This is a genomic window from Infirmifilum sp. NZ (genome assembly GCF_022693705.1).
GTDB lineage: Archaea > Thermoproteota > Thermoprotei > Thermofilales > Thermofilaceae > Thermofilum.
In genome coordinates this window covers 1-55,021 of the sequence record NZ_CP094288.1, presented here as the reverse complement: position 1 = coordinate 55,021, position 55,021 = coordinate 1, and the positions used below count along the sequence as shown (strand labels likewise).

The window sequence follows — 55,021 nt, the reverse complement described above, 5'->3', positions numbered from 1 at the left end:
TGACTTAATAAACTTAGTGTAAAGAAGATTAATTAAGCTAATAGATTCGCCCCACTTACATGTGGTATAATGGTCTTAAGAGAAATACATTTAAACAACCTAATTAGAGGATAGCACTGTATGCAAGCCGAGAAGTTCAGCTACTTTAAAGTGTTCCTGCTTGGGTTCGGCTTCTTCGGCATAAGCGTCATCTGGTCGGTCTACAACTCATACGTCCCGGTATTCCTAAAGGAGCTCGGGCTGGCCTCGTGGCTCGTGGGCTTCATAATGACTATCGACAACATCTTCGCCGTTGTGCTACTGCCCTACCTCGGTGTCCTCAGCGACGTTACGCGCACGCGTATCGGCAGGAGGAAGCCCTACATCCTCCTCGGCGCCCCGCCCGCCGCCCTCACCTTCGCGCTGATACCGTTCTTCAGGGCCGAGCTCCTGCCGATGATGGCGGTGATCGTCGTCATGAACCTGTCTATGGCGCTCTTCAGGTCGCCGGTCATAGCGTTCATGCCCGACATAACGCCGAGCGAGAAGAGGAGCCAGGCTAACGGGATAATAAACTTCATGGGCGGCGTCGGGTCCCTCCTCGCCTACTTCGTCGGCTCACTGCTCTACAAGATGAACCCCACCTACCCATTCGTGGCCTCAGGGGTCATCCTACTCCTCGCCAGCCTGCTGGTGATACTGCTAGTCGACGAGCCGGAGGAGTTCAAGGTCAAGGAAGCCGGGGGTCCCAGCTTCACCGAGGTCCTAAGGAAAACATTCAGGCAGAGCTTCAGGGAACTCGCTGACAACCTCAAGCTAGCGTTCACGGACCCCGACAAGAGCCTCCTGTTTATGCTCTCCTCCATCTTCCTCTGGTTCATAGGCTACAACGCCATCGAAACCTTCTTCACGAGCTACGCCAAGTGGTACATGGGGCTAGACGAGGCCACCGGGTCCTTCATCCTCGGTTTCGTCGCGCTGGGCTTCCTCATCTTCTCCCTCCCGGCAGGCTTCATCGGCGCCAAGCTGGGCAGGAGGAGGACGATGACTCTGGGGCTCCTCCTGCTCGTCTCCCTCCTGGCAGGTGTCCACCTCGCGGCTCTCAGCATTACAGGATCAGTGCTCGTCTATACTGTCGAGGCGCTGTTCTTCCTCGGGGGCTTTGCTTGGGCTCTGGTCAACGTGAACAGCCTGCCAACAGTGGTGGACATGACGACGCGCGAGAAGCTGGGGGCCTACACGGGGCTCTACTACTTTGCGTCGCAGAGCGCGGCAATCCTCGCTCCGCCTATCGCGGGCCTGTTCATCGACCTTCTAGGCTACCCGACGCTGATGCCCTACTCGATCGCCTTCCTCCTGCTCTCGGCCGTAACCCTTCAGTTCGTGAGGAAGGGAGAGGCCAGGAAGGGCTTCTAGAGAGGCTGGGAAACTCTTTTTATTCCGTTTTCTTTTTATTTCGTTTTATCGTCTCAGCTAAACTTAGCGTAAAGTATATCTGTGCCGAAAGCGAGTCCTGAATGTGCAGGAGGAGATACTAGCGGAGGTGGTGCGTGAGGGAGAGGTTGCTTTCCGGCTTCTAGGGCTTACGAGCAGCGAGGTGGGCCGCCTCCAGTCCCTGGCTCCCAGCATCCTAGAGCGCGAGGAGGAGATTGTCTCGAGCACCCTCGAGGCGATCAAGAAGATGCCCGAGACCTCCTCGATACTCCAGGACGAGAGCACGGAGCTCGGGCTGCGGATGGTCCTCGAGAGCCTCCTGACGTTCCTCTTCATGGGTGACTACGGCCGCGAGCACGCGGAGACGGTGTTCAGGGCTGGCCTCGCGTACATACAGCTGGGCCTCAGCGAGAGCGTCCTCGTCGGATCCGTGGGCCACCTGGTCGGCGAGGCAGCGAGGTTCCTTGAATCCCCCACAGACGTTCCGGCACTCGTGAAGGCGGCCTACTGGAACCTAGCTGTGGTTCTCCACGCCTACCAGCACCTCAGGATGTTCATCATCCGCGAGGCCGCCGGCATAAGCGGGAAGGTGCTGGACAGGCTTGTTAAGCTCTACACCGCTCAGGTCCTCGAGAAAATGGGGGTGAAAATACACTACTTAAAAAGCTACTCGCTTTTAAGGAAGACGACGTAGAGGAAGTAGCCGGCCGCCGCGAGCAGCGCGAGCAGGCCCACCGCGGTCACGGCGTAGAGCGCGGGGTCCAGGGCTAGGGGGCTCACGTTCCTCAGGTCGAGCGACCTGCCCAGTATCGTCCTCCAGGGCTCGGGGACGCTTGAGGTGATGAGCGGTAGGTTGGCGACGAAGAACGGGTACTGGCTGAACGCGTTCAGGTACTCCCCGGTCAGGACGGTGAGAGCCGCCGCGGTCGCCGCGTAGATGGAGCCAAGGTAGCCGGCCCGCGTCGAGGCCTCAGCCGGCTTGAACACCGTCAACCGGAGAAGTATGTGGGCCTGAGCCAAGACGAGCAGCATCTTGACCGCGAAGAGCCACGAGTAGTCTGAGAGCCTCTCAACTCCCTGGACTGCCCAGCCGAGCCCCTTGAAGATGTTGTTGAACTTTATCGGCGTGTTGGTTAGGGAGACGGTGTACCACGCGCCGAGGAAAGCCATAGCCAGGAGGCCGGCTGTGCCCCACTTCAACCCGTCCCTGTACAGGTCCTCCTCGACCCCGCTGAGCCCGCCGCCCCTGAGGCCCTTGACCGCGAGCACCGCGGAGACGAAGAGGAATCCCAGCGTGAGCGCCCCCACTACGCTCTTGAGGTACAGGGGCAGGAAAGTTGGGTTGGCCAGGGCCTTGGCGACGTCGAGCCAGGGCTTCCCGTCGAAGCTCAAGCCAGCGGGCGTGTTGAGAAACGCGAACACCGCCCTGAAGCCGAGCGGGATCAGGTAGGCTGTGAGGGCTAGTAGGACGCCTGCGTAGAAGTGCGCTGTGGGGCTGAAGGCGTCCCAGCCGTACCAGTAGGCAACGATGGCGAAGAAGTGAAGGACTATGGCTACGATGGCGATCCCGAAGGGTATCATGGCGATATTCCCCGCTACGCCGACGAACTCCGGGTAGAAGCTGAGGAGGAAGACCGTGAAGGCCGTGCCCATCACGCCCGCGAGCCCGTAGGTGGCCGCGTATATCCTGAACAGCCCCCTAGCGGTCTCGGCGAGCCTGGCGTCCCCGCTGAGCTCAGCCCTCCTCTTGAGGATGGGCACGAGCGTCGCGAGCGCTATCCCGACGTTCACCGCGACTATGTGGATCCCGAACACCAGCGCCAGGAAGAACACCGGAGCCTCCACCGCGATCACCCCTTAACCGAGGGCTCGTAGAGTACCTTGAAAGCGGCGTATATGAGCCCGGCGAGCGTTCCGAGGAACAGCAGGGCCACGAGAACGTAGGCGAGCGGGTCGGCGGGGTTCATTGTGTGGGCGACGTCGACGGTCATCACGCCGTAGATCGACCAGGGCTTCCGACCCATCTCCCTGACGGCCCAGCCGAGGAAGCTGACCAGCTGCGCGGCAACCGGGGAGAGCGCCCCAGCCCACAGCACCCAGCCCGGCAGGCTGGCCCTGCGGTAGAGCAGGAAGGCGAGCAGCAGCGCGTAGAGGCCGAGGAGCACTGCCAGGCCGATCTTAGCGTAGTAGAGGTAGTGTATCATGAGGGGCGGCCTGCAGTCCGACACGCCCGGCACTCCGAGGAGGGTGCAGTAGTCGGCCGGTATCGCGTCGTAGCTCGGGAGCTTCGCCTCGAGGCTACCGTAGGCTATGAGGGGCATCAGCTTCTCGAGCCCAAGCATCCTGGACACGCTTAGGATGGACGAGCTCGTCCCCTCCATGGCCGCCAGCTTCTCCGGGTTGTACTTCGCGATCTCCTCGCCCATCACGTGCCCGAACACTGCTCCCTGGAGGACTATGGCGACCAGGGACGCCACCACGCCGAACTTCAAGCCGAGCATGTAGTAGTCCCTGCTCTTCTCGTCCCTGGACTTGATGAGGAGAAGCGCGTAAGCACCGAGTATCGTGAAGGCGGTCACCGTCACCCCCGCTCCTATCGAGTGGACGAGGGTGCCCGGGTACACGGGCGACTGGAACGTGACGGTGGTGTACCCGACGGTCTGAACGGTCAAGACCAGTATCTTGTCGACGACATCCTTGACCAGCAGGTCCCCGACTGCCCCGAGGGCCTCAGGCTTGACGACGAGCTTCAGGACGCTGTCCCTGACCCTCACCCCGCCCCAGGCCTCGGCCGCCAGCCTCGCGACGATCTTCGACGGCATCAGCACCGCGACCCCTTGGCCCGTGTCGCCGACGACCTCCATCCCGAGCGACTGGAGCTTGCCGACGTCCAGCGCGCCGACGATGTCCTTCGGCACCACGAGCAGCACCTTAGGGTAGCCCTGGTCGTACTTCCAGCCCGTGAGCGGGTCGTAGGCCGCGACTATGCCGGTCGGAGCCACCATGTAGCTGTTCACGCTCGTTATCATAGCGCCGCTGAACCAGGCGCCGAACATCGCGAGGAACGCGACCGCTATCTTCGCATTCACGGAAAGCTTGGACCAGCCGAAGACGAGGAGGTATATGAAGACGATCTCCGTGAGGAAGGCGAAGATCTCGAGGTACAGGGGGTAGTAGATGTACCGCCCAGCCGCCTCGAGAAGATTCGGCCACACGACCACTAGGCCGAACTCGCTAGCCGTCCCCGTGGCAGCTCCGACCGCGAATACGAGCCCCAGAGCCTTCGTCATCGTCCTCGCCATGCGCTCCCAGCGGGCGTCCCCGCTCCTCCTGTACGCTAGTAGGGCTACCAGCACCATTAGGGGTAGGCCTAGCACGTACTGCAGTATCAGCCAGTGGATCTCGATGCCGATAATGCTCAGAATCCTGTCCCAGGCTGCCGGGTAGCTCAGCCACTGCTCCAAGAGACCCATTTCTGCCTCACCGGCGATTAAAAAGCTTAACTCAAGATAATAAAAGCTTTCCGTTTGAAAAACTAAGAAACACCACATAAAGTTAGTTAATCATACCAGCTGTTTCGCAGACCTAAAGTCATCTAGCCTCTACACCGCGGATGCAGACTACACCCGTCCAGGAGCCTGCCCCGTTCCCCCAACATGAGAAGCTTCACCGAAAACGCGCCTAGCGACCTCGGGGTCGAGCCGCTCTAGCTTCTCCCTGAACCTTGAAAGCAGAGCCCTCTCAGCGTCGAAATCCCTAGCCTCGTCGGGCAGTAGCTGAGGCACGCCTTCAACCACGGCAAACCACCTGCCGCACTTCGGGCACACCAGCACGCCGCTCACCACCTCCCGGCTGAGGCACTCCTCGCACTCGCAGCTCTCGCACTTCGCAACCTCTACGCCCCTGAACGCACAGACGTAGTCGCAGAAGGGCTTGCTCGGCCAGGGGTACTTCATGGGGCTCCTCCTCTCCTCCAGCACCACCAGCTTCAGCGGGAACGCGTGGCAGTAGGGGCATGCTAGCACGTCGAGGGCGTAGTACCTCACGGTGAGCGTATTACCAGCTTACGTTTAAATATTTCAGTCGACACGCGTACAAGTGCTCGAGGTAAAGCCCATCGGCTACGTCTATCACGGCTACACAGACGAGCAGGTCAGAAGAGCTGGGGCCGTCGAGGCCTTCGTAGAGGTCGACGAGGAGTACGCTGAGGCGCTGGGCGGGATCGACGGCTTCTCGCACCTGATACTCGTAACCTTCATGCACAAGGCGCAGCGCCTACCCCTGAGGACGAAGCCCGTCAGGATCTTCAGGGACGTCGTCCAGAGGCTGGGGGTGAGCGACGAGTCAATGCCGGAAGTCGGGGTGTTCGCCGTCGCCAGCCCCTTCAGGCCGAACCCCATCGCGTTGACAACGGTCCACCTGCTGAAAAGGAGCGGCAGGGTTTTGTTCGTGGCCGGCTGCGACTGCTTCTCAGGCACCCCCGTGCTCGACATCAAGCCCCTCACGAGCTACAGGTTCATCGACCCAGACGACTACAGGGTCCCCGACTGGCAGGCGAGGCTCGACGAGGTGTTCGAGATTCTAAGAAAGCACCACCCACACCGGCACCGGTGGGACAAGCCCAGCTTCAGCATATCCGTCAAGCGCGACGAGAATGCCTAGACGATTGCTCAACCAGAACCAGGCACTCGCAGGATGACGAAAATGCCGCGCCGTTGAGGCAACCTCAAATCAGTGAGGAAAAATATTTTTTAGCAACCGCAACCTATGGCAGCCCAAGCGGAGTGGGACCCTGTGCAGCTTACCTGGCCGTTAACCCAGAAGACGAACTGGCTGAACTGCGTCCACTGGGTCGACATCGCACGGGCGTAGCAGATGAGGTACTTGCCCTCCGCCCGGACAGAGGCGGAAGTCAAGGCGACGGAGCTCCTCGAGCTGAACCAGCACTTGCTAACGACGGGGGCTTGTATCTGGTCGTAGGAGACGTCGTTGACGGCGAGTATGGTGCTATTAGGTATGCAGTCGATCCAGGCGGCCGCGCGCGCCGTCACCTCGCCGACGATGAGCGGGTCCTCGAGGAAAATGTCCACCTCTTCCCCGTCAATCACGGCCCGCTTCAGCTCAGCGCCCTCCGGGATCTCGCCGTGCCTCCGGAAGAGGTCCGTCAGAAGCGTCCTCACGAACTCCTCGAACGTCAACCCGGCGAACTTACTGAGCTGCGAGAAACCATGGAAGAGCGCACCCCACACCTTCTCTAGGCCCTCCTCAAGCCTCCTCTGCCCCTCCTTGAGGTCTCTGACCTCCTTCCAGAGCTTGTTCGCCTCCTCCCTGAGCGCTTTGATCTCCTCCCATATCTTGACCTGCTCGCGCTTGATGCCCTCTATCTCCTGCCAGATCTTCTTGGTCTCCTCCCTTATAGCCCTTATCTCCTGCCAGATCTTCGCCTGCTCGCGCTTGATCTCCTCGATTTCCTTCCATATCTTCTCGAGGTTTGAGAGGAGCTCGGAGTAGCCAAGCGCGCCCATCAGCGCGTGCCTGAACTCCTCGTCCTCGGCGACGGTCCTCAGGATCCTCAGCCTCTCCTCCTTGCTGAGCAACTCCAACCCCGCTCCCTGCGGCAAACCACTCCATCTCAGCTTAAAAGGGTTTCGTGCACATCCGACCGTTCGCGTGCGAGGAAGCCGGTTGGAGTTTGCACCCCAGTCCCCGGCTGGATTGCAAAGGCTCTTGGGAAAACGCCTCACCCGTATGCTAGGGATGATTCCACCGACGTAACTTTTATTTTCGAAAGCCGCGTGCATGGACCGTGCCTAGCGGCTACGACTGGCTCGAGGACCTCGAGGACCCCCGCGTGAAGGCCTTCATCGAGGAGCAGAACCGGAGGTTCAGGGAGTTCGTCTCGCCCCTCGCCGATGCCCTCTACCAGCGCGCGCTGGAGCTCCACAGCCTGCCCTACGTGGTCGACGCGGCGCTCTTCGAGGGGGGCCTCTACGCCCTGACCAGGGAGCGTGGCACCTTCACCGTCAAGAGGTACAGCACCGGCGACGCGGAGCCGCAGACGGTGCTGGACGCGCGGGAGCTCGGCGGCGACGCCGTCGTTGCATCGATCAGCGCGAGCAGGGACGGGAGGATGCTGGCCGCCCTGCACACGAGGGCCGGCTCGGACTACGCGCGCACGCTCATCGTCGACACCGAGACCGGCGAGCGTATCGAGGGGCCAGAGGGCTACGTCTCGCCCCCCGTCTGGCTCACGAGGGAGAGGTTCCTGTACGTCCGCACCTACAGGTCCGGCACCGCTCCGGACGGCGTCGAGGCGCCGGCGAGCAGGGTGTTCGAGGCGGAGCTCGGGGCCGGGGAGGAGCTGGTCTTCGGCGAGGGCCTGGGCACGAACTGGCTGGTCCACCTCGCGGGCGACGGGGAGTCGGTGTACGCCGTAGCTTTTCACGGCTGGTCGAGGTCCCTCGTGTACGAGCTCGCAGGCGGCGGCTTCAGGCTGCTCTACGACCCCGGAGGCTCCAAGGCCTACCCGGTGGGCAGGCTCGGGGGCCGCAGCTACGTGCTTAGCTACGAGCACAGCCTGGGCCAGGTCGTCGAGGTTGGCCGGGGGGCCAGGGTAATCTTGAGGGCCGAGGCCCACCCCATCGAGGACGCCGCCCCCGTCGGCGGGAGGCTCCTAGCGGTGAGGCTCGTCGACGGCGCGAACAGGCTCGAGCTCTACAGCCCGGAGGGAGAGCCGGCTGGGGAGGTGGGGCTCGGCGAGGGGCCGGGCAGCGTCACCATCCTCTCCAGGGGCTTCGGCGCGGCGCTGGCGAGGTACGAGTCCTTCGACACGCCGAGCAAGCTCTACCTCGTAGACCAGGGGGGCGCGTGGCTGGTCGAGGGCTCCTCGCTTCCCCTCGGGCTGGAGGTCAGGGAGCTGTGGGTCTCCTCGCGGGACGGGACGAGGGTGCACGGCTTCGAGGTGAGGAGCAGGGCCGCCCGGGACGGCGGGGTGGCTGTGGTGTACGGCTACGGGGGGTTCGCGCTGTCGGTCAAGCCCCGCTTCCAGCCGGAGGCCGTCATGCTCCTGGAGGCCGGCGCGACCTTCGTCTCGACGAACCTGAGGGGTGGCTTCGAGTACGGGGAGGAGTGGCACAGGGCCGGGATGCGCGGGAACAAGGTGAGGGTGTTCGAGGACTTCGGGGCTTTCCTCGAGCACTACAGGGCCAGGGGCTACATGACCGTCGCGACAGGCAGGAGCAACGGGGGGCTCCTAGTCGCCGCGGTGGTGGCTAGGAGGCCCGAGCTCATCGACGTGGCCCTCGCCGGCTACCCCCTCACCGACATGCTCCGCTACCACAGGCTCCACCTCGGCAGGCTCTGGACCACCGAGTACGGCGACCCCGACGACCCCGAGGACAGGAGGGTGCTCGAGTCCTACTCCCCCATCCACAACCTCAAGCCAGCCGACTACCCCTACGTCCTCGCCTACACGGGCCTCGCCGACGACCGCGTCCACCCATCCCACGCCCTCAAGCTCACCGCCAGGCTCCTAGACCTCGGCGCCCCCGCGTACCTGCGAGTCGAGACGAGAAGCGGCCACCTCGGAGCCACACCCGAGGTGAGGGCAAGGGAGACGGCAGAGCTCGTCGCCTTCACCCTGAAAGCCCTCGAGGAGCAAAGGCAGCGCCGCAGCAAGCCCCAGGCGGCTCAATCAGGCTGATCGATCTTCAGTCGCTGCGGTCAGGGCAGGACGACGAGCTTCGCGTACTCCGCACCCGAGGCCGTGCGTAGCCTTACCTCGATGCTCGAGCCGGCGGTGAACACCGTTGCACCGCACTTCCCGGACCTGGACACTGAGAGCAGTATCGTCGCCGAGCCGCCTGGGAGAACCGGGAGAGGGTTCACAGCAACGTTCGGGGTCGCCCGCACAGAGTCCCTGCACTCGCTGACATCCACCCCGTTCACCCTCACGGCTGTCACCAGCGCGGGGAGCGAGCCCCTGTTGGAGACCTGCACCGTCACAGTCCAGCCCCCCGGCGCCGCCTGCGCGTAGACCGTATCGACGGCTAGCTGCTCGAACCCCGGTGTGGCGCTAGCCAACGCCTCCCCCACCCTCCTGTAGTACTCGGCGAGCATCCTCTGGTACGACGCCACCTTCTCCTGCAATGCCTGCTCGACCTCCGGGGAAGCTTGATCTCCCCGACCCTGACGTCCCTCACCTCTACGGCCGCGAGGCTACCGTCGGCCCGAACTCTCCTCAGAAACGCCTACCTGATCTCCTCCGAAACCCGGCTACCGGCCGCGAAAAGCTCCTCAGCCGTGTACCCCGCTACCACCTCCCGAGCCGCCTGCTCCAGGTAGGGTGCGAGCGCCTTCTCCGCGAAGTCGAGCCCCGGGTAGCTCCTCACCAGCTCCCCGAAGCGCAGAGGGTCCAACGCTGTAGGCGAGAGCCAAGTCCACCCACACCTCGACGCCGTCCCTCGTGCGCGCCGCCACCGGCCCCCGAGAAGAGTCGGGCCTACCCGAAAGCTCCACGACCTCCACACCGCAGGAGCCCCTAACCACGCCCTGCCACGGAGCCTTGAGGAACGCCGAGGGCCCCACGTGTGGACCGCTGATAAAGCCCGTAAGCGGGTCGTAGACCACCGCGACCACTCCGGGCCCCAGCACAACCACCGAGGAAAACAGCGCAACCGCTGAAATGACTGCGAGAGCCAGCAAGCCGATCCCAACAGTCTTACGCATACACCTTCAAGAAAGTTATCGAGAAAAATAACTTTATAAGCACTGCGCCAACAGACAAAAAAATTTTTCCTTTAGGGCAGCACGACAAGCTTCGGGTAATCCTTGCCGCCCGAGCTGTGAAGCTTCACCTCGATGCTCTGACCAGCGACGAACTTCGTAGCGCCGCAACTGCTACCAGGCGGTATCGTCAGGAGTATCGTCGCCTTGCTTCCCGGGTCTATCGGCAGCGGAGTCCCCGCGATTATGCTTGCGTTATCTTTAACGGGACATCCTGTACCTCCGGCTTTCACCCCGTTTATGAAGATGTCGGTGATCGATGTGGGGGACGTCCCCTTGTTAGAGACAATGAGAGTCACAGTCCAGCCTCCTGCTTCGGGTTGCGCGTAAATCGTCTCGATCGTGAGCTGCTCGAAGCCAGTGAAGATGCCGATGATGCCCGTCATCCAGAAGGCTACCGCGATTGCGACGGCGATGGTGACGGCGACTATGATAACTGTTGCGATTACGGGGCTTATTGCCTGTCTTTTCGCCATACAAGGGTTATTTGGCGGGCTTGCTTATAAATCTTGCTGTTGCCCTTGTTTTTGGTCTGCCTTTAAAAGTTATTTTCGTCTCTGTTAAACATGCTAATAGCGCTTTTTATTATCTATGTGAAACTACATAGAGACTTACTATGCTTCCAGAGTCAAGATAAATCGGGAAGCGCAAAAGCGTCAGTGTGGCTTTACCCTGCGGCTCGCCAAGTTTTCGGCTTAGCTCTAGAGCGGCCAGCTACTGCGACGCCTTGGATACAAGGGTTTGTATCTAGCTGGTGAGGGCTTCGCAGAGTGAGTGATGACTATTTAAGGCTCCTCGGATTCGAAGCGCTTATTAGTTAGGATAGTGCAATTATGTGGGTGTTGGATGCCCAGGAGGCTGAGGTTCTCCGAGAAGGGTTCTCCAGCGGCGTTTCTGCCAGCGTTAGTGGGGCTTACGTTCTTCGTCGCAGGCTTCGAGGGATACCGCTCCTCAAATGACCCTTCCGGCCGCCTCGTGGCGCTTTTCTTCTGCGCGCTGGGGGCATTGCTTATGAGCGTCGCCGCGCTGGCTTGGGGCCTAGCGCTGGCGCTCGGGTCACTGGAGGTGGAAGTGGAAGAAGCCGACCAGCAGTTTCCATCAAGTTCTCGCAGCATTGCAGCTTTTTAAGTTTTCCCTCGCTGGCCTTCCTTGCCCCGCGGGCCCGGGTGCTTGAGAGGCACTACGAGGCGTCGAGGTACCCGGCTGCGCCTAGCACATTCACCCCTTCACTGATCCGAGGCCCCTCTTCGGGTACTCATGGGCTCCGCGCCGGATGAGCCTGAACGCCTGCTCCCCGCACGCCCGCTCCTCGAGGCTGTAGCCGAGCAGCGCAAGCAGGCCGCAAGCCCTCTCCGTCAGGTAGACGTACCTCACGTCGCCGACCACAGCCTCTTTGACAAGGCCCGCGAGGCGCAGCCTCTCGAGAACGCTAGCTATGTACCTCGTGTTCCTCGTGCCGAACGCCCTGCTGAGGGGCTTCGGCTGCCTGAGCCTCTAGAGCGCTTTAGCGAGGCCCGTCAGCCTGAGCCACCTCGCAACGCAGTCCCAGATCTCTCTGTCCACTCGACTGTCGCGCTTAAGCGGATGCCGGGGGATTTAAACCTTCACACATGCTGTGCTTTGAGCTGTACGCGCTGAGAGTAGTCAAGCAACCGTATGGGCTAGTAGAGCAGCAGGGGCGAAGGCTCAAGCTTCCCCGTCCTAGGGTCGACGCGGAGCCCGAGCATCTCCAGCGTTGCAACCCCGATGAGCACCCTTCCGATGATATCGCTTACCCACACCTCTGTGACCGTTTCCCTGCCCTCCACCGAGACCACGGCGGCGCCACGCTCAACCTCCACGAGCCCAGCCCCTGTCTCGACGACGTCCCTCCTGACGGCTTCGATGCCCAGCGTCTCAGCTAGGCTCCTCGGGATCGCGGTCAGCGTCGCCCCAGTGTCCACTAGCGCTTCAACGTCCGCGCACTTCGACTTGTCCAGCGAGCATATCCTCGCCCTCACAGAAACGTGGCCCATCTGCTCTCACACTCAGGTGGAGCTTTGCCTATAAATGCGTTCACTTCTGAGGTTTAAGCTGGCTCCGGTCCCGAGGAGCACCTCCTAAAACCGAGCAATCGCGCTCGTACTCGACTCGAGTTTTCACTGGACGTTCGCGCCTCTCTTTCTACTATCTTATCATTGTAGGGATCCAGTTCACGTTCTCTCCTCGAATTCCCGGTCCCACTCCTCCCTGATCTTATCCACCTCCTCTGACAGCCCCTCCATTCTGTCCACACCTCTCAGCTTGAACAGCCTAACCCTCAGCCTCTGACTATCACCTTTCTTCGCCTTGAGTCGCAACCCGTCCACCTTCTGGTAGCCAGGTTCTTCTCTTTCTCTCTACAAATCCGGAGAGCTATTAACTTTAACCCTTCAGCAGCTCCTGAAATCAGTCTCAATGCAACATATGTCCCATTAATTGTAGGCAGTAACTGCCTATAAATCTTTATAAAAAACTATGGCATTGTGAATCGCGTGGCTTTACGTGTGTCGAAGTTACGGTGGGCTGTGCTGTTAGAGCTTGCGAAAGCCTGGAGGCTGAACCTTGACGTGCCCGTAGCCCGCATCGTAAGGGTTTTCGGCCTTAACTCCGGCCTCGTCTACAAGTTCCTTAGAGAGCTCAGGGATGACGGCATCGCGAGGGAGGTGGGCCGCGGGAGGTGGGCGCTGCGCGACACGGGCAAAGCCAGGGCGCTCGCGGAGTACGTGCTCGAGACAGCTGAGGGTAGCGGTTCGCACGAGTACTGGGCCAGGTCGGTGCCCGAGGTCTACTACTACATCGCCGAACCCCCGAGCATCGAGTGGCTCGGCTTCCCCGAAAAAACGCTGGTTATCGTCGACAGCCTCCTCCAAGGCAGAGTAGACCCGCCTGAAGGCTACCTGCCGGTCTACATCAGCCTGAGGGGCAGGGCCTGGAGGTACGACTGGGACCTGAAGGTGTCCATGAGCCTACCCGAGCAGAGCCTAGCCGACCTCCTGGCATACGACCCAGCCTACCCCGCCGAGCAGTACATCTACCACAACCTGAGTTGGCTGAACCTGGACGAGGTCGCCCGCAGGACAAACCCGCGCGGCCTCCGAAGGCTCTCAACCTTCCTGGCATTCCTCAGGACGGCCACCGGCAAGCAAGTAGCAACCGGGTTCGACTACTTAAGGCTCGCGGACCCCGCCATCCTCGAGAAGAGGCTCGGAGAGTACACAAGCCTGGTGTTCGCCAACGGGGTAGCGGAGGAGAGGCGTGTTTAAGGTGGACGGCTCCGCGGGCCCGGGTATAAGCGGGGATCAGCTTGAAGAACTGAGGGCGCGGCTTCGCGTGCTCACGCCTAAATTCGCCCTCCTGCTCGACGTGGCACGCAGGCTCCCAGGAGCCGAGGGAGGGCTGAGCCGGCGCGAGGCGCACGCCGTGGCCAGGGGGCTTGAGAGGGTCTGGCACATCATGAGGTTGCTCAGGCTTCTCTCCGAGTACTTCGGCGACAGGCTGTTCTTCGGCGGCGGCTCCGTCCTGAACTACGTATACATGGTTAGGCACGGCGAGCCGCCCAGGCTGACCTTCGACTTGGATTCGGCATGGCACAGGAGGGTCGCGTCCAAGCGGGTCGTAATTGGGGGGATGCTGAAGTTCAACAGGTGGCTCGCAGAGAACGGTCTCACGCTGGACCTGCCGGTGGCCCCCAAGAGGTTCGCGAAGCTGTTCGTTGTCGAGTACGACGCGGAGAAGGACCACTTCCCAACCCTCCTCTCCCTCCGCGTGCCCGTCATAACTAGGTACGACGGCAGACCCTTCCACGAGTTCCTCGGCATACAGGACTTCAACCTCATAGAGGGTCTCCGGGGCGTCTTCGAGGAGGAGCTGGGCGTGAGGGACCCCAGGATCGACTACGTCAGGCTCGAGGTCTCCCTCGACCCAGGCGAGATGCCCCGGGAGGAGGCCACGCTCGAGGACGCGTTCGGCACAGCCGTAAGGGCTTGGGTCACGAAGCTCGAGTACCAGCTAGCGTCGAAGATCACCTTCAAGGTCGCATGGGACTTTGGCCCCGACCTCGAGTACAACCTTCACGACGTCCTCAAAGCAATGCTAGATCTGCGCCTCCTAGCTTACGCGGACAAGGAGAGCGTAAGGAGGCACGCGGGCCCCCTGGACGCTTCCCCGGTGAAGCGGAACCTGGACAGCCTCCTCTCGCCCAGAGCTAGGGGGATCTGGGAGAACAACTACCACTACACGCTCGTCAGGAAGAAGTACACCCTCGAGGAGCTCGTCGAGCGGGTGAGCACGCTCGTCGCGGAGGTCCTAGGCCGGTGACTCCTCGCTACGCCTCAGCCCTTCAGCTTTACATGGCTTCGATTTAAGGGAACTTCGAATCAGAAACCTGAATCCTCGCGCCCCGCCGTGCACCCCCGTGTCTTGCTTTACGAACCCTGGCTACGACCCACAGGCCTAAGGTCTACTCGACGCTCAGCGAGGTCGCTGCACCCTTGTATATGCAATCGTCGAAAAACAAAACTTAATTGAACGTAACGCATGATAAAGGCACTATGGAGTCTCTACCCTCCTATGAGGAGATTAAGGCGCGGGCCGAGCAGAGCAGGTTGCTGAAAGACCCTCACGTTAAACGCCTCTTGGAGCTCTCGCAGGACAGGTCCCTCTTCGAGAAGAGCCCCGACTACCTGGCTAAGCTCCGCAGGGACCTCCTCAGAAGCTCCCTCGACTTCTTCGCAAGGCACAGCGAGTTCTACGAGAAGCTCTTCCAGTCGCAGGGCATAGAACCCAGCGCAGCCGAAACCGAGGACCTAGCCAAGCTGGCGGTTCCCTCAGACCTCCTGAGGGGCGACGGCTTCAAGACTTTTCTCATACCCGACCACGACCCGGGCGGCTTCACCTTCCGCTCGAGCGGGACGAGCGGCAAGGAGCCGGTGAGGATCTACAGGAGCCCCCTGGAGCTGCTGATGATGACCGTCGCGAACGCCAACCTGTTCGAGTACGTGTACGGGAGGGAGCTCGAGCGCGGGAAGGGTCTAGCCCTCTTCCTGGCCGCTGAGGAGCTGAAAAACCACCTCAACTTCGTCGCCTTCGTGGACCTGGCGCTCCAGTACAAAGGCATACGGCTCCTCTACGGCATGGACCTCGTCGGCGACCAGGGCTCAGGCCCGATGTGGAAGAGGCTCGTCCCGAACACGAAGAGGATCCTGGAGTTCGTGAAGAGCAGGGACGAGCCCAAGCTGTTCTTCTCAGCGCCGGCCGGCGTGCACCTCCTAACTCAGCAGTTCGCCTCCATGAGCCTAGCTAAGCGCCTAGTCTCGAAGATCCTCGCCGGCGCCCCTCCAGTCGACCTGGGGAGGGGCGGGGTCGTCGTTACGGGGGGAGGCTCGAAGGGCTTCCAGGTGCCCGACTACGACGCCATCGTCAGGGAGGCCAGGAAGGTCTTCAAGGCCCGCCACCCGGACACCGGGGATGAGGTTGAGGTGCCGTTCATGGACGTCCTGGGAATGACCGAGACGCTAACGGCCCTGCTCGACAAGCACGGCGTCATGCACAAGATCCCTCACCCGTTGCAGGAGGTGCTGCTCCTTGACCCCAAGACCTACAAGCCCATGCAGGAGGACGGCAAGGAGGGCCTGCTACTCATCTTCGACCCTATGGCAACCTCCTGGCTAGAGGTCTTCATACCCGGCGACGTTGTGAAGCAGGTGCCCTCGGAGCGCTACTACGGCAGGGAGTTCGTGTACGTCCGGCGGCTTACCGAGGAGGAGGGCTGGAGCCTCCAGCGCGCCTGCGGCGGGACGCTGGAGGAGCTCATCTACAGGGGTGCTAGGGTCGGATGAGCGACCACCTAATACCCCTATACCCCTCCCTGACTCCCGCGAGCCTCGAAGCCGTGGAGCACGCGGGGACCAAGATCTACGAGCCCAAGCTGGAGTGGCTCCGATCCCTCCTGGAGGGCGCGGCCAGCCTGCAGTCCCAGCTCGCCGACACCCCCCTTGAGAAGAGGCTCAGGAGCATAGAGGAGGCGGGCAGGGTCTGGCGCGAGAAGCTGGACGCGGGCAACCTCGGCTGGGTGAAGGAGGAGCTGGTCAAGGCCACCGGCTACAGTCCGCCCCTAGTGGAGATGGAGCTGGAGTTCGTCCTTGAGGTGCTCAACGCCGAGAACATAAGGAGGATGCTCGACCACTCCATCATCGGCGGCGCAGCGAGCCTCGAGGCCCCCGTCGGGGTCGCCCCAGGCGAGTACGTCAGGACTCTGCCCGCAGGCCCCGCGCTTATAATAGGCTCGGGGAACTCCCTGATACCACCGCTCATCCCAGCGACAGCCTCGCTCGCCGTCGGGAACTTCACCATCCTGCGACCCTCGCTGGCGAACTTCAGGGCCGTGGCGGAGGCCCTCGCCGGTCTACTAGGCCTGCCTGAGGACAACCCCCTGAGGCGCGCCATCCTCGTGGCGTACTTCCCGCACGAGAGCAAAACCCTCAAGGCGCTCCTGGAGCAGGCCCCCCTCGGCGTCGTCAACTACTGGGGTGGAGAGCCCGGCAGGACCCTCATCTCGAGGACTGTCGCCGCCAACCCCAACAGGCCCAGGTTCGTCCAAAACGGCCCCATGACCGGCTTCGCCGTGGTAGACGGGGAGAGCGCGTCGAGGGAGGTGGCGGAGAAGCTCGCCCTCGAGGTGGTTCTCTACGAGCAGCAGCTCTGCAGCAGCCCGACGCAGGCGGCCTTCATCGGCACCCCCAAGGAAGCGCGGGAGTTCGCCGCGATGCTCGCCGACGCCCTCGACAGGGTCGGGGCTGAGTACCCGATGCACCTCGACAGCATACCCTACCCCCTCTTCGTCCTCCGCAGGACGCTCGAGCTCGCCGGGGCGAGGGTGCTGGCCAGCGACAACCCCAAGAACCCCTGGACCCTCGTCCTCGCGGAGGGCTCGTCCGCGCTCGGCAGGGTGCCGCGGAGCTCTCTAATCCCGCTGTACGTCAGGAGGCGCTTCCTCGAGATCGTAGCCGTGGACAACATGGAGCAGGCGCTCAGGCTCATCGCGAGCCTTCCCGGGAACCCCGCCTACGCAGGCGTGGACAGGGTTCAGACGCTCGCCGTCGCCGTGAGCAGGGAGAGGCTCGATTGGGTCCTCAGGAACCTCTACAGGCTGGGCGTCTACCGCGTCGTGCCCCTCGGGGAGAGCTACCTCCGCACCCCAGCTGAGCCGTACGACGGCTCCTACCTCCCCACGGCTTTCACGTACACGGCCTACGTGAGGGTGAGGGGCCCGTGAAAGTGCTCGTCACCGGGGCTAGCGGCTTCCTCGGCGGCCACCTCGTGGAGGAGCTCGTCAGGAGGGGCTACAGCGTCAGGGCCCTCGTGAGGAAGACCAGCAGGACCGACCTCCTCAGGGAGCTCGGCGTCGAGCTGGCTTTCGGCGACATAACCCAGCCGGAGACCCTCGGCCCCGCGGTCAAGGGCGTCGACGCCGTGGTGCACCTAGCGGCCTACTACACCTTCTTCGGCAAGAAGGAGCTCTACGAGCTCGTGAACGTCAGGGGCACCGAGTGGGTGGCAAGGGCTTCGCTGAAGGCGGGGGTTAGGCGGTTCATATACTGCAGCAGCACCGAGGCGATAGGCCCCGTCAAGAACCCGCCCGCCGACGAGAGCACACCCCCCAACCCCCAGTTCGAGTACGGCAGGTCGAAGCTCAGAGCCGAGAACGTCGTCAAGGGCCTCGAGCGGGAGGGCCTGCAGTACACGATCATCAGGCCGTCAGGCATATACGGCCCGAGGAACGTGGACGACGTCGCCTACTGGTTCATAACCAGCTACGCGAACGGGGGCCTAGCCAGCCTCGTGAAGGTCGGCTCAGGCAACAACCTCGTGCAGTTCGCCCACGTGAAGGACGTGGTCCAGGGCTTCCTCCTAGCCCTCGAGAAGGACGCCGCCGCGGGCAACACCTACATCATCAGCGAGGACAGGTGGTACACCTACAACGAGGTCTACAGCATACTCCACGAGCTAACCGGCAGAGGGCCCCCCAGGCTGAGCCTACCCCCCTGGGCCGCCAAGGCGCTGCTACTCCCCCTCGAGCTCTACGACACCCTAACCCGGGAGGGCAACATCATGCACCGCAGAGCCCTAGTCGACTCCGTCACCGTCGACAGGGCCTACAGCGTCAAAAAGGCGAAGAGGGAGCTCGGCTACTCACCGCGCTACACGCTGAAGACCGGCCTCCAGGAGACCATCCAGTGGTATAGAGAGAACGGCTACGTGAAGTGAGTCCCCGCCCCGGCTAAGGCTTCACGCGCTTTTTACTCTCACACGTTATTACGCCAGCCTTAACGCCCGAGCCCGAAAGTGTAAACTGGTGGACATGTACAAGGGCCTAGCCCTGATATTCGGCTTCTACTTCCTCGGCGAGCTCACCAGCGGCCTCCTCAAGCTGCCCATCCCAGGGAGCGTCCTCGGCATGCTCTACCTCACGCTTGCGTTGCTCTCCGGCCTGGTGAAGCTTGAGGACGTCGAGGACGTGGCGGAGTTCCTGGTCAGGAACATGAGCGTCATGTTCATACCGCCGGGCGTAGGCGTCATCGCCTACTGGAGCCTCGTCCAGTCCCAGCTCCTCCCACTCTCCCTCGCGCTCGCCCTCAGCTTCGCCGCAACCCTCGTAACAACAGGCAAGCTCATCGATCTGCTCGGTGGGGAGGAGTGACCGCGCTAGGAGCCTTCCTTACGCTCGCAACCTACAACGGCTGTACGTGAGGCTTTCGAGCGCAGTCAGGCAGGCCTGCAGGGACCTTGAAAAGAAGTACGGCGACGCGTTCAGGAGGGGGCCTGAGAAGTTCAGCGAGGAGTTGATCGAGGAGGCTTCGAGGCTGGCTGGGCTGCCTAAGGGCCTGCTCTACTACGCGGGAGAGTGGTGCAAGATGCTCGCTGAGGCGAGGAGGAAGTCTAAGAGGCGTAGCAGGTACACCCCACCGCCGGTGCCGTTGCTCGTAAGGGTGGTCAGCAACGGCGAGAGGCTTCACGGCAAAGGCGACGCCCTTGCGGTGCTCGACGTCTCGAGAAACGAGCTACGCGTCCCCAGTGCAGGCGTCGCGGTGAGGCTGAAGCCATCATTAACCAGAGCGGTGCTCGAGGACGTCGAGCGCTTTCCCGATTTCAAGCTGACGCTGCAGCTCACAAGCAGGGGCAGGCTGAGGCTAGTGGCGCGCCGCGTGGTCAAGCCGGCTTGGTGGGGCGGTGACGGCAAGCTGGCTGTCATAGCGGTGGACGTGAACAGCTCTCACGGTCTCTACCTCCTTGCCTTCGCGTTCGACGGCGAGGTGAGGCTGGTTGTTCAGCGCGTGTTTAAGTTGCCCAACACGATGCTACTGCGGCTCCTCGCGGCGCTGATGCACAGCTACTCCAAGGTTAAGTGCTGGAGTAAAGCCGTAGAGAGGTTCAGGGAGAGGAGGGACGTCAGGGGGCTGCAGAGAGAGGGGAGGGGCTACGCTGTGGAGGAGGCCTTGAGGCTCGCTGAGAAGCTCAGGGCGAAGATAAACATCACGCCGGAAAGGGCTGAGAGAATTGCGGGGCAGGCATTGAGGAAGGTGAGGAAGCTCAACGACGACTGGATTCGTAGCGTGCTCAGAGAGCTGAGAACGTTGATAAGAAAGCTGCGGGATCAGGGCTACACCGTCGTCATTGTAGTGGACGTGCCCCGGGCCGAGTCCCTCAGAGGCTCGCAGCTGCAGAGGACACTGCTCAGGGTGGCGGAGAGGCTGGAGAACCTCGCCTTCTACGAGGGAGCGAGGTGGTTCAAGCTTGACAATAACATCAGTGGGAAGCGGTGCCCCCTCTGCGGGAGAGAGGGGGTGGAGGTTCAGAGAAGATACTACAAGTGCAAGCGCTGCGGCCTAGTCTACGGCAGGGACTGGACAGCGGCCTTCAACGCGACCAAGCTCTTCCTGAAGGTTTGCAAAGCAACAAAACAGCTCGAAGCCCTAAGCCAGTGGCTCCAGAGCCACCCACGAGCACTGGTGCACGGCTCGCGGAGCTTCCCGAAGCAAACGGAGAGAAAGGCCCCAGCACCAGTTCCCGCCCCGGCGGAGAGCCGTCTGGCGGGTGCCGCGCGCGGCGCGAGGAGGGGATGTGCCCGCGGCAACGCGGGCTAAAAGGCCGCCTAGCACGGCGGCCCGCCCCGAAATGGGCGACCCATGACACCCCGCAAGGGGGCCCTCCAGACCAATGAGGGGGGCAGATGACGCCAGGCGCGGCCTGAGCCTGACGTCGGCGAAAGTGTGCCCCATGAGCCCCACAGGCTTCAGCGCTCAGGCTACTAATAATGTTTTGACGCGCTCCGGCCCCGCACGTTAGCGGAAAGGCCTCGGCTCAGCCCCACCCAGCCTCCGAGGCCAGCGACCACACATGTTCTTGGAATCCTGGATTCCAAGAGTTTATATAGGTGTTGGAATTGAGAATTCCAAGAGTATGGAGGAGTTTAACCCGTGGTGGAGGGGGGCCGGAAAGCTGGACGAGGACTACGATATCCGAAGGTGGGTGGAGAGCCCGGTCAGGTGGGTCCCGCCGCTGCTCCACGAGATTATGGGCGCGTTGAAGCCTTTCTCGCTGCACTTCCTCTTCGGCCCGAGGCAGGTCGGGAAGACGACGCTCCTGAAGCTTCTCGTAAGGGAGCTCCTCGGGAGGGGGTGGGATCCGAGGGCGATCTTCTACTACAGCTGCGACATGCTGGGGGATTACCGGGAGCTCGAGGAGGTGCTCAGGGGGTACTTGAGGCTCAGGTCCAGCTGGGGGGTGAGGAGCTCCGTCATCCTGCTGGACGAGGTGACGTACCCGAGGGAGTGGTTCAGGGCTGTCAAGAGCCTGATCGACCGCGGGTTGCTTTCAAGCGACGTGGTTGTGGCGACGGGCTCGCTCTCGATGGTCGCGAGGAGGGAGCTCGAGGCCTTCCCGGGGAGAAGGGGCCTCGGGAGGGACTTCCTCTTGACGCCTCTGAGCTTCCGCGACTTCGTCGGGGTCGCGAGGAGCGACGTCCCAGTGACCTCTAGCCCCAGCGACCTTCTAGGCTGGCTCGGCGTCCTGGAGGAGCTGCTTGAGAGGTACCTCGAGTGCGGGGGCTTCCCAAGGAGCGTCGTCTCGTGCCTGTCCAAGGGTGTTGTCGACACGGGTTTCGAGCGAGACCTGCTGAACTCCATTGTTTTCGACTTGAACAGGCTCAGGCGAAGCGAGGTCTTCGCGAAGAGGGTTGCGAGGGCGATCGTGGAGAAGGCGCCGAATGCCTTCAGCTTAAACAGTGTCGCGAGGGAGTACGGCCTCAGGTCGCACAAGGTGGTTTTGTCGTACATCGACCTCTTTGAGAAGCTGTTCCTCGCGCGCAGCCTCCTCTACGTGGATGTCTCACGGCTCGTCGAGGACGTCAGGAAGGAGCGGAAAGTCCACTTCGTCGACCCCCTCCTCTACCGCGTGGTGTCGAGGTGGGCCGGTGTGCGGCAGCCTGAAGAAGGCGCGGTTCTCGAGGCTGTTGTGGCTGAGCACATCGCCAGGGCGTACAGGGTTGGCTATTGGCGCGACGGGTTCGAGGTCGACATCGTGGTCCCCGAGCTGGGTGTGGGGTTCGAGGTGAAGTCCAGAGACTCCGAGCGCCTCAGGAGAGTGGGGAGAGTAGCCGTCTACACCGCTGCGCTGCAGGCCTCGGGGCCGGGTACCATCCCACTGCCGCTGTTGCTCCTCTACTACGACAGGCTGGGAGACCTCCTCGGGTTATCGCCGGACAGCTAGAGGCCAGCCTTCCTGAGGGCGTAGTTTACCGCGATGACCGCGGCCGGTATGTAGGCCAGGTTCAGCCAGTCCTGTAGCCCCAGGGGGTAGGTCTGGAATACGAGCTGGAGGGGAGGGGCGTAGACTATCGCGACCAGCACGAGGAGCTGGGCCAGGAGGCTGAGGAGGATCCACCTGTCCTTGAGGAGGCCCGGCTCGAGGGGGAAGCCCTTCCTCTTCCTCGAGGCGACGAGGTTGCCCATCTGGGCGAGCACGATCCCGGCGAAGGTCATCGTCACGCCTTTGAGGTACACGGGGCTCTCCGGGTCCAGGCTGAGGCGCGGCGACCAGCCTCCCTGCCGCCAGGCCTGGAGGCAACCTTGGAGCGCGAGCGTTGCCGCGACGAGCCCGACCGCTAGGGACCTGAGGAGCACTCTCTTGTCGAAAAGCCTCTCGGTCTTGCTCCGCGGCGGCTCCTCCATTACGCCCTCCTCGGGCGGCTCCCTGCTCAGGGCGACGGATGGGAGGACGTCGATGCCGAGGTCTATGGCGAGCACCTGGGTGACGGTGAGGGGGAGGGGTATCCTGGCTGTTATGAAGGCCAGGAATGGGAGGAGCTCTGCCCAGTTGTGGGCGAAGACGTAGGTTACGAACTTCTTTATGTTGTCGAATATCGCTCTCCCGGCCTCGATGCCTTTCACGATCGAGGCGAAGCTGTCGTCCAGCAGGATGACGTCCGCGACCTCCCTGGCCACGTCTGTACCGGTGACGCCCATCGCGACGCCCACGTCGGCCTCCTTGAGCGAGGGCGCGTCGTTGACGCCGTCGCCTATCATAGCCACCACCTCGCCGTTCTTCTTCAACACCCTCAGCACCCTGAGCTTCTGCTCCGGCGTGAGGCGCGAGAACACGACCTCCTCCTCCCGCAGTATCCTCGCCAGCTCCTCTTCGCTCATGCTCTCAAGGTCGACGCCCCTGATCACCCGGGCGTTCTCCCCCACGATGCCAGCCTTCACCGCGATGGACATAGCCGTGGGGCCGTAGTCGCCGGTCAGTATCACTATCTTGATCCCTCCCCTCTTGGCCTTAGCGACGAACTCGGGGACCTCGGGCCTCAGGGGGTCTGCTATGCCTATGAGCCCCAGGAACACGAGGTTCGAGTCCTCCTCCGTGTTCGAGCCGAAAGCCACGCCTATAACGCGCAAGCCAGCTTCCCCGTACTCGCGTATCTTCTCCTCAACCCTGGCCTTCAGCGGCCCGTCGAGGGGCCTGACCCCTCCGTCCACGAGGATGTGCGTTGAGGAGTTCAGGACCCCCCTGGGTGCCCCCTTGAGGAACAGGTATGTTGCGCCTCCTTTCTCGTACACGCTGTACATCGTCTTCTTGACGGGGTCCAGCGGCTTCCGGTACTTCAGCTTGTACTCTTCCAGGAGCATGTCCCTGTCGACCCCGTACTTCAGCGCCGCGACAATTATCGCCCCGTCGGTCGGGTCGCCTATCACGCGCCAGGGCTCACCCTCCCTCTGCGGAGGCTGGAGGTGGGAGTTGGAGGAGAGGGCGGCTGCCTCGAGGAGCTTCTGGAGCGCGGAGTCGCTCCTGTCGGCCCTTGAGCCGTTTAGGAGGAACTCCCCTACGGGCTCGTACCCGTTGCCGGTGACCTCGTAGTCCCTGTCGTAGACCCAAACCCTGGAGACGACCATCTCCCCCTTGGTTATCGTCCCCGTCTTGTCCGTCCCGATAACCGTCACGCTGCCCAGGGTTTGGACCGCCGAGAGCCTCTTCACGAGGACGTTCCTCCGGGCCATGTCGAGAACCGCGAGCGCGAGGGCCATCGACACCGTGATCTGCAGGCCCTCGGGGACCAGGGAGGTCATGACGCCGATCATGAAGAGCATGCTGTCGTAGACGGGCTGGTGCAGGAGCAAGAGGCTCGCCGCGAAGAAGGCAAGGCCGACAACCATCGCCACCGCGAAGGTGTACCTCGCAAGGGACGCGATCTCGCGCTCGAGGGGGCTTTCCTCCTCCTCGACCTCCTCCGCGAGCTTGACGATGTCGCCGAACATCGTCCTGGGTCCCGTGGCGAAGACCACGGCCTTCCCGCTACCCCTGACCACGGTTGTCCCTGCCAGTATCACGTTGGGCATCTCGAGGTAGGACGAGTACTCCTCCTCCAGGCCGTCGACGTACTTCGGCTGGGGCGCAGCCTCGCCCGTGAGGGGTATGTTGCTCACCCAGAGGTCGTGGGCCTCCAGCAGGACCGCGTCCGCCGGCACGCGGTCCCCCTCCTCGACCAGTATCACGTCGCCCGGCACAATCTCGCTGACGTGCACTAGTGCTGGCTCCCCGTCCCTGAGGACCTTCGCGTAGGCGGGCACCCAGGCTTTGAGCTTCTCGAGGGCCTTCTCGGCGCGCCACTCCTGGAGCGTGTTGAGGAGGGAGTTGAGCAGAGTTAGCGCGAGGATGGCGAAGCCGAGCTGGGATGAGCCTATTATGAAGGATAAGATAGCCGCGATTATGAGGAGCAGGGAGAGAGGGTCCGTTAAGTGCTTAAGGAACCTTTTAAGGCTCCTCCACCTCCTCCTCTCCGCGAGGAGCAGGTTTGGGCCGTACTGCGAGAGCCTCCTCTTGGCTTCCTCCCAGGAGAGCCCAGCTGGGGAGGAGCCCAGCGTGGCAAGGACTTGCTCTGGTAGCAGTGGCTTCAACGACCCCCACCGGAAGTACCCTCAGCCGCATGACGCGAGGAGTTCTTATGTGCTTTACTCTCGAACCCGAAAATTAAGTAAAGCGTTTGTTAAAAAGCTTTAAAACGCCGGCCCAGTTGATTTAAGGAAATGCAGCCTCTCCCAGGATCTCGTACTTCTCCGCCTGCCAGACGACGGCGATCGATGCGAGGGATCCGAGCAGGGATAGGAGCGCTAGCTGGGAGATAGGTATTCCTTCGAAGCCCTCCATGCTCGCAGAGGTCGTGACAAGGAAGCTGTAGGTCAAAACCTGGCCCTTGGTGCACGCGCCCGTGAGAGGGTCGCAGCGCAGGACCTCCGTTGTCACGGTCCCGGCCCCTGAATCAAGCAAGCCGTACTTGTCGAACGTGAGGGAGCCGTTGATGCTTATCTTAACGGGTATCCCCTGGACGCTCCTGGTGGTGGCGAGCTTCACCGTCACGCTCTGCCCCTGGTACGCCTTGCTGTACACGAGGCCCGCAGCGTTCAGCCTGTTGAAGACGACTCTGACGCTATCTGTTGAGATGGGGCTGTAGTCCAGCTTCCCGCCGTTCAGTTGCACGATGACGCTCTCGTTGTCGTAGACGCCCGTGCAGGCCGAGGTGCACTCCATCACGCTGAAGTCCAGGATCTTGTTGACACCGCCGGCCGAGGCCCCAGCGTAAGCCGAGTAGACGGCTCCGGCCGCCGTGAGGGCGATGAGGAGCACAATGATGGCCTTAGCGGCTCCGCCGAGCCCTGGCTTGACGAAGAAGACGTTGTAGAAGAAGCGCCTCATGGACGCGTAGACTCTGAGCAAGCCCAGCCTCTCGCGATTTACGACGAGCGGGAGTAGGGCGATGCCCCCTATGAAGCCGCCCGCGTGGGCGAACACCGCGACGCCGAGGCTCGCGCCCAGGTAGCCCTGAAGGATCTGGGTGGCGAACCAGAATATTATGTACGCTGCGGCGCGGGTGGTAAAGCACAGGGGTATGAAGAAGTAGAAGAAGCACATGGTGAGCCTCGTGCCTGGGAAGAGGAGCAGGTACGCGCCCAAAACGCCGCTTATTGCCCCGCTGGCCCCGAGCGCGGGGACGAAGGCGGAGGAGGCCCCCTCGATGGGTATGTACGCGGTGTGGAAAACCGTGGCGAAGACGCCGCTGAGAAAGTAGAGCGCCAGGTAGCGCTTGGATCCCAGAGCAGCCTCGACCTGCCTCCCGAAGGCGTACAGGTACAGCATGTTGAAGAATATGTGCGCCAGGTTCGCGTGAAGGAACATGCTGGTGAAAACCCTGTAGAGCTGGCTGGGCTTCATGATGAAGGCGGGGACAAAGGCGAGCGACTGAACCCACTGGTCCTCCACGGCGAGGAACCCGTTGCCCACAGATGTCGCGAGGTAAACGAGCGTGTTGATGGCGACGAGCGCTATCGTGGCCAAAGGCCTGCGGCTCTCAAGCTCCTCGTACCTGGGGTAAGCGATACCCATCTAAGCTCGTGAACCCATCCTCGCAGGCCACTATTATACTTTAGTATCCACACCGCTACGGAAAAACCCAGCTCCAGCCTCCCTCCTGACCCTAGTGGCTACAACGGGCTCAAAGCAGGGATGCTAGAACCGTTGCGTGCCCAAAAACAAAACGAAGTTGCCTGAACCCAAAGCTAAAAATAGGAATTGGGAGAGCTACTGGCTCTGCGCTTTGACCGGGATCTTCTCCTCGACCCAGCGCCAGCGCTTGGTCTCTGGGTCTAGTAGCTTCCAAAGCCTGGGAACATCCGTGTATAGGTCTAGTTTCATGTACATTGTTAGGGGCTCGACGACGTACGTCTGTGGGATTTCGACGAGGAGTGGGTGGTATGCGCATAGCGGCTGGCCTAGGTAGAGTGCTTTGCCTTGGCCGATGATGGACATCCCTAGCCTGGGTAGTAGCGCCAGCGCTCTGGCTACCTTCTCGGCTTCTTTGCCTTTCATGTAGTATGCGGTGAATGGGAGCTCTTCGTGGCTTGTGTACTTGAAGTATGTGTTGTACCTCCAGCCTGGCTGGATGTGGACGCGGTAGTGGTAGCTGAGCACCTGCTTCGACGGAGCCTCAACCTTCTCCCCCTCCGCGAGCAGCCTGTTGTATATCTCGGTGGGCCTCGCGAACGGGCCTAGCAGCAACTTCCCCCACAGCAACACCAAATCGATCTGGTCCAGCATCGGGAGGGGCCTGAGGTTGGTCCTGGGGGGTATGAGCTCGTGGGCCCTGTCCACCAGGGAGTCGAAGTCCCTCGGCGCTATGGATTCCAGCTCCGGGTGTGGTAGCCAGGCTACGTAGTCTGTTGAGGCGAACCACTCGAGCACGTGAGCCTCCTCGGAAAGGCTCCTGATGTAGTCCTCTGCGAGGGGCCTGGGGAGGTACGCGAAGACGCCAATCTTCCTGCCTTCGAGGGAGTTGAAGAGCCTGACGCCCGTGGTGCCGAATGGAAGCCTCTCGGGGACCTTGTCTACGAAGGCCACTAACTTCGTCAGGTTGTAGAAGCTGTCGTCGGTTATCACCCTGAAGGAGCCATCCTTCGAGAGCTCTTTTACAACGCGCCTCACAGCCGTGTGAGACACCTTAGCGTTCCTGGCTAGCTCGCGCAGAGTCCTAGAGTGGGGAAGCGCGTAAAGTAGCCTCTTAACGTCAACCCTAACAACCATTCCCATCAGCCAAAAAACAAAAGAAAAACCAGTATTTAAAACTTTCACTTCGGAATCGGAAACGGGTCGTTCTTCGGGTCGGCAACACCCAAAGTGGCTGCGAGCACAAGTGAGATTAGCAGGGCAAGTACTGCGGGGGTCTTCAGCTGCTCAAGGAACACTCTCAGCCATGCCTTCATGGTTATCGAGCACTAGGTCCGGGCTCGCAGGATAATCTTTTTTACTTTGTATCATTTAATGCCGAATTTTATTTCCATTTTTTAATCATCCTCCGCTTGGAGTTGTACTTTTACCGGAGAATCCGTGAAGGAGATAATGTTCCTCAAATGAATGGAGTTAATTTAATTAAACTAAAGCGGAAGATTGGATACTTAGGCGGCCTTTGAAACGAGCTATCCTTATCCAGCTCCCAGTGCTTAATGGCTTTAGGTTTATTTTAGCTTTTTGCTAACGATGCAATGTTGCCAAAATACGTAAAGCCTTTGATCGCGAAATCAGCAGGCTATGCCTTGAGGCGTGTCGTTTCGGGCTAGAGGTCGGCTTTGCTCCGCTCGAGGAGCTCCCACAGGTCCCGGGCCTTGGCGCCTCTGCGCTCCTCCAGCCACCTCAGGTACGCTTCGTCCAGGTTCCTGGACCTCACGACGTAGTTGAAGAGGTAGTCGACGTACTCCTGCACCGCCTCCCGCGTCAGGGGCTCTGAGCCGAGGGTCTCGCTGGGAGGGTAGGGGAGGCCCCAGACCTCCCTGCTCTCAAACCCCTCTATCGGCGTTGATGAGACAACGGCGTCGTAGAGGCCTGGGTCGAGGCTCGGCCTGCCCTCCAGGAGCCTCCTCCACTCCTCGAGATCCACCTCGCCCCTGACCCGGGCCCTGAAGGCCAGAACGGCAAGGTCGCCCCCCTCTTCACCTGCTCCGAGTGGCTGGCCCCGTAGCACTTGACCCTCGCCTCCGCGAGGGGGAGGGCCCTGATGAGCGGCTCCTCGGTCCAGAGCCAGCTCCTGTAGAAGTCGCCGTAGATGTCTCGTAGCGCGAGCTTGAGCCTGGGCCAGTCGATCAGCCCCTTCGCGTAGAGGTTCAGCGGCTTCTCAGCCTCGCGCGGGTAGGGTAGCGCGACGAGGGGCTTCTCCCCGGCTAGCTCGCCGCTGAGCACGCTGGCCAGCTTGAGCCTAGCTAGCCTGAGCCTTGGGGCTAGGAGGGCCACGGGCATACCGCTCTTCTTTCTATAAGCTTAAGCCTTTCCCGGGACTTAAACTTAACCTCCCCGCGCCGCTCCCTGTAGGCTACGGCTTCCCCACCGCTTCCCTCAGGAGGCTCTCGACCCTGTCGAGGGCCTTGAGGCCGGAGCCCGTGAGCGGGGCTAGGATGCTCTCCCCCCTGTCTACTAGGCCTTCCTCTACGAGCCTCACCACTGCTGGGATGACGGTCGCGCTCGTCGGCTCCACGAGCAAGCCGCGCTTAGCTAAGAATCTGAGGCCCTCAGCCACCTCCTCCTTGCCGACCACGACGACTCCCCCACCGCTCCCCCTTATGCTCTCGACGACCTCCTCTAGCCGGGGAGGCTCCCGGACCATCACCCCCTCGGCCACGACCTCGAGCTCGGGTTTCTCGTACCTCCTGCCGTACAGGGCCTCGTAGAGCACGGGGTTCGTGGCCGACTGCACCCCGTAGAGCCTAGGCGCCGCGTCGGCGTAGCCGTTCTCGCTCAGCCGCCTGAAGCCGAGGTGTATCCCCAGGATGAGCCCGCCGCTGCCCACGGGGGCGACGACCGCGTTGGGTACGCCTACCTCCTCGTAGAACTCGTAGGCTATCGTGGCGTTCGCCTCTGGGAAGAAGGGGCTCCAGAGGTGGCTCGCGTAGAACGCCCCAGCGAGCTCGCCCAGCGCGCGCCTCGCGGCCTCACCGCGGTCCCCGGGGACCTCTATTAAGTTGGCCCCGTAGAGCCTCACCTGGAGCTTCTTGCCTTGGGGTGCCGACGCTGGCGTGTAGACCCTGCACCTAACACCCGCTGCCGCGGAGTAGGCGGAGATCGAGGCGCCCGCGTTACCCGAGCTGTCCTCGACTACCTCGGTGACGCCTGAGGCTTTGAGGTTGGTCAGGGCCAGGCTGGAGCCCCTGTCCTTGAACGAGCCCGTGGGGTTGAGGTACTCGAGCTTGAGGTGGAGCCTCACGCCCGAAACGTCCAGCCTCACGACAGGCGTGCCCCCCTCGCCGAGCGTGACCGGCTCAGCCCCCTCCACCAAGGGCAGCGAGGCCCTGTACCTCCACATGCCCCTCACGCCCACCGCGGGCTTGAACTGGAAGGGATCGCAGAGGACCTGGAGCGGTGACCCGCACTCGCACCTCCAGACCCGGGCCCCTAGCTCGTACTCGCGGCCGCACTTGGGGCACTTGAGCGCGCAGCCCACGGCTAAACGGTGCGCGGGGCGGCTATTGTTGATTTCGCTCGAGGAGCGTTTTCACCTCGCAGAGGCTCTCCACGTCAGCGCCGATGTTCAGGACGTTCACCTCGGGGAGGCTCCTCTTCACGAGGTCGCAGATCGCCGGGTTGTCGTCGACGAAGACGGCGTCCTGTGGGGCCAGCCTGAGCGCCTTCAGTATCTTCCGGATCATCCGGTCTTTGTTGGGGTGCGGCTCCACCACCACGACGTCGAACCACCCGCTCAAGCCGAGCGCCTCAAGAGCCTGGAGCGCTTTGTCGGGGCTGTTCCAGCTGGCGACCGCCAGCTTCACCCCCATCGACTTGGCGAGCTCGAGTAGGTCCTTGGCGCAGGGGTTGAGCCTGATCACGTCGCCCCGGGAGTCGACGACCGCGTCCTCCGAGACCCTCCTGTACGGGGGAACGGTTGTGGTCACGTCGTGGTGGCTCCAAAGCGTCCTGTCGAGGTCGAGTATGAGGACTTTCACGCAGTGAGTTGGGTGGGGAGGCGCTAAATACTTGACGCGCAGAAGAGCATCAGTGTTAGATGATGTCATCACACTTCAGATCGTCTCTTCCTCATCCCCGAACAAAGTAAGGCGCAGAACCGCTATAAGCCTTACCACACCACTATCATTGGGCTACACTTGTCCTATCTTACCCCTTACTGGCCGGAGTACTCCGGTTTAGCTTATAGCTCAAGCACGCTTATGCCCGCGCGTCGTGACCACTGCCTTCTCACGTCACAGCCCAGCATAGTCGTAGAAAAAGGCTCTGGTCTGCGAGGTTGCAACCGGCGACTGTCAGGTCTCCAACATTGGCTCAGAGAGAAGATTCTCCGTTGGAATTGCTATGGGCGCGCATCGGGCTCGAGGCTCCTCCAGTTTATAACCCTCAACCCTCGTATCCTTTTGAAGTGTTCCTCATTGCCCGTAATGATCGCGTAGCCGTGCTCCCTTGAGATCACGCCAGTGAAAAGATCCCTTACGTCTACAGGCAGACCCATTTGCTCCAGGTATGCTATTTCCTCCCCAGCTTTCTCAGCTATTCTCTCATCCATGTTTAGTACCACCATCCGTCTAAGGAGTTTTCTGACGTCTTCCGCCCGTTTACCATTGAACTTATAAGCACCCCAGTAGAGCTCAAAAGCGTTGATCACGGTGGTAGCCAGGTAGCCTGATTCCCTCAGCTTGGCCATCAGCGTGACTGCGGGGCTACGACCCCTCAGGAACTCCACTAAGAAATCAGTGTCTAGCGCGTACTTCTCCACTCTCTCCACCTTTCCCTAACGTTCCTAAGGAAGGCTTCAAGGGCCTCATCGCTGATATCACTCCAGCGGCCTGCAAGCTCCATTATATCGCCGCTACTCTTCACAAGCCTGAGTATCACATCCGAAAAGCTCTCCCCCGGTTTCTTCTCCCGCAGCAGGGCTTCGTAAGCCTCCAGCGATATCGTTATGGTCTTCACCGTCACATGTTAAAAGTGCATGCATGCACGTATAAACTTTTCCCTGCGCCTTTTCGAAGCGGCAAGGCACCAGCGAATCAGCGAGCTAAAGACCTCGAGAAGATTCGACGAGACTGAGGCTCCTATTCGCCAGTCTTATAAGAAGAACGAGAGTCACAGCGCGCGGATGCTCTTCATGATCTCCTCCAGCCCCCGCCGTGTGGCCTCGTACCTCGCGCTGTAGCGGCCCACGGCCTCTTCGGCCTCGATAACCCTGTCGAGCTTCGGTATTACCCTGTGGTTCAGGACGGGGAACGCCACGGCATCGACGTCCCTCCTCGTGGCGACGGTCCTCCCCTCAAGCATAGCCCACGCCTTAGCCACGCGCAGCAGCGCTATTCCCGCCCTGGGGCTCGCGCCGAGCTCGAAGAACTCCCTCGCGGTGGCGCTGACCTCCGGCCTCGTGAAGCGGACCAGCTGCGAGACGTAGTCGAGCACGTCGTCCTGCACCGCCACCTGCTCCGCCACGAAGCTCTGAGCCGCGTGGAGCCACTTGGGGTCGAGGATCGACTCGAGGTCCTCCAGGGGCTCTGAGAGTCTCTGCGCGTGAAGCCTCAGGATGCTCTTCTCCTCCTCGAGCGCCCTCGGGTAGGGGAAGACCACGCGGGTGATGAACCTGTCGAGCTGGGCCTCCGGCAGGGGGTACGTGCCCTCCTGCTCAACCGGGTTCTGGGTCGCCAGGACGGCGAAGAACTTGCCCGCTTTCCTGTCCTCAAGGGGGTAGGTTCTGCCGCCGATCGTGACCTGCCTCTCCTGCATCGCCTCCAGGAGCGCGCTCTGGGTTCTAGGCGTCGCGCGGTTGACCTCGTCCACCAGCACTATGTACGCGAATATGGGGCCCAGTCGGGGCTCGAACTCGCGTGTAACCGGGTTGTAGACGAGGCTCCCGGTGACGTCCGACGGGAGGAGGTCCGGGGTGAACTGTATCCTAGAGAAGCCCCTGTACTCCACTCCCCCGATGCTGACCCTGCTGTCGAGGAGCCCGAACGCCCTTGCAAGCGCCTTCGCAAGCGTGGTCTTCGCGATGCCGGGAGGGCCCTCGAGGAGGACGTGGCCGTTGGCCAGCAGGCTGGCGAGGACAACCCTCTTCTCAACGCTGTAGCCAACCACAACCCTGTCGAGCACCTCTACAAGCCGCCTAGCGTCGCGGATGAAGTCGGCCTGCTCCATACCACTACTACCGATGCTCGCGCCGGTAAATATACCCTCGGTGAGCTCGAGCCGAGTGAGGTATCGCTGGAGGCAACCCCTTCAGCTACCCGGGGTTTATGTGACCAGCCCTGGATGCGAGCTACGTGCGCGCTGGACATCACAGCTTCCATGACCCAGGGGGCCAGACTGCCCGTAGGCGAGGCGAGAGACCGCAGATAAATGCAGCAGGTAAGATAGGGAGAGGTGAACGTTAACGGTAAAGCCTATTTCCGCGCGCGTGTATCTCTGAACCGGTGTTAGTGCTTGCCCAAAGCGTTTTACTCCCAGCGGGAGATTAAGGGCGCCAGGATCTACGACAGCGAGGGGCTCTACTACGGCGACGCGGGCTCCCTGATCCTGCGGGAGGAGGGAGCCTACATTGAGGTGTTCCTAACTAGGAGCGTGGGGGAGAGCGTGATAGACGCCGAGGCCCTCTACGGCGAGCTGGCGAGGAGGGGGCTGTCGACTTCAGGCCTCACGCTGGAGGCCGCGGTGGAGGTGGCGAGGAGCGAAGGCATCGAGATCCCGAGGAGGAGGGCGGAGAGGGAGGTGAGCCTGCTGAAGGCGTACTGCCCCGTGAGCGAGATCGCCTGGGTCGACGCATCGATCCCCGAGTTCAGGGTGATCCTCCTGAGGACTCCCCGCGAGGCGAGCTTCCGCGGGCAGCCCCCGCTGGAGCCCCCGGCTTTCCCGAGGCCGGGAGAGGTGGACGGCAAGCCTGTCTTGAGCGTTTCGAACGGGTTCCTCGGGTTCGCGTCGGAGATCGTCGTCGGCCCCGGGGAGCTGGGCGTGCGCGTTGCCAGGGGAGGGGGATCGGTTGAGCTCAAGTGGATGCAGTTCGTCCACGGGCTCAAGAGGAGGGGGGCTGGGCGTGAGGCCGACGCGCTAGCCGGCGAGATCGACCCCTACGCGAACCCGAGGCTCAGCGGCGCTCTGGTTGAGAGGGCCAGAGAGGCTGTGGCGAGGGTGCTGGGCCCCGCAGGCGTCAGAGAGCTCGAGTCGTACCTGGAGGTGAGCAGGTCGGAGTACGTGGACGTGCCCTGGAGCTCTGTCAGGAAGCTCGGGGACGCCCTGGTGGTCGCGTGAACCCCGCGGTTCCAGTCTGCACAAAGCTTAAGAGGGCCAGGGTTCAGGGCAGGGTTATTGCCAGCGGCGTCCTGGCCGGGGACAGCCCGATGAGGGTGAAGGGGCTTGGGCTGGAGTACGAGGACCTGCGGCAGTACGTCTATGGGGACGACTCGAGGTACATTGACTGGAGGGCTTCAGCGAGGACTGGGCTTGAGAGGCTGTACGTGAAGGAGTTCCGCGCTGAGAGGGAGTCTAGGCTGCTCTGGCTCGTCGACTTGACGGCCTCGATGGGCTTCAAGGACAAGCTTGAGAGCCTAGTGCTCGTACTAACGCTGCACGCCGAGGCTTCGGCCAGGCTCCGCGACAGGGTGTCGGCGGTCGTGGTCAGCGACAGGGTGGAGACGTACGAGTACACGTCCAGCAGGCTTTTGCTCGAGCGGCTCCTGAGGCAGGCCTGCAGGGGGGCTAGGGGCGGGCTGAGCCTTGGGGAAGCGCTGAGGGCTGCGTCGTCGTTCGGGAGGGGGGCCTACTGGGCGGTGTACACAGACCTCTCGAACAAGCCTGAGGAGTACGCTAGGCTCCTCGAGGCGTCAAGGGCGCTAGGCCGTGGCGCGCTCTACTTCCTGTTCACTAGGGAGGCCGATGTCTCGAGGATCGCGGAAACCGCGCTCGTCGCAGCGGCCGACAGGGAGTCCGGATCCACGGGCATGGTGGAGCTCGCGGAGGCGGCCCGCCAGGCCAGGAGGCACATCGCCAGGGTGAGGGCGGCAGTCGGGAGGAGAGCGGTCGAGCTGGGCTCCTACGAGCACGCCGTCGAGCGGGCACCCTACGTGGTCGAAGCGTACCTCAGGCTCAGGCAGGGGCTCTAGAAGGAGAGCTTCACGAGCCTGTGCCTCAAGTAGCTGTGGGCCACGTAGAGGACGAGCGCCGCGGCGAGGAGGTAGCCGCGCAGGGGTGTTCGCACTACGACGTCCTCCTCCACCACAGCCTTTCCAGTGTACTGCACGCTGAGCCGCGAGATCTCCCCAGCCAGCTTCGCCAAGACTTGGCTCAGCGCCTCGGACTCCCACGCGGTGTAGCCCTTGCCCCCCGTGAGGCCAGATATCCTCCTCAGCTCCGCCTCGCCCTCGTCGCCGCCCGGCCCCACGTAGACGGTGTAGACGGGTATCCTGAGGCTCGCGAACTGCCGGAGGAGGTCGTCGTACAGCCCCCTGTCGGCCGGGAGCCCGTCCGTCACGAGCACCGCGGCGCATGAGGCGTTGAAAACCCTGTAGGGTTGCAGGGCGTTTAGGGCTGTGTAAAGAGGGTAGGTGAACATCGTTCCGCCCATGGGGCTCAGCTTAGAAAGCTCGGCCTTGACGGCTGTCCTGTTCGAGGTGACCGGGACCGCTAGCTCGACGGCGTGGTCGAACGCCACGAGCCCCACGCTGAGGTTCTGCGGGAGCGAGTCTATGAAGCGGGCTATGGCGGCTTTCGCGACCTCGATCTTGACGCCGCCTGGTATCTGCTCCCCCATGCTGCCCGAGACGTCGAGCAGGATGACCACCGCTGGCTTCGCCAGCCTGTAGACCTCCGTCCCCGTGATGTCGACTGTCCTGGCGACCTTAACGTTCTCAACGAGCGCGGGAGACGCGAGGGCCAGAGCGAGGAGCGTCACCGAGGCCAGCTTTAGCGCAAGCGATAGGCGCCTAGAGCTACTTCGGGGCTTCACTTCAAGCACCCTGAAGAGGGGGTTGGAGACGGAGTAGAACCTGTGCGCTCTACGCCAGTATCCGCGGTGCGTGTAGGTGACGTAAGCGAGCAGCGCGGGGATGAGGAGGAAGACGAGGGGGTTCTCTAGCTCGAGCACTTCAGGCACCCTCGAACAGCACCGCCAGGGCGACCGCTACGGCTAGGAGGATCAGCGCGTAGGTGGGTGTGTAGTCCCTGAAGCTCTCCTCCACGAAGGCCTGCCCCCTCGCCTTCAAGGCGTCGTACCTCGCCTCGCTCTGCACCCTGCTAGCGAGCTCCCCGGCACTTGACGCTGTGAAATCGTCGAGCGTGTAGTACCTCCAGCCGAGCCTCCTGGCCAGCTCGAGCATGGATGGGTTGTGCGGGACCGAGATCACCGCGCCAGTGTACTTCCCCGGCGGGACCCTCGAGGCGAGTGAGAGCGGGTCCACCCCGTAGTTGCTGGCGCCGTCGGTGAAGAGTAGGATTGCTGCAGACGCGTAGGACGCGTCGGCGAGTGAGAGGGAGAAGGCCAGGGCGTCGCCCACAGCGGTGTAGCTCTCGTTGGCCCTCAGGCCCTCCACGACCGGCAGGCACTCGGCCGGCTTCCCGGAGCAGACCACCCTGACCCTTGCGGAGAACGTCGCCACGACGACGGTGTCGTTACTACTGAGGCTCAGCAGGTACTCCCTCAGCATCCCCTTCACCGCGTCCAGCCTGGTCCCGATTCCGAGCGCGTATGACATGCTCCTCGATACGTCCACCACCAGCACGTGCTGCACAGGCTTAGAGCCCAGGAGCGCGGCCTCGCCGAGGCCCACCTCGACCCTCCTCGTCAACACCACGTAGGGCGACGCCGACGCCAAGAGCAGGAGGAGCGGCAGGGCCAGCTTTAGAGCGGCGGTGACCCCGAATAGGCGCGTGACCCTGACGTCCGCGTACCTCTCGAGCAGCGCCCTGAACCTCGCAGCTCTGCGGTAGAGGAGTAGCGGAGCCGCGGCCAGCGGGGCCGCGAGGAGCAGCTCTGGGTTCTCGAAGCCGAAGCCCGCGAGCACTAGTCGTCACCCGGCGGGGACCCCCACCCAGCTCCGCTACCCGCGCCGCCCGTACCACTGCCTCCGCTCGAGCCCTCGCCCTGGAGCACGAGGGACTTCAGCAGCGCCAGCTCGTAAGAGGCTTCAGGGTAGGCCTTAGGGTCGATCGACCTCGCCAAGGTTACCGCGTCCTGCGACGGCAACCCCGCACCCTCGCCCCGGCAGCGGGCTTCGAGGTAGGATCCGCCCAGAGCGCTGACCAGCCGCGCCGCCTTCTCGAGCTCAGCGAGGGCCTTCAGGGCTCTCGTGGCGTTGCCTACGGCGCTTTCAAAAACCCTCCTGTGGGATTCCAGCGGCAGAGACTCCTCGTCGACGAGGGCCAGCTTCCCTAGGGCGTCTTGGAGCTCGCCCCTAGCCTTGGGGATGGATGGAAGCAGTGCCCTCGCGGCCAGCTCCGCCTGAGTCCCGTTGCAGCGCGCCAGCCCCTCCAGGAACGACTCCAGCGCCGGGTGTAGCCCGCTCATGGCGTCAGCGGCGAGCTCCATATCGGCTCCAGCCGAGGCGAGTAGCGAGTAGTTGCCGGAGGAAGCCCTGAGCTGCAGGCCCAGCTCGCTAAGCTGCCACTCACCAGACTCGGTGAGGTTTGCGAGAAGCTGGGCGAGCTGCTCGAGGCGGGCCCTGTTCTCCGGAGAGCCGGGGGCGCCTCTCCTCAGCGACCGGAGGAGGTTGAAGGTCGAGAGGTTCACCCTAGAGGCAACCTCTGTGAAAGTGCTGGGTAGCTCGCTGATCGCGACGGCGGCCCTAGTACCGCGGGGCCTCAAGTAGGTAATGGCGAGAGCCGCGGTCAGCAGCAGTAGTACGGCAGCAAGCAAGGCTTCCCTTCTCCAGCCCATGCACTCCACTAACTCAACAAAACGGAAATATTAATGCCGCGCCTCGTAAGTGAGGCTGATATGGGCGCGGCCATCCGGGTCAAAGGGCTCAGCAAGCGGTTCGGCAAAAACTACGCGATCCGCGAGGCCACGTTCGAGGTGCCTGAAGGGGCCGCGGCCGCGCTCCTCGGGCCCAACGGGGCCGGCAAGACCACGACCATAAAGATCCTGCTGGGCCTCCTCAGGCCGAGTGGCGGGGACGTGGAGGTCCTAGGCCACGACCCGGCGCGAGAGGAGGTTGAGGTAAGGAGGCTGGCAGGGGTGCTTCACGAGAAGCCCTACTACCCACCAGGCGTCACCGTCGGAAGGCTGCTCACCCACGTGGCCAGGATGAGGGGGCTCGGAGATGGGGAGGTGTCCCGCGTGCTGAGGTTCATGGGCCTTGAGCAGTACGCCTTCACCCCCGTCAGGGCGCTCAGCAGGGGTTACCTCCAGAGGCTGGGCCTTGCGATCGCGGTTCTCGGGGAGCCGCCTCTGCTCCTGCTCGACGAGCCAACCGCGAACCTCGACCCCGGGGCGAGGGGGGAGATCCTGGGCCTGATCAGGAGCCTGAAGGAGGAGCTGAGCACAACGATCCTTATCTCCAGCCACATAATACCGGAGCTCCAGCAGGTCTGCGACTACGCGGTCTTCATTAGCCAGGGCGTCGTCCTCGAGCACGGGAGGCTGCACGAGCTCGGCAGGAGGCGCGGGGTGGCTACGAGCTTCCTGGTACGCTCCAGGAGCCCCCGGGAGGCGGCCGCGGAGATAATCCGGGAGAGCTTCGCGAGGAGCGTTGAGGTCCGCGGCAGCGAGGTTCTGGTCGCAGTTGAAGGCGAGAAGCTCGGGGAGGCAGAGCTCTTCCTCAGGCAGCTCGCTGAAGTGGATATGGTTGAGGAGTACAGACCCTACACGGCGAGCCTTGGTGAGCTCTATGAAAGGGTTGTGGGGGCGTAAACTCGGCGCGTTCTCCGAGTACTTCAGGTTCGTCCTAGACAACCAAGCGAAGGTAATAGCGGTGATCCCCGGGGTGGTTGCGCCGCTGAACGTCCTGTTCGCGCTGGGCGCCGCGGCCTTCCAGTCTCCGGGACCGGAGTTCCTCGCCGTGCTGTACAGTATCACCGGCGTGGCGCTTCTCATAGTCATGTTCGTTGCCATCAGCCAGTACGTGGGGGACATGAACTCTGGTAGCTACGCGCTGTTCCTCAGCCAGCCGATCTCCCGGGTGGCCTACGTCTCGGCGTGGGCCCTCAGCTCCGTCGTCGTGCCCGTGGCCTCGTACCTGCTGAGCCTCGCTGCCCCCATCGCAGTGATAGACGTCAGGCTCCTGGGCTGGGTGAGGCTCGAGGACTTCGCGATGCTCCTGGTTGAGAGCCTCGAGCTTGGCCTGCTCGTTTTCACGCTGGCGACGCTAACGAGGAGCGCGCTGTTCTCGCTAGGGGTCGGCTTCCTCCTGTACGTAGCGCCCCTGTTCGCCAGCCTGACCGCGACCGTCACACTGGGCGGGGCCCCCATGCCACCTCAGGTGATCCAACTCCCACCCGCGACCCTAACCCTCCTGGTAGCGGCCTTCGCGCTGAGGCCTTTCACCCTGCGCTTGGCGCTCGGCAGGTACCTCCAGGCGGTTTTCCAGGGGTACGAGGCGTTACTAGGTCTAGCGCCTCTAGCCGTCCTCTTGGCCTCGCTTACGCTGACGGTCGCTTACGCGGAGAGGAGGTTCGAGGTGAGGTAGGTGCTGAAGGTGCTTGGGCTCACGCTGGTGATCGCGGGGGCTTTCACCGCTCTCGCGCTGCTGGCGTCTGCGTGGGGGTACACCACCACGACCTACGTGAGTTACCGGCCCTATTTCCTTGACGTGGAGAACTGCACCGTGCAGGTGCTGGGCCCCATCCAGATCCCGGAGACTGAGGGCTTCTCCTACAACATCTCCCTCATCCACCCCTACATCACAGCCTACGTGCAGGTGCCCAACGCCACTTGTGTATACGCTTCAGGCAACACGACGGTCTTCCTCCTCGACGAGAGAGACTACCCGCAGGTTATGGCTGTGCTCAGCGCCTCTGGCGTTAGGCTCGCGGACACACTCTCGGTTTTGTCGCGGAAAGCCCTAGCGAAGGTGCCTGTGAGCACACCTAGAGCCCTCGTGAACACCACTCCAGTCATCGTGTTCACGCCCCCCGTTAGTCAAGTGCAACTACCCGTCAAGCCTGGGGTCTACCGGGTCGTCACCGTGAAGTGCGTGGCGAGCAACTGCACCCAAATCCCGCTACCCCGCTTAGTCGAGTTCGGCCTCATGCTCGTCGCCAAGCTTGAGCCCACGCCGGTCCAGTACCTGAGGAGCGCCATCATAACCCTCATCGGGGCAACCCTCTACGCCTACGAGGCCAGCAGGCACAGGTACGGCTACAGCCCCTCGCGGCTCAAAGGCGCACTGGAGGCCCTCAGGAAGCTAGGGGCAAGGCTTGCAGAGGTAACTACTCGAGCCCCACTTCATCTTGAAAGTCGTAAGCCAAGCGGTAACGCTGACCGCGGGTAAAGCCTCCTGGTAAGCGGCATGGTGAAGGTTAAGCTCATACCCACATATAGATTCGTTAACTCACGGTGCAGTTTGAGGGGGAACCCAGTGGACCTAGCCTTTGGGAAGGCTATCGATACAGCCCTAGCCCAGTACAACTACTATCAGTCATGGACCCGTAGATCCCTCCTCATGGAGGCCATGAAATGCGCTATGAAGGTCTTCACAGAAGAGCTGCGGAAGCAGGGAGTAGAGTTATCCGATGGCGAGAGAAGGATGTATGCTGGGAGAGCCTGGAGAATGCTCTCCTGCTGGAGGAAGAGCAAGTACACTGGGTTGCTCAGGCCCAGAACCCGTGTTGTACTCTTAGAGAGAAGCGGGATGGTGTACGGTGTATTCGCACAGCCCGACTTCTGGGACAGAGACAGAGTCTTCTACGAGGTGAAGAGCTATAATGTAGAGAAGGATGAGGATGCTGGGAGGTGTGCGAAGGAGCAGTGCAGGGTCTTCGCATTGCTCGGGGAGCTTAGACTAATATACTTCACCGAGGATGCAAACGGTTACTATACACTAGTAGAGAGGCGGGTGGAGAGGGATCTAGGTGTACTGAACGAGCTATGGGAGTACATATTAAAGTTAAGTGATGATGAGTGCACATATAGGGAGCTAAAGGAGCTTGAAGATTATCATCCGATAGTTAAATACAGGTTTAACACGGACACTGGTAAATGGGAATACCTGGGCACATGGAGCCTGAGGCCGGGTAGAACGCTTTAGAGTATACGAGTGCAATGAACAGGTGCTAGAGTGTCCTGGCAGCCTCCCTGTAGACTGGGTCTAGGAACTCGTAGTCTTCCACTATGCTCAGCTTCCTGAGGGATTCGAGGATGTTGTGTAGCACGCTGCTAGGCACTATCCTGCCCTCTGCCTCCTCCAGCCTCGACTTGAGCTCACTCCACCTCTTCACGCCCTGAGCTATTAGCTTTAACACTAGGGCATACCTCCTCCCCCTGGCTTTAACTATCTCCATTAGCTCCCTCCTTGCGACCTCGACCGCCTGCCTCCTCAACTCCTCAAGCCCTATCCTCCCGCGCGCCGAGACGACTGTGCCCCCGGCCATAGCCAGCCAGCCCGGTATCCCGTCGAAGAAGTCGACTATTGCCTCAATGTAATGGGAAGGCACCTCTACCCCGGCCTCCCTGAAGCCCTGCCTAAGGAACTCCACGGAATCATCCCTAGAAAACCTATCCAGGGTAATAGTATCCACTCTCCTACCATATAGGGGTGACGACGTATCATCTACCCCCAGGTACTCGAAGAGGAGGCCCACCTCGGAGCCCGTTAGTATAAAGGTGATGTTGTCATCGTAGTCGTATGCGTGGGCAAGCGCCTCAAGGAACACCCCGCCACGCGGCCCCCTCAAGCACTGTGCCTCGTCGACAGCTATTATAACTCTCCTCTTATTCAGGTAGTCTAGGAGAACGGGCAGGGGCAGCGCGCTCCTACCCTTCCAAGCCAGCTCAACCTCGAAGCCCATTATCCTTAAGCCCCTAATGGACTCCAGGATACTCCTCATGGACTCGATGAAGCCCTTGTTTGACATGCCGCTCGAGAGGAGTGCGTAGAGATCCCTTAAGCCGTAGTTCGCTGGCAACCCTCGTGCGTCCATGAGTATGAAGGGTATATTTACCTCGCTGAGTAAAACCCTAAGCACACTCGTCTTCCCAATCCTCCTAACGCCAGTTAAAGCTACTATAGGCCTCTCCTCATCGATTAACCTGTGTAGCTCACTGAGCTCCGCGTCTCTATCGAAGAGCTCGCTCCTAGTGGACTTGGGCCTGGGATCAAACAGCATAGTTCACCCCCTGAAACATAGTTCACCCCCTGAACTATTTATTTCTTTTCCTTACCAGTAGACAGCACTCAACGAGGCAGCCGATCGCCAATATACTGCTTAATCACTTGGATGCTCGCGGATAATTAGAGGCAGGTGCTCAGCGAGGACGTGCTCACAGTAGCGGTGAAGCATGACCTGCTACTTACATTAATACAGGGTGCTCAAGCTTTCCACGTAGTCAGGGTTTGCACACAGTTTATTAGCGGCGGCCGCATTTTACTCCTTCCGTGAAGGTCGCGCTCCACCAGATGGTTGCTGGGCCCAACAAGGAGGAGAACCTCCGCAGGGTCCTTGAGAAGTTGAGCAGGGCTGACGCGGACCTCCACGTCTTCCCGGAGTACCTCATGGGGGTTGGTGAGGGAGGCGTTTCGCGCGAGCACGTCCACGCTCTGGCCGAGCCGCTCGAAGGGCCCTTCGCCGCCAGCGTGGTGGAAAAGAGCGGGGAGCTGGGCACCGCCGTAGCGTTCTCCGCGTTCCTAAGAGAGGGCGACGGGGTCTACAACGCCGCCGTCCTGGCGGACAGGGGCAGGGTGGTGACGGTCTACAGGAAGGTGCACCTCTTCGACGCGTTCGGGTACAGGGAGTCCAGCGTCTTCGCTCCAGGCGACTCCCTAGCCGTGGCGAGGCTGGGCGACTTCACGGTGGGCTTAGCTGTGTGCTTCGACCTGCGCTTCCCAGAGCTCTTCAGGGCCATGGCGCTCCGCGGCGCCGAGCTATTCATAGTGCCCTCGGCCTGGTACCGGGGGCCGTACAAGGTGGAGCAGTGGCTCGCGCTCACGGCCGCGAGGGCCCACGAGAACACCGCCTACCTCATCGCGGTCGACCAGACTGGGAGCCTTTTCGCGGGCCACAGCACTATCGTCACCCCGCTCGGGCATAGGCTCGTGGACCTCGGGGAGCGCGAGGGGGTCATAGTCGTGGAGATCAACAGGGGTGAGGTCGAGGAGGCCAGGAGGCTTGTCCCCGTCCTCCAGCTGCTGAGGCGCGACCTCTACGTCAGGTGGTACGGGGACAGCGGAGCTTAACGCTCCTCGCATCCCTTAGTCAACGGACCCGGCGCTGGGTGAAATTCGAGCTTTTCTAAGAGCTATTGCTCCCAACTTAGGGCTAAAGTAATATAGCTGTCTATGTGAGAGCTGTGGTGTGATGATCAGAGTTGTGGCTGTTGACGACAAGGGTAGGGTTGTAATCCCAAAGGAGCTTCGCAAGCGGCTTGGCCTCCGCAGGGGCGAGCAGCTCTTGCTAGTCGCGGTCAGCGACGACACCATCGTTCTCAGGAAGCTCGACGTCAGGAAACTCCTGGCAACAATCGCTAGGGAGGTTAGCGAAAAGGGGGTCCCCTTGGAGAAGATCGACCTTGAAGTGGAGAAGGAGGCAGACAGGCTTGCAACGGAGAAAATCAAAGAGATTCTTAGCGGACACTAACGTGTTCACAGCAGCATGCATAAAAATAGGGGCGACCCTAATATCCAACGACAGGCACTTCGAGGCAATAGGTCGGGCCAAGCCCATCAGAGTGTTGAAAACCAGCGAAGCCATAGGAGAGATTCTAGGGTGAGCGGCAAGGACTCCACACCCACGCACCTTCATGACACGAGGCCACGCCCTCGAGGCAGGGGCGGGACTCCGTACCCCTACAGGTTCGTTGCGGAGAGCTGGGATTCGGGGGCTTGATCACGCTTGAAGCAACGCGGCCACAGCACTGGGGACTTCACCGAGAGAGCCCACAACCGCGACCCTGAGCCTCGCGTCCAACAGCGCTTTCTCGCGCCCCCAGTCGAGCAGCACTGCGCCCATCCCGGCGTTGAGTGCTCCCGCTAAGTCCTCCTGGGGGCTGTCGCCCACGTGGACGGCCTCTGAGGGGCTTGCCCCCAGGGCCTGGAGCACCTCCTGGAAGGGCTTCACGCTGGGCTTCAGCGTCCCCACCTCGTCGGCGTAGACCTGGACTCTGAAGAACCTGCCTAGCCCCGCCTTGTCCAGTAGGACCCTGGTGAGGTAGCCTGGCCAGAAGATCACGTTGCTCGTGACGGCTAGCGCGTAGCCTTGCGACGACAGCTCCTGGAGGGCCTCGGCGGCGCCGTCGAGGGGTAGCGCGCGGGCGTCGACCGCGTTGACGGCCCGGGCGACAGCCCAGTAGAGCTCGTACTTCGAGGCGATGCCCAGAGCCTCGAGGAAGATTTCGGTGGAGCTCTGAACCACCCTAGACTCGTTGACCAGGCCGGCCCGCCTGGCGGACTTCACGGCGGAGTAGGCCCTCTTTACGCGGTTGAAGACCTCGCCTGGGTCGCGGCCTGTCGCCTCGGCGAGGGCCTCTGCGACGGCCCTGTAGAACACGTCGATGCTCATCAGGGTGGACCAGACGTCGAAGCTTACGGCCTTCACGCATCTAGAATGGTGTTTCCTGGATTTAACTTTGAATTACTAACGTAGCATAGGTACGTAGCCGAGCTACCGAATCGTTATTAACGGCGATCCGGCTCTGAACCGCGTGAGACGCCGAGTACTGGTCGCTTCAGCCTTGTTGGCCGCTTTTCTCCTTGCGGCGACGCTATACCTCCTCCTAGCCCCTAACCCGGCGACTACGGTTTCCCAGCAGGCCTCAACGCTACCTCTTAAAGAGGCGGCGCAGCAAACAACCGTTAAACCTGCGGCTCCCAGCGCCCCAGCTTCAACCCCGTCGGTTTCGCAGAGGAACATAACCTACTCGGCGGAGGTCGAGGTCTCAGTGGAGAACGTGTCGCTGGCTGTCACCAGGGCCAAATCGCTGGCCGGGGAGACGGGAGGGTACGTCGCCTCGGTGCAGCTCGAGGCTAGCGGCGGTGGAAGCGCCACTGTGACCCTTAAGGTGCCGGCCTCGAACTACCGGAGGGCGCTCGACGCGCTCTCAGGGCTAGGTAGGGTCGACAGGGTGGTGGAGAGGGCCTTGGACGTGACGGACCAGTGGGTAGACCTCTCCGCCAGGCTGAGGAACCTTAGGGCCGAGGAGGAGAGGCTGCTCCAGCTTCTCGACAAGGCGTCAAGCGTATCCAATGTACTCCAGGTTGAGGACAGGCTCTCGTACGTGCGGTACCAGATCGAGTTCTATGACGCGCAGTTGCGGAACCTGGAGCGCAGCGTGGTTTACGCGACCATAACGGTCACGTTTAAGCCCTCCTCGAACCTGTGGAGTGGCCCGCGCTGGACGTAGTGGGGGCTGTGCGGAGCGGTGTGGCTTTCGCTGTGCTAGTGGTATCCCTTATCATCGCCGGGCTGATAGGGCTACTTCCCCTAGCGGTGCTCGCCGCGGCCGTGTACCTCGCTTACCGAGCCCTGGTGAAGGCTAGGGCTTCGCGCCGACGGCTATGAAGTAGTCCTTGTAGACCCTGAGGTCCTCGAGCTTGAGGTACTCCGGCAGAAGCCGCTTGAGCTTGGCGAGAGCCTCCCTGTGCTCCGAAGGCGGGTGCGGGGAGAGCCTTGAGCCGGGTGTCCAGTCCACGATCACGGCTACTCCGCCTCGGGCTAGGACGCGAGCACAGCCCTCCACGAACGCCTCCGCGTCGGCGAGGTGGTGCAGCATGGCGACCGTCGCCAGGAGCTTAACGGATTCGCCGCGAAGGGGGAGCTTGTGGGCGTCGGCGCACATCAGGTCTACCGCTCCCCGCTCGTACGCGTGATGGGTGACGGCCCTCGCCCTCTGGAGCGTGGAGCAGTCCACGTCGATCGTCAAGACGCTGGCTTTACTCCCCGAGGCTTCGACCAGCGCTCGCAGGCTCTCCCCCAGGCCTGTGCCCACGTCGACTACGACGGCTGGTTTAAGCTCCTCGATGTACGTGGAGTACAGCTCACGCAGCTCGTCCCGGAGCAGCCTTACAGGCATTGTCCACGAAACGCCCCGCGGTTTAAAAGCTTAGAGGGGGCTAGGCCGCACCAGACGCAGACGAGCAGAGACGGGTATGAGGTGACCTGGGAGCCCGAGCCGCGGATTCCCCGCATACGGAGGGGATACGCATATATTCGGCTTCGGGGGAGTGGTAGCAATGAGCTTTCCGGAAGTCCTGCAGGTCGAGCCCACGAACACCTGTAACCTTTCCTGCGTCATGTGCGTCAGGAGGACCTGGCGCCAGGCGTCGTTCGGGCACATGAGCTTCGAGCTATTCCGAAAGGTTGTGGACGAGGCCGCCGGGCGGGTCAGGAGGCTGGCCCTCTACGGCTTCGGCGAGCCCCTAAACCACCCCAGGTTCATCGACCTCCTGGCCTACGCCAGGGAGAAAATGGGGGACGGCGTGTTCATCCACTTCGTCACGAACGGCACGCTGATGGACGGCTCCGCAGCCAGGCGGGTCTTCGAGGCCGGGGCCGACCAGGTCGCGTTCAGCGTCGACGCTCCCGACCTCGAGCCTTTAAGCGAGATACGCGTCGGCGCCCAGCGCTACGACGTCCTGGGTAACCTCAGGGAGGCGGCGAGAGCCAAGGAGGAGTACGCGGCCAGGGTCGGGGTAGCCGTGGTGCTGATGAGGCGCAACTACAGGATGCTACCGGAGATCGTGAGGCGCGCGGGGGAGCTAAACCTGGACTTCATCGTCGTATCCCACATGGTGCCGTACCATCCGGCCCTCGCCTGTGAGACTGTCTACAGCACCGCGAGCAGAGAGGCGGTAGAGTTCTTCAAGGAGACGGGCGGGAGGCTGGACAGCCTGGCGCGGGAGGCGATATACGACAGCCTGCTGGCCCACTACACGTACTCAAGCTCGGGGAAGCAGAAGCTGTACCTCCAGCTTGTCGAGAAGATCGCGGCTAGGGGCTACAGCGTGAACGCGGACATCGCGCGGGACACGCTACAGCGCGAGCAGCTGCTCCGGGAGGTTGAGGAGTACATAGAGGAGGCCAGGGAGGTTGCGAGGGCCTACGGCCTAGAGGCAAAGCTACCCAGCGTCTACGCGGACTCGCTCAGGCGGAGCTGCCCCTACATAGACGAGAACGCGATGATGATACTCTGGGACGGCAACGTCGCGCCTTGCATGGATCTCGCCTACGAGCACCCCCTCTACACGAACCTTCACGAGAAGAACGTGAGAGCTGTGCGCTTCGGCAGCGTCGCGTCCCAGAGCATCGAGGAGGTGTGGAACAGCCCCAGGTACGTGCAGTTCCGCAAGGTGAGGAAGAACCTCCCCGCGGGGGTGCCCTGGTGCGCGGACTGCCCCTTCGCGACGAGGAAGTGCTGGTTCATCGACAGCAACGAGTACGACTGCTACGGCAACGAGGTGGGGTGCAGCGAATGCGTTTACAGCGCCGGCTTAGCTCATTGCATAATCTAGACTTTCACCAGGCTGTGCTGGACTGTGATGACGCCGCTCACCTTTCTCAGCCTGGAAGCCAGCTCCTTGATCTCAGCCCCCTTTCCCTGAACCGCGATGACCTCGACGCACTTCTCCTCTGTTAAGTGGACGTGGATGCTCCCCCTAACTAGGTCCGTGTAGTCGTGCTGCGCGTCCACCACACCGTAGACCGTCTCCCCCCTCGAGTGGTCGTAGACGACCACGAGGCCCCCAGCGTAAACCGCGTCGTCCTCAAGGGTCTGGTTGTAGAGGAGCATGACCGCGTCTCCCACGAGCCTGGACCTGTTCGCGATCCGCGTCTTAGCCTCGAGCTCCTCGAGGGCCTTGTAGACCTCATCGGGGAGTGTGACAGACACTCTTCTCATACGGACACGCCTCCACAACACTATACTACAACATTTTGGTTATAATGCTCACTGCTTCTTGGGGACATCCATCACCTTAAAGCCTGGCCCTGCTATCATCCTGAAGTCCAGGAGCAGGAGGTGCCTCTCGTCCCCGCCCCCGCACCAGTACTCGCCTCCAGCGATCTCCAGGTCCAGGATAACTGGAAGCTCCCTGAGGTGCCCGAGGGGAGGGACGCCTCCCGGAGGGTAGCCGGTGCTCTCCGCAACCTCCTCGGTCCTCGCGAGCCTCAGCCTCCTGTAGCCTAGCAGCTTAGCGAGCCTAGCCTGATCCACCCTTCGGTCTGCCCGCACGACGACCAAGACGGTTTCGCCACTGTCCGAGATGAAGACAACCGTTTTGGCTATCTGGGACTTCTCGACGCCTAGGCTCCTCGACGCGTCGTCCGAGGTCGCCGCCTCACCGACCTCCACGAGCCTGTAGGGGATCCCCCGGGACCTGAGGAACTCCTCGAGGTGGCTGGGGCCGAGCAAGGGGGTTCACCTGGTGATCCTTATCTCCCGGAGGTCCTCGAGGAAGTTCCTGCCCGGCCCCTCCGTGAAGTGCTTCCGGGCGGGCTCCAGGATCCGGGCGAGCTCCTCCGCGACGGCCGCCTTGAGGTCGAGGGGATGGACCTTCCGCGCCCTGAACTTCTCCTCGAGCTCACGGTAGCTGCTGAACACGAGCCTCTCGCCCGTCTTCTTGTTGATGACCTCGAAGGGCTCGCTCCTGTTCCTGAAGATTATGTAGCGCGCGATCTCCAGGACGGGGTTGAGCTCGACCTCGCCCGCGGGGCAGAAGGCTTGCATGATCTTCCTCCTAACCTCCTCCTCCGAGTCGTGTATGAAGATCGCCGTCTCCGGCTTGGACTTGGACATCTTCACGTCGGCTAGGATGCCGGTGAACTCCTCCTTGTTGCCCGAGCTCTTCGCCTCCACGAGCCTCTTCCAGGCCTCCTGATCCAGGCTGAGCCCCGGGAGGAGGTGGTGGTGGAGCGCCACGGGCTTGTACCCGAAAGCCTTCTCACCGATGTCTATCGCTATCACGTGGGCCTTCCTCTGATCCATCCCCCCGTGCGCCACGTTCACCCCGAGGGAGAAGATGTCGGCGACCTGCATCGGCACGTAGAGCAGCTGGGCGAAGCTGAGGGCCTCAGCCTCCTTCCGCCCCAGGATGGTTATTGACCTCCTGACCCTTGACAGCGTCGTCTCCATGGACACCTTCACGACGCTCGTGAAGTAGTCGAGGCCGAGCTTCTCGTAAACCTCGCTGCCCATCAGGAAGCGCGTCCTGTCCGGGTCGCCCCCGGCGATCCTCAGGGAAACCCTGAGGGCCTCCTTGAAGTAGCCGCCGGCGACACGCCTGATCGTCGACAGGTCGCCTCCCAGCTTCTTGTTGATCCAGCTGTGGTAGTCCGCCAGGAAGACCTGCGTCTCCACGCCAGCCCGCTGAAGGTCGGCGACCTTCTGCATTGAGATCAGGCCCGTCCCTAGGTGGACGAGGCCCGAGACCTCGAAGCCGATGTAGTGGACAAGCCTCTCACCCCGCTCAGCCAGCTCGCGGAGCCTCTCGGGCGTGAGGAGCTCCTCCGTCGGCTCTCTCAAGGCCATCTCAACCAAGAGATCAGCGTCCAAGCAGGACCCCTGCCGTAGATTAGGAGCCATGCTTATTTGATTTGTGCCCTACGTCTCTCGGATCTCAGCCGCCTCAGGCCTTAGATCTTGCAAGCAGCATCAGGGGCAAAGCTTTTTATTTAACAAACTGGGCTGAGCCTCGAGCAAGCCATGGACAACGGGTATGCCTTCACGTTCGACGCGCTCCGCCACAAGCGCGAGCTCACATCCCACTTCTTCGCCCTCTCCTTCCTGTGGGGGGCTGTCGCGGGCTCCATAACGCTGAACGGTGCAAGCTTAGCGTGGATGGCCGCGGGACTCCTGCTGGGCGGGCTCCTACACGAGCTCGCTCACGTCGCAGCGCTGTGGCTCATGGGAGTGCGTGGGATCGAGCTCGGGCTCATTAGGTCGAAGTGGATCGTCGGCATCTACGTGAAGAGCCCCGCCGAGCTTGATTTCGCGCGCGTGGCGGTAACGGTTCTGGCCCCGCTCGCGCTGACTCCCCTGTGGGCGGTTGCGGCGGGGGCGTCTGAGGGGGCTTTGAGGGACGTGTTCTGGTTCGCCGGGTTCTGGAACACCGCGGGTCTGTGCGGGGACCTTCTCCTCCTGCTCGCGGCCGCCTCCGTGAGGGAGGCGCGCGTAGCCGACAGGGGCCACGCCATCGAAGTGCGCGGGTGCTGCCCGAGGCATCAGCCTTTGCTCCTCGCCGTCTTCATAGACTACACGGTCTGGTCCTTCCTGGCTGTAGCCGTTGCCTTGGTGGTGGCGGCGCCGGTGCTGGGTAGCCTAGATGTCGGGCCGCTCACCCTCGTGAAACTAAACGCTGAGTGGAAAGGGGGTGTGATGCAGAGCGCATCGGTGGAGTTCGGGCCGGGTGCTGTTCTGCTGGCCCTTGCCGCGTCCCTTGCCCTCACCGCGTTAAACTGGAAAAGGAAGGTTCTAGCGATGATGCGCGCCTGAGCCCCACGCACATGTGCCCCGCTTTACCCTGATGCGCCGTTTGAGTGAAACCCCAGGCTGTCGCTACACATAGACATCAACCTATGCCGAAAACATCTGAGCCAATGCTCATCGGCCGTTTTTTCGCAAGCAGTAGGGTAGCAATGTGCAGGGAGGAAATACCTCCAGCTCCTAGCATTTTCTCATCGTTCCAGGTTTGGGGGTGCTCTGCTACCTCACAGTCAGCTTTTCCCCACCCGTTGCGTGGAAGATCATTCAAGCCTAAACAGTTTTACCCTACATTGATCTTAGGGGGAAGAATTAAATTTTGCTAGAAGCAACATTCTTCGGACACATTAATGTCCAGCATCGAAGCCCGAGTAGCAGAGCTTGAGAGAAAATTAGCGATACTTGCGAAAGCAGTTGGTATTATGATAATGGAGTGTGAGGAGCTATCTGAGGACGAAGTTAAGGAGATAAAGTCTAGGTTAAATGACTTTCTTAAAGGACAAAAAGGGGCCTTCATGGATCTCGATGAAATTATTTAAAGTTATTGTCCATAGAAAAGTCTTCAAGGAGCTGAGCGGTCTAAGTCCAGAAACTATTATAAATGATCGAAGCTACCCACCGTTATAGGCATGGTACCCGTTAGGGGCTTAGACGAGGAGCTCTACAGGAGGGTCAAGGCCGTCGCGGCGCTGAGGGGGGTAAGGGTGGGGGACGTTTTCGAGGAAGCCCTCAGGCTGTGGCTGAGCATAAAGCCCGAAGTCCTCCGGGAGCTTGAGGACGTCGAGAGGGAGGCCGAGCTGAACAGGAGGGCCTTCGAGGGGGCGCGCGAAAGGCTGCTCGCGGAGCACAAGGGGCGCTACGCGGCCTTCGCCGGCGGGAGGCTACTCGGGGTGTTCGACAGCCTCGAGGAGGCGGCCGGGGCGGTGGAGACATCGGGCGCCAGGCACGGGGCAATCGAGCGGCTGATCCGCGAGGTGAAGGAAAGGAAGATGGAGCTGGGTTGGAGCCTGGTCGAGCTGTAGCTGAGGGCTCCTAAACAGGTTCACTGCGTTGCTCGACGCGCCCAAAGGTGTTGTAAGACTCGAAATTCCCGCGCGCTCACAGGAGTGGATGTACACGTGAAGATAGAGTTCACCTTCAAGCCACCCTAAGCTCCCGTTTTACACGCAAGCGATCCGGAATACCGAGAAGGTGCCTACGCGAATCATCCAAGGTGCGGAGCTTTTATAGAAACTCAATTTTCCTCTACTGAAGGATGGATATAACAGCGTTTGAGCCCCCGCCGCTTAAATGTACCTCCGTTTTCTCTCAGCAGAAGGAGCTGAGCGGGATTTCTAGGGTAGCATGTCACCGCTCTCGGTACAGCGTGTTTACCCTCCGGGAATCTGTATCAATTGAATTAGAGGGGCAGATAGGGGACTTTCCCTTTTTTAACCGGATTTAATGTTTCTTGGTTAGATATACCAACCAAATATTTATAAATGCAAACGAAATGGTCCTAGCGGTGAGGAAGATGTCGGATAAGGGTGCTACAGCTGGGCTGCTTACAATCGGCGAGGAAGTCTACCTGCGAGCCTTGACCGGGAACTTCATCGGCTCTGAGCTACTCAGGGGCGCCCGCAGGGTTGCGCTGGTGCCTCTGAACGACAGGATATGCCTCTCAATAGCCTCGGCCACCGCGGCCACCTACTGGGCGCTGAACGGGAGGAGGGAGAAGCTGGTGTCCGTCTTCGAGTACAACACCGCGAACCCGCGCGAGACCGCTTCCCGCGTGGCTTCCTGGGGCCCAGACACCGCCATGATCCTCTTCGGCGGCGAGAGCAGGATGTCCGACGTGAGCAGGTACACAATCGATTTCCTGAGGGCCCTGTCTGGGAGCGGCTTCAAGGGCAGGCTCGTGATCCACGTCAGGACGTGGCTCGCGACAAACAAGCTTCAGACAGTCCTGGCCGACGGGGAGCTGTGCAGGTACCTCGAGTCGCTACCCGAGGTGAGGGTCTTCACAGCCGACCTCGCGGCAAAGAAGTTCCTCTTCCACAGAGTCGCGGTCAAGGGCGGGCAGGCCTCGCTGGAGACCTTCGCGCAGGCCGAACTCACAGACGAGCACGTCCACCTCCTGAAGAACTCGCTACCCCCTCCCTAAGCCAACCTTCACCCGTGAAATTTTTTTCTCAAAGCCTTCAGGTTAGGGATCCTAAGAGCTGAGATGCTGGACCCCTGAGGGGCCCGTAGCTGAAGAGCTTCCATCAAGACTGGCACTCAACTGAGGGGTAAAAGGGAGCCTCCCGCAGCAGGCCCTTAGCTTTGCTAGCCCTGCAGGCCGGCTCGGCGCCTCAGCTCTGGGAGCAAAGAGCCGTACACCTCCACGCCGTCGAGGCACTCCCTGTAGAACTGGTTCCCGCGCCTCACCGCCTCCACGAGCTCGTCGAGCCCCACCACAGTGATCTCCACATCTGTGGAGCCCACAGCCCTCAGGTGGAACCTGTCCTCGTCCCTGACGCGCTCGACCACCACTAGCAGGTCGACGTCGCTCACCCCCTTCACGAACCTCCTCCGCGCCAGGGAGCCGGCGACCACGACGGAGAGCGGCCTGAAGGCCTCCACCAGCTCGGCTATGGTGGCGCAGAGGCCCTCGAGGAGCTCCGGGTCCTCAACGACCCGGCTAAGCCTCCTTAGGACCTCGGCGCTATCCTTCAGCTTCTCATTGCTGTGCATGGGACTCAAAACCTCTCTGAGAATACAACCACCTGGAACACTATGAAAAATATTGTCTTTGTGAGGTAGGCTCTGAGCCTCGCTACCTCGCATAAAGCATGACGGTGGCGATGTGGCTACAAACCCTCGCCTTACGCACGTAGCCGTAGGCGCGGAAGAGGCAGTCGCACCCATATTTCCCTTTGCTTGTCCACACGTTGTACCAGTGGTAGGTGTCTCCCACCTCCGGCAACGCCTTCACCAGCCGGTGCCCGCTTTTAAGCCCTCTGCACCTTCCTGGGAGTTGCTCGAGCGGCTCACTTTCAGCGTTCACAGCGAAAGGGAGATAAACCCCTGCAGCACCGCCTCTAACGGGTAGGGCAGTTGGCCGCTGAGGCGTGGCGGCCGCTGGACGCCCCTCCCCGGAAGCCCCGAGAGGGGCAGGCCCACTGGGCGATGCGCCGCCCCCGTGGGGCAACCCCGAGGCCCGAAGAAAGATGGCGACGACTTTAAGGGGGGCCAGTGGGGGCAGTTAGGAGGAGCGACCCGGCTCAATCTCTCTCTTAACGAATTCGAGCACCCTGCCTGCACACTCGACAGCCTCCCTCGCGTCCTCCTCCGTGTAGTGCTTGTGCGGGGCCCCGAAGGGCCAAGCGTTGGGGTACCTGGTCGGCACGTAGTACCTGTCGAGCTTCTCCCCCACTGCGACGAGCTCATCGGGGACGCTCACCGCCGGCCTGAGCCTCCTGAGGAGCTCAGCCACGCTGTGGACGGTAACGTGCACCCCCAGCCTCTTGATCATGAGGGCCTTCACCGCCTTCTCAGCTGCCTGCTGGGCGAGGAAGCACGCCTTGCCGTACCTCCCCAGCCTCATCAGGTCAACCGCCGCCCCGTAGTCGTCGAGAGCCTCCTCCAGCCAGTCAACGTACCTCTCGTAGCTCGACACAGCACATACCCACCCGCTAACCCGGGGACGAGCTATAAAAACTCGCCCAGCTCCCCCGAAGCGAACCCGCAGGGAAAGCTGAAGGCCCGCCCCAGCGCAGGTAAAGCATCAGGTCGCGGCGCCCGCGAGCCTGGATACGAGGCCTGCAACGATCCTCACGTACTCGAAGCCCTTCTCGAACACCGGCCTGTGCTCCTGCTCCTCGTAGACAGCGCCATAGAACACGGCCCCATGCAACCTGTCCCGAACCCCGACGAACGCTGACGCCAGCTCCTCCGCCCTGCTACCCTCGAGGCCAGCTACCCGAAGGGCTCTCGCGACGAACGCCCTCCACGTCTCGCCCCTCTCGGGCGCTGCGCGGCCGAGGGCGAGCTCGGTAAGCGCGAGAGTGACACGACGCACCGAGGCCCATAGCTTCTCGGCGGCGTCGTGGGGGTCGCCCTTCCCGAGCAGCTCAAGCGCTCTGCTCAGGTAGGCCTCCGCGACTTCAAGGTGCTCACCCACATGTACCCGCTCGTTCGCAGCACCTCTTGAGCGGACGGCCATGCTACACCTGATGGAGAAAGCTCAGAAGGCGATATAAACGTGTTCCCAGGCGGTGAAACTCCGTTTAGAGTTTGCCAGCTTTTAAATGGAATTCTGCAAGTACTCAATAGGGACCAGCGCACTCGACGCCTGCGTTTACGGAGCTCCCAAGCACCTCGGGCTTGAACACGTAGATGTACTTGTGGCAGTGGCGCACCGCGAAGACCCCCTTGAAGTACGCTCCGTCGTAGTACCGCTCCCCGAGCCTCCAAAGCACACCGCCGAAGGAGCCTTTAAGTCCACGCCCCTATCTAGTTACTGAAAGCTTGAAGCTCTCAAACCGACACCATGTCCAAAAAATTCTTTTACAAGATATCAGCACTCCCAATCGATGAGCGAGCTCCACCAAGCGGCGACTAAGGGGGACTTGAAAAAGGTTAGAAAGCTCCTCGAGGAGGGGGCAGACGTCAACGCAAGGGACAATATCGGCTATACGCCGCTACACTACGCCGCTAGTTACGGCCACCTAGATGTTGCTAGGCTACTCGTAGAGAGTGGGGCAGACGTCGACGCGAGGGATAAGAAGGGGAGGACTCCCTTGGACCTCGCGAGGGAGAGGGGTCACTGGGGGGTTGTTGGGCTCCTCGAGGAGGGGGCTAGGCAGGTGCGCTCAGCCCGGCCGCAGGCCGTTGCGCGGCGGAGCCTCATTGCGTCGGTCGAGGCTCCCCGGCTGGCTGCTGGTGAGTGGGGCTCCCTGAAGGTGTCGCTCAGTGGCAGGGCTAGGCTTCTGCTCGAGGGTGAGGTGGAGTGGATCGACCCTGGCGAGGCTGAGGGAGTGGTAGAGGTGCCGGTGAGGCTGAAGAAAGCTGGAAGAGTGCCCGTAGCCGTGGTCGCGAGGTGGGAGAGTGGGGAGGAGAGGAGGGTAGTCTGGCTCGAGGCAGCAGAGCGGGCGGAGCGTTCTCCGCTCCGGGAGCAGGCGACGCTACGCGCCTGCCCTAGCTGCGGCG

General features: G+C 61.8%; 63 protein-coding genes and 1 pseudogene. 29 read left to right on the top strand and 35 right to left on the bottom strand.

The window, feature by feature from the left end:
* Positions 1-120: 120 nt before the first annotated feature.
* A complete protein-coding gene (locus tag MOV14_RS00315) occupies positions 121-1,395 on the top strand; it encodes an MFS transporter (protein ID WP_318537232.1) in 1,275 nt (424 codons plus the stop codon).
* A gap of 103 nt (positions 1,396-1,498) precedes the next feature.
* On the top strand, positions 1,499-2,107 hold the full coding sequence (locus tag MOV14_RS00310) for a protoglobin domain-containing protein (RefSeq protein ID WP_318537231.1): 609 nt from the start codon (positions 1,499-1,501) through the stop codon (positions 2,105-2,107).
* Here MOV14_RS00310 and MOV14_RS00305 read toward each other — a convergent pair.
* The 3 genes from MOV14_RS00305 to MOV14_RS00295 form a co-directional block, all read right to left on the bottom strand.
* On the bottom strand, positions 2,080-3,258 hold the full coding sequence (locus MOV14_RS00305; RefSeq protein ID WP_318537230.1) for a cytochrome ubiquinol oxidase subunit I: 1,179 nt from the start codon (positions 3,256-3,258) through the stop codon (positions 2,080-2,082). The two genes, MOV14_RS00310 and MOV14_RS00305, sit on opposite strands and share 28 nt — an antisense overlap.
* Before the next feature lie 5 nt (positions 3,259-3,263).
* Positions 3,264-4,886, bottom strand: a complete 1,623-nt coding sequence (locus tag MOV14_RS00300; protein ID WP_318537229.1) for a cytochrome ubiquinol oxidase subunit I — start codon at positions 4,884-4,886, stop codon at positions 3,264-3,266.
* 147 nt (positions 4,887-5,033) lie between these two features.
* Positions 5,034-5,459 carry a Trm112 family protein gene (locus MOV14_RS00295; RefSeq protein WP_318537228.1) on the bottom strand — a complete coding sequence of 142 codons (426 nt, stop codon included), beginning with the start codon at positions 5,457-5,459 and terminating at the stop codon, positions 5,034-5,036.
* A 52-nt stretch (positions 5,460-5,511) separates the two neighbouring features.
* On the opposite strand from MOV14_RS00295, the gene MOV14_RS00290 reads away from it, so the two are divergent.
* Positions 5,512-6,075 (top strand): SAM-dependent methyltransferase, encoded by a 564-nt coding sequence (locus MOV14_RS00290; protein WP_318537227.1) that lies wholly within the window; start codon positions 5,512-5,514, stop codon positions 6,073-6,075.
* An 89-nt stretch (positions 6,076-6,164) separates the two neighbouring features.
* Here MOV14_RS00290 and MOV14_RS00285 read toward each other — a convergent pair whose 3' ends face one another.
* A complete protein-coding gene (locus MOV14_RS00285; RefSeq protein ID WP_318537226.1) occupies positions 6,165-7,016 on the bottom strand; it encodes a hypothetical protein in 852 nt (283 codons plus the stop codon).
* A gap of 203 nt (positions 7,017-7,219) precedes the next feature.
* On the opposite strand from MOV14_RS00285, the gene MOV14_RS00280 reads away from it, so the two are divergent.
* Positions 7,220-9,115: a prolyl oligopeptidase family serine peptidase gene (locus MOV14_RS00280; RefSeq protein WP_318537225.1), complete on the top strand. Its 1,896-nt coding sequence runs from the start codon at positions 7,220-7,222 to the stop codon at positions 9,113-9,115.
* A gap of 20 nt (positions 9,116-9,135) precedes the next feature.
* On the opposite strand, the gene MOV14_RS00275 is transcribed toward MOV14_RS00280, so the two are convergent.
* From MOV14_RS00275 to MOV14_RS00265, 3 genes are all read right to left on the bottom strand, one after another.
* Positions 9,136-9,561, bottom strand: a complete 426-nt coding sequence (locus MOV14_RS00275; protein ID WP_318537224.1) for a hypothetical protein — start codon at positions 9,559-9,561, stop codon at positions 9,136-9,138.
* A gap of 147 nt (positions 9,562-9,708) precedes the next feature.
* Entirely contained in the window at positions 9,709-10,140 is a 432-nt protein-coding gene (locus MOV14_RS00270; protein WP_318537223.1) for a hypothetical protein, read from the bottom strand.
* 71 nt (positions 10,141-10,211) lie between these two features.
* Entirely contained in the window at positions 10,212-10,673 is a 462-nt protein-coding gene (locus MOV14_RS00265) for an archaellin/type IV pilin N-terminal domain-containing protein (protein WP_318537222.1), read from the bottom strand.
* A gap of 370 nt (positions 10,674-11,043) precedes the next feature.
* Between MOV14_RS00265 and MOV14_RS00260 the strand changes: the two genes are divergently transcribed.
* Positions 11,044-11,325, top strand: a complete 282-nt coding sequence (locus tag MOV14_RS00260; RefSeq protein WP_318537221.1) for a hypothetical protein — start codon at positions 11,044-11,046, stop codon at positions 11,323-11,325.
* Positions 11,326-11,415: 90 nt separating this feature from the next.
* On the opposite strand, the gene MOV14_RS00255 is transcribed toward MOV14_RS00260, so the two are convergent.
* From MOV14_RS00255 to MOV14_RS00245, 3 genes are all read right to left on the bottom strand, one after another.
* Positions 11,416-11,571 (bottom strand): hypothetical protein, encoded by a 156-nt coding sequence (locus tag MOV14_RS00255; RefSeq protein WP_318537220.1) that lies wholly within the window; start codon positions 11,569-11,571, stop codon positions 11,416-11,418.
* A 287-nt stretch (positions 11,572-11,858) separates the two neighbouring features.
* The gene (locus tag MOV14_RS00250; protein ID WP_318537219.1) at positions 11,859-12,212 is read right to left on the bottom strand and encodes a retroviral-like aspartic protease family protein; all 354 of its coding nucleotides are present in this window, start codon (positions 12,210-12,212) and stop codon (positions 11,859-11,861) included.
* 177 nt (positions 12,213-12,389) lie between these two features.
* The gene (locus tag MOV14_RS00245; RefSeq protein WP_318537218.1) at positions 12,390-12,536 is read right to left on the bottom strand and encodes a hypothetical protein; all 147 of its coding nucleotides are present in this window, start codon (positions 12,534-12,536) and stop codon (positions 12,390-12,392) included.
* Between the two features lie 186 nt (positions 12,537-12,722).
* Here MOV14_RS00245 and MOV14_RS00240 point away from each other — a divergent pair, with 186 nt between their 5' ends.
* The 8 genes from MOV14_RS00240 to MOV14_RS00205 all read left to right on the top strand — a co-directional run bounded on the left by MOV14_RS00240 (position 12,723) and on the right by MOV14_RS00205 (position 21,984).
* Entirely contained in the window at positions 12,723-13,481 is a 759-nt protein-coding gene (locus MOV14_RS00240) for a hypothetical protein (protein WP_318537217.1), read from the top strand.
* The gene (locus MOV14_RS00235) at positions 13,474-14,535 is read left to right on the top strand and encodes a hypothetical protein (RefSeq protein WP_318537216.1); all 1,062 of its coding nucleotides are present in this window, start codon (positions 13,474-13,476) and stop codon (positions 14,533-14,535) included. The genes MOV14_RS00240 and MOV14_RS00235 overlap by 8 nt, the downstream gene beginning before the upstream one ends.
* Positions 14,536-14,768: 233 nt before the next feature.
* A complete protein-coding gene (locus MOV14_RS00230) occupies positions 14,769-16,055 on the top strand; it encodes a hypothetical protein (RefSeq protein WP_318537215.1) in 1,287 nt (428 codons plus the stop codon).
* Positions 16,052-17,491, top strand: a complete 1,440-nt coding sequence (locus tag MOV14_RS00225; protein WP_318537214.1) for an acyl-CoA reductase — start codon at positions 16,052-16,054, stop codon at positions 17,489-17,491. The genes MOV14_RS00230 and MOV14_RS00225 overlap by 4 nt, the downstream gene beginning before the upstream one ends.
* Positions 17,488-18,483 (top strand): NAD-dependent epimerase/dehydratase family protein, encoded by a 996-nt coding sequence (locus MOV14_RS00220; RefSeq protein ID WP_318537213.1) that lies wholly within the window; start codon positions 17,488-17,490, stop codon positions 18,481-18,483. The genes MOV14_RS00225 and MOV14_RS00220 overlap by 4 nt, the downstream gene beginning before the upstream one ends.
* A gap of 94 nt (positions 18,484-18,577) precedes the next feature.
* Entirely contained in the window at positions 18,578-18,916 is a 339-nt protein-coding gene (locus MOV14_RS00215; RefSeq protein ID WP_318538162.1) for a CidA/LrgA family protein, read from the top strand.
* Entirely contained in the window at positions 18,903-20,360 is a 1,458-nt protein-coding gene (locus MOV14_RS00210; RefSeq protein WP_318537212.1) for a transposase, read from the top strand. Before MOV14_RS00215 ends, MOV14_RS00210 begins: the two co-directional genes overlap by 14 nt.
* A 316-nt stretch (positions 20,361-20,676) precedes the next feature.
* The gene (locus tag MOV14_RS00205) at positions 20,677-21,984 is read left to right on the top strand and encodes an ATP-binding protein (protein WP_318537211.1); all 1,308 of its coding nucleotides are present in this window, start codon (positions 20,677-20,679) and stop codon (positions 21,982-21,984) included.
* Here the strand turns inward: MOV14_RS00205 and MOV14_RS00200 are convergent.
* The 11 genes from MOV14_RS00200 to MOV14_RS00155 all read right to left on the bottom strand — a co-directional run bounded on the left by MOV14_RS00200 (position 21,981) and on the right by MOV14_RS00155 (position 32,433).
* Positions 21,981-24,665 (bottom strand): cation-translocating P-type ATPase, encoded by a 2,685-nt coding sequence (locus MOV14_RS00200; protein ID WP_318537210.1) that lies wholly within the window; start codon positions 24,663-24,665, stop codon positions 21,981-21,983. The genes MOV14_RS00205 and MOV14_RS00200 overlap by 4 nt on opposite strands.
* 121 nt (positions 24,666-24,786) lie before the next feature.
* Entirely contained in the window at positions 24,787-26,148 is a 1,362-nt protein-coding gene (locus MOV14_RS00195; protein WP_318537209.1) for a rhomboid family intramembrane serine protease, read from the bottom strand.
* 195 nt (positions 26,149-26,343) lie between these two features.
* A complete protein-coding gene (locus MOV14_RS00190; RefSeq protein ID WP_318537208.1) occupies positions 26,344-27,348 on the bottom strand; it encodes a hypothetical protein in 1,005 nt (334 codons plus the stop codon).
* A gap of 38 nt (positions 27,349-27,386) precedes the next feature.
* Positions 27,387-27,521, bottom strand: coding sequence for a hypothetical protein (locus MOV14_RS09910; protein WP_326403745.1), 135 nt, complete (start codon positions 27,519-27,521; stop codon positions 27,387-27,389).
* A 350-nt stretch (positions 27,522-27,871) separates the two neighbouring features.
* Entirely contained in the window at positions 27,872-28,192 is a 321-nt protein-coding gene (locus MOV14_RS00185) for a hypothetical protein (protein WP_318537207.1), read from the bottom strand.
* Positions 28,102-28,548, bottom strand: a complete 447-nt coding sequence (locus MOV14_RS00180) for a hypothetical protein (RefSeq protein ID WP_318537206.1) — start codon at positions 28,546-28,548, stop codon at positions 28,102-28,104. The genes MOV14_RS00185 and MOV14_RS00180 overlap by 91 nt, the downstream gene beginning before the upstream one ends.
* 73 nt (positions 28,549-28,621) lie before the next feature.
* Positions 28,622-29,746 (bottom strand): threonine synthase, encoded by a 1,125-nt coding sequence (locus MOV14_RS00175; protein WP_318537205.1) that lies wholly within the window; start codon positions 29,744-29,746, stop codon positions 28,622-28,624.
* Between the two features lie 22 nt (positions 29,747-29,768).
* Positions 29,769-30,245 (bottom strand): magnesium-dependent phosphatase-1, encoded by a 477-nt coding sequence (locus MOV14_RS00170; RefSeq protein WP_318537204.1) that lies wholly within the window; start codon positions 30,243-30,245, stop codon positions 29,769-29,771.
* A gap of 362 nt (positions 30,246-30,607) precedes the next feature.
* On the bottom strand, positions 30,608-31,027 hold the full coding sequence (locus MOV14_RS00165; RefSeq protein WP_318537203.1) for a type II toxin-antitoxin system VapC family toxin: 420 nt from the start codon (positions 31,025-31,027) through the stop codon (positions 30,608-30,610).
* A complete protein-coding gene (locus MOV14_RS00160; RefSeq protein WP_318537202.1) occupies positions 31,009-31,230 on the bottom strand; it encodes an antitoxin VapB family protein in 222 nt (73 codons plus the stop codon). The genes MOV14_RS00165 and MOV14_RS00160 overlap by 19 nt, the downstream gene beginning before the upstream one ends.
* Positions 31,231-31,377: 147 nt before the next feature.
* Positions 31,378-32,433, bottom strand: a complete 1,056-nt coding sequence (locus MOV14_RS00155; RefSeq protein ID WP_318537201.1) for an AAA family ATPase — start codon at positions 32,431-32,433, stop codon at positions 31,378-31,380.
* Between the two features lie 285 nt (positions 32,434-32,718).
* Between MOV14_RS00155 and MOV14_RS00150 the strand changes: the two genes are divergently transcribed.
* Positions 32,719-33,540, top strand: coding sequence for a hypothetical protein (locus MOV14_RS00150; protein ID WP_318537200.1), 822 nt, complete (start codon positions 32,719-32,721; stop codon positions 33,538-33,540).
* The gene (locus MOV14_RS00145) at positions 33,537-34,391 is read left to right on the top strand and encodes a DUF58 domain-containing protein (protein WP_318537199.1); all 855 of its coding nucleotides are present in this window, start codon (positions 33,537-33,539) and stop codon (positions 34,389-34,391) included. Before MOV14_RS00150 ends, MOV14_RS00145 begins: the two co-directional genes overlap by 4 nt.
* Here MOV14_RS00145 and MOV14_RS00140 read toward each other — a convergent pair.
* The 3 genes from MOV14_RS00140 to MOV14_RS00130 are packed head-to-tail and all read right to left on the bottom strand — an operon-like array spanning position 34,388 to position 37,159.
* Positions 34,388-35,371 carry a vWA domain-containing protein gene (locus tag MOV14_RS00140; protein ID WP_318537198.1) on the bottom strand — a complete coding sequence of 328 codons (984 nt, stop codon included), beginning with the start codon at positions 35,369-35,371 and terminating at the stop codon, positions 34,388-34,390. The two genes, MOV14_RS00145 and MOV14_RS00140, sit on opposite strands and share 4 nt — an antisense overlap.
* 1 nt (position 35,372) lies before the next feature.
* Positions 35,373-36,287: a vWA domain-containing protein gene (locus tag MOV14_RS00135; RefSeq protein ID WP_318537197.1), complete on the bottom strand. Its 915-nt coding sequence runs from the start codon at positions 36,285-36,287 to the stop codon at positions 35,373-35,375.
* The gene (locus MOV14_RS00130) at positions 36,287-37,159 is read right to left on the bottom strand and encodes a hypothetical protein (RefSeq protein ID WP_318537196.1); all 873 of its coding nucleotides are present in this window, start codon (positions 37,157-37,159) and stop codon (positions 36,287-36,289) included. The genes MOV14_RS00135 and MOV14_RS00130 overlap by 1 nt, the downstream gene beginning before the upstream one ends.
* Positions 37,160-37,219: 60 nt before the next feature.
* Here MOV14_RS00130 and MOV14_RS00125 point away from each other — a divergent pair, with 60 nt between their 5' ends.
* Genes MOV14_RS00125 through MOV14_RS00110 form a run of 4 tightly spaced genes read left to right on the top strand, consistent with a single transcriptional unit; the run spans position 37,220 to position 40,469 of the window.
* The gene (locus MOV14_RS00125; protein WP_318537195.1) at positions 37,220-38,134 is read left to right on the top strand and encodes an ABC transporter ATP-binding protein; all 915 of its coding nucleotides are present in this window, start codon (positions 37,220-37,222) and stop codon (positions 38,132-38,134) included.
* Entirely contained in the window at positions 38,112-38,909 is a 798-nt protein-coding gene (locus tag MOV14_RS00120; protein ID WP_318537194.1) for a hypothetical protein, read from the top strand. Before MOV14_RS00125 ends, MOV14_RS00120 begins: the two co-directional genes overlap by 23 nt.
* Positions 38,910-39,713: a hypothetical protein gene (locus tag MOV14_RS00115; RefSeq protein WP_318537193.1), complete on the top strand. Its 804-nt coding sequence runs from the start codon at positions 38,910-38,912 to the stop codon at positions 39,711-39,713.
* Positions 39,714-39,731: 18 nt separating this feature from the next.
* Positions 39,732-40,469, top strand: a complete 738-nt coding sequence (locus tag MOV14_RS00110) for a hypothetical protein (protein WP_318537192.1) — start codon at positions 39,732-39,734, stop codon at positions 40,467-40,469.
* Positions 40,470-40,494: 25 nt separating this feature from the next.
* Here the strand turns inward: MOV14_RS00110 and MOV14_RS00105 are convergent, their stop codons facing one another.
* Positions 40,495-41,547 (bottom strand): AAA family ATPase, encoded by a 1,053-nt coding sequence (locus MOV14_RS00105; RefSeq protein WP_318537191.1) that lies wholly within the window; start codon positions 41,545-41,547, stop codon positions 40,495-40,497.
* A 269-nt stretch (positions 41,548-41,816) separates the two neighbouring features.
* Between MOV14_RS00105 and MOV14_RS00100 the strand changes: the two genes are divergently transcribed.
* Together MOV14_RS00100 and MOV14_RS00095 are read left to right on the top strand one after the other, a co-directional pair.
* Positions 41,817-42,614 carry a carbon-nitrogen hydrolase family protein gene (locus MOV14_RS00100; protein WP_318537190.1) on the top strand — a complete coding sequence of 266 codons (798 nt, stop codon included), beginning with the start codon at positions 41,817-41,819 and terminating at the stop codon, positions 42,612-42,614.
* 121 nt (positions 42,615-42,735) lie between these two features.
* A complete protein-coding gene (locus MOV14_RS00095) occupies positions 42,736-43,014 on the top strand; it encodes an AbrB/MazE/SpoVT family DNA-binding domain-containing protein (protein WP_318537189.1) in 279 nt (92 codons plus the stop codon).
* A 249-nt stretch (positions 43,015-43,263) separates the two neighbouring features.
* On the opposite strand, the gene MOV14_RS00090 is transcribed toward MOV14_RS00095, so the two are convergent.
* Positions 43,264-43,971 (bottom strand): HAD family hydrolase, encoded by a 708-nt coding sequence (locus MOV14_RS00090; protein ID WP_318537188.1) that lies wholly within the window; start codon positions 43,969-43,971, stop codon positions 43,264-43,266.
* Positions 43,972-44,077: 106 nt separating this feature from the next.
* Between MOV14_RS00090 and MOV14_RS00085 the strand changes: the two genes are divergently transcribed.
* Both MOV14_RS00085 and MOV14_RS00080 read left to right on the top strand, forming a co-directional pair.
* A complete protein-coding gene (locus MOV14_RS00085; protein ID WP_318537187.1) occupies positions 44,078-44,776 on the top strand; it encodes a DUF4349 domain-containing protein in 699 nt (232 codons plus the stop codon).
* The gene (locus MOV14_RS00080; protein ID WP_318537186.1) at positions 44,752-44,934 is read left to right on the top strand and encodes a hypothetical protein; all 183 of its coding nucleotides are present in this window, start codon (positions 44,752-44,754) and stop codon (positions 44,932-44,934) included. Before MOV14_RS00085 ends, MOV14_RS00080 begins: the two co-directional genes overlap by 25 nt.
* Here MOV14_RS00080 and MOV14_RS00075 read toward each other — a convergent pair.
* Positions 44,909-45,445: a class I SAM-dependent methyltransferase gene (locus MOV14_RS00075; protein WP_318537185.1), complete on the bottom strand. Its 537-nt coding sequence runs from the start codon at positions 45,443-45,445 to the stop codon at positions 44,909-44,911. The two genes, MOV14_RS00080 and MOV14_RS00075, sit on opposite strands and share 26 nt — an antisense overlap.
* Before the next feature lie 160 nt (positions 45,446-45,605).
* Here MOV14_RS00075 and MOV14_RS00070 point away from each other — a divergent pair, with 160 nt between their 5' ends.
* The gene (locus MOV14_RS00070; RefSeq protein ID WP_318537184.1) at positions 45,606-46,883 is read left to right on the top strand and encodes a radical SAM protein; all 1,278 of its coding nucleotides are present in this window, start codon (positions 45,606-45,608) and stop codon (positions 46,881-46,883) included.
* Here MOV14_RS00070 and MOV14_RS00065 read toward each other — a convergent pair.
* From MOV14_RS00065 to MOV14_RS00055, 3 genes are read right to left on the bottom strand one after another with little or no spacing between them, the layout of a single operon-like run.
* Positions 46,880-47,269 (bottom strand): CopG family ribbon-helix-helix protein, encoded by a 390-nt coding sequence (locus MOV14_RS00065; RefSeq protein ID WP_318537183.1) that lies wholly within the window; start codon positions 47,267-47,269, stop codon positions 46,880-46,882. The two genes, MOV14_RS00070 and MOV14_RS00065, sit on opposite strands and share 4 nt — an antisense overlap.
* 48 nt (positions 47,270-47,317) lie before the next feature.
* The gene (locus MOV14_RS00060) at positions 47,318-47,782 is read right to left on the bottom strand and encodes an aminoacyl-tRNA deacylase (RefSeq protein ID WP_318537182.1); all 465 of its coding nucleotides are present in this window, start codon (positions 47,780-47,782) and stop codon (positions 47,318-47,320) included.
* 6 nt (positions 47,783-47,788) lie between these two features.
* Positions 47,789-48,922, bottom strand: a complete 1,134-nt coding sequence (locus MOV14_RS00055; protein ID WP_318537181.1) for a tyrosine--tRNA ligase — start codon at positions 48,920-48,922, stop codon at positions 47,789-47,791.
* A 150-nt stretch (positions 48,923-49,072) separates the two neighbouring features.
* Between MOV14_RS00055 and MOV14_RS00050 the strand changes: the two genes are divergently transcribed.
* The 4 genes from MOV14_RS00050 to MOV14_RS00035 all read left to right on the top strand — a co-directional run bounded on the left by MOV14_RS00050 (position 49,073) and on the right by MOV14_RS00035 (position 51,992).
* On the top strand, positions 49,073-49,861 hold the full coding sequence (locus MOV14_RS00050; protein WP_318537180.1) for a metalloprotease family protein: 789 nt from the start codon (positions 49,073-49,075) through the stop codon (positions 49,859-49,861).
* A 338-nt stretch (positions 49,862-50,199) separates the two neighbouring features.
* A complete protein-coding gene (locus tag MOV14_RS00045; protein ID WP_318537179.1) occupies positions 50,200-50,388 on the top strand; it encodes a hypothetical protein in 189 nt (62 codons plus the stop codon).
* 90 nt (positions 50,389-50,478) lie between these two features.
* Positions 50,479-50,871 (top strand): hypothetical protein, encoded by a 393-nt coding sequence (locus MOV14_RS00040; protein ID WP_318537178.1) that lies wholly within the window; start codon positions 50,479-50,481, stop codon positions 50,869-50,871.
* Positions 50,872-51,341: 470 nt separating this feature from the next.
* Entirely contained in the window at positions 51,342-51,992 is a 651-nt protein-coding gene (locus MOV14_RS00035; RefSeq protein ID WP_318537177.1) for a hypothetical protein, read from the top strand.
* 164 nt (positions 51,993-52,156) lie between these two features.
* Here MOV14_RS00035 and MOV14_RS00030 read toward each other — a convergent pair whose 3' ends face one another.
* From MOV14_RS00030 to MOV14_RS00010, 5 genes are all read right to left on the bottom strand, one after another.
* Positions 52,157-52,564 (bottom strand): nucleotidyltransferase domain-containing protein, encoded by a 408-nt coding sequence (locus MOV14_RS00030; protein ID WP_318537176.1) that lies wholly within the window; start codon positions 52,562-52,564, stop codon positions 52,157-52,159.
* Positions 52,565-52,646: 82 nt separating this feature from the next.
* A complete protein-coding gene (locus MOV14_RS00025; RefSeq protein ID WP_318537175.1) occupies positions 52,647-52,877 on the bottom strand; it encodes a hypothetical protein in 231 nt (76 codons plus the stop codon).
* Between the two features lie 198 nt (positions 52,878-53,075).
* Positions 53,076-53,489, bottom strand: coding sequence for a HEPN domain-containing protein (locus tag MOV14_RS00020; protein ID WP_318537174.1), 414 nt, complete (start codon positions 53,487-53,489; stop codon positions 53,076-53,078).
* A 108-nt stretch (positions 53,490-53,597) separates the two neighbouring features.
* Positions 53,598-54,035 carry a PaREP1 family protein gene (locus MOV14_RS00015; RefSeq protein WP_318537173.1) on the bottom strand — a complete coding sequence of 146 codons (438 nt, stop codon included), beginning with the start codon at positions 54,033-54,035 and terminating at the stop codon, positions 53,598-53,600.
* Positions 54,036-54,138: 103 nt separating this feature from the next.
* Complete coding sequence (locus MOV14_RS00010; protein ID WP_318537172.1) at positions 54,139-54,291, bottom strand: hypothetical protein; 153 nt, start codon at positions 54,289-54,291, stop codon at positions 54,139-54,141.
* A gap of 114 nt (positions 54,292-54,405) precedes the next feature.
* Between MOV14_RS00010 and MOV14_RS00005 the strand changes: the two are divergent.
* Positions 54,406-54,615: pseudogene (locus MOV14_RS00005) on the top strand (ankyrin repeat domain-containing protein); the annotation flags it as partial.
* Positions 54,616-55,021 lie beyond the last annotated feature (406 nt).

Coding starts and splice junctions, on each gene's coding strand:
- MOV14_RS00065 (WP_318537183.1), bottom strand. CDS start 47,269: ATGAGAAGAGTGTCTGTCACACTCCCCGATGAGGTCTACAAGGCCCTC.
- MOV14_RS00230 (WP_318537215.1), top strand. CDS start 14,769: ATGGAGTCTCTACCCTCCTATGAGGAGATTAAGGCGCGGGCCGAGCAG.
- MOV14_RS00300 (WP_318537229.1), bottom strand. CDS start 4,886: ATGGGTCTCTTGGAGCAGTGGCTGAGCTACCCGGCAGCCTGGGACAGG.
- MOV14_RS00315 (WP_318537232.1), top strand. CDS start 121: ATGCAAGCCGAGAAGTTCAGCTACTTTAAAGTGTTCCTGCTTGGGTTC.
- MOV14_RS00040 (WP_318537178.1), top strand. CDS start 50,479: ATGGTACCCGTTAGGGGCTTAGACGAGGAGCTCTACAGGAGGGTCAAG.
- MOV14_RS00015 (WP_318537173.1), bottom strand. CDS start 54,035: ATGGCCGTCCGCTCAAGAGGTGCTGCGAACGAGCGGGTACATGTGGGT.
- MOV14_RS00205 (WP_318537211.1), top strand. CDS start 20,677: ATGGAGGAGTTTAACCCGTGGTGGAGGGGGGCCGGAAAGCTGGACGAG.
- MOV14_RS00215 (WP_318538162.1), top strand. CDS start 18,578: ATGTACAAGGGCCTAGCCCTGATATTCGGCTTCTACTTCCTCGGCGAG.
- MOV14_RS00095 (WP_318537189.1), top strand. CDS start 42,736: ATGATCAGAGTTGTGGCTGTTGACGACAAGGGTAGGGTTGTAATCCCA.
- MOV14_RS00045 (WP_318537179.1), top strand. CDS start 50,200: ATGTCCAGCATCGAAGCCCGAGTAGCAGAGCTTGAGAGAAAATTAGCG.
- MOV14_RS00270 (WP_318537223.1), bottom strand. CDS start 10,140: ATGCGTAAGACTGTTGGGATCGGCTTGCTGGCTCTCGCAGTCATTTCA.
- MOV14_RS00125 (WP_318537195.1), top strand. CDS start 37,220: ATGGGCGCGGCCATCCGGGTCAAAGGGCTCAGCAAGCGGTTCGGCAAA.
- MOV14_RS00190 (WP_318537208.1), bottom strand. CDS start 27,348: ATGGGAATGGTTGTTAGGGTTGACGTTAAGAGGCTACTTTACGCGCTT.
- MOV14_RS00110 (WP_318537192.1), top strand. CDS start 39,732: ATGGTGAAGGTTAAGCTCATACCCACATATAGATTCGTTAACTCACGG.
- MOV14_RS00050 (WP_318537180.1), top strand. CDS start 49,073: ATGGACAACGGGTATGCCTTCACGTTCGACGCGCTCCGCCACAAGCGC.
- MOV14_RS00035 (WP_318537177.1), top strand. CDS start 51,342: ATGGTCCTAGCGGTGAGGAAGATGTCGGATAAGGGTGCTACAGCTGGG.
- MOV14_RS09910 (WP_326403745.1), bottom strand. CDS start 27,521: ATGAAGGCATGGCTGAGAGTGTTCCTTGAGCAGCTGAAGACCCCCGCA.
- MOV14_RS00070 (WP_318537184.1), top strand. CDS start 45,606: ATGAGCTTTCCGGAAGTCCTGCAGGTCGAGCCCACGAACACCTGTAAC.
- MOV14_RS00260 (WP_318537221.1), top strand. CDS start 11,044: ATGCCCAGGAGGCTGAGGTTCTCCGAGAAGGGTTCTCCAGCGGCGTTT.
- MOV14_RS00120 (WP_318537194.1), top strand. CDS start 38,112: ATGAAAGGGTTGTGGGGGCGTAAACTCGGCGCGTTCTCCGAGTACTTC.
- MOV14_RS00155 (WP_318537201.1), bottom strand. CDS start 32,433: ATGGAGCAGGCCGACTTCATCCGCGACGCTAGGCGGCTTGTAGAGGTG.
- MOV14_RS00105 (WP_318537191.1), bottom strand. CDS start 41,547: ATGCTGTTTGATCCCAGGCCCAAGTCCACTAGGAGCGAGCTCTTCGAT.
- MOV14_RS00225 (WP_318537214.1), top strand. CDS start 16,052: ATGAGCGACCACCTAATACCCCTATACCCCTCCCTGACTCCCGCGAGC.
- MOV14_RS00075 (WP_318537185.1), bottom strand. CDS start 45,445: ATGCCTGTAAGGCTGCTCCGGGACGAGCTGCGTGAGCTGTACTCCACG.
- MOV14_RS00250 (WP_318537219.1), bottom strand. CDS start 12,212: ATGGGCCACGTTTCTGTGAGGGCGAGGATATGCTCGCTGGACAAGTCG.
- MOV14_RS00130 (WP_318537196.1), bottom strand. CDS start 37,159: ATGGGCTGGAGAAGGGAAGCCTTGCTTGCTGCCGTACTACTGCTGCTG.
- MOV14_RS00030 (WP_318537176.1), bottom strand. CDS start 52,564: ATGCACAGCAATGAGAAGCTGAAGGATAGCGCCGAGGTCCTAAGGAGG.
- MOV14_RS00195 (WP_318537209.1), bottom strand. CDS start 26,148: ATGGGTATCGCTTACCCCAGGTACGAGGAGCTTGAGAGCCGCAGGCCT.
- MOV14_RS00265 (WP_318537222.1), bottom strand. CDS start 10,673: ATGGCGAAAAGACAGGCAATAAGCCCCGTAATCGCAACAGTTATCATA.
- MOV14_RS00180 (WP_318537206.1), bottom strand. CDS start 28,548: ATGCCCGTGGCCCTCCTAGCCCCAAGGCTCAGGCTAGCTAGGCTCAAG.